A 56,423-nucleotide genomic window follows, 5' to 3' on the forward strand; every position below is an offset into this window, starting at 1 on the left:
AGCAGGAGGTCTCTCCGGCGCTGCTGGCCAAGGCCACGGTGTTCACCGACGAGGTGGCGCAGTCGGTCTCGATTGGCGAGGCGCAGCACGCGGTGGCGCAGGGGCTGATCGACGAGAGCGCCATCACCCAGCTTGGCGCGGTGATCAATGGCGCGCATCCGGGGCGCGCTTCGGCCGAGGAGATCACCCTCTTCGACGGCACCGGCGTGGGCCTGCAGGACCTCGCGGTCGCCGCGGCGGTGGTCGATTTGGCGGTCGAGAAGGGCATCGCGATTGAGGTCGATTTCTGACGACAGCGTTCAGTTGGAGACGCCAAGGGCGGGGGCTTTGCCTCCGCCCTTTCTTTTTGACCCTAAAGCGCCACGAAAGCCGGGCGAGCGCCTGCCCGTGGGGTGGCGCTCTGACTTGGGAAGTCGCCGCTTTATCCCCATCACATCCGGATGACCTCAATCCCCGCAAGAGGATGAAAAAGCGCCAGCCCGCCGGGACGGGCAAGCGCTCGCCCGGCGGCCTTCGGCCTTGGCTCCGGGCCACTTGCGCGCAGACCATCCGCCGGAAGTGCCGAACCAGCCACCCACGCAACCCCCAATACAAACGGCGCGCCCCCGAAGGGACGCGCCGCAGCTTCCACCGAGGGTCGATCGGGTCAGACCCTCTCGCCGCGCGGCTCCTCTCCGCGATGGCCGGCGAGGCCGCCCGAGACCTCTTCGGTGGATTCCTCGGCCAGTTCCTCCGGCAGCACGAGGTTGAGCACGATGGCGATCAGCGCGGCGGGCAGGATCCCCGAAGCCCCCAGAATGCGCAGCGTGTCGGGCAGGTGCTGCAGCGCATTGGGCGCGCCCGGCGCGACGTTCAGCACCTCCAGCTGCAGCCCCAGACCGATCGACAGAGCCACGGCGAAAATCACCATGTTGCGCCGCGTCCAATCGACGTCGGACAGCATCGAGATGCCCGAGGCCACGACCATGCCGAACATCACGATCACGCCGCCGCCCAGCACCTCGATCGGCACGGTGCGGATCACCCCGCCAACCTTCGGCACCAGCCCGCAGACGATCAGGAAGATCGCGCCGATGGTCACCACATGGCGGCTCATCACGCCGGTCATGGCGATCAGCCCGACGTTCTGGCTGAACGAGGTGTTGGGAAAGCCGCCGAAGATGCCCGCGATGGCCGAGCCGATGCCGTCGGCATAGGTGGCGCCAGAGATCTCGCGGTCGGTCGCCTCGCGGCCCGCGCCGCCCTTGGTGATCCCCGAGACGTCACCGACGGTTTCAACCGCCGAGACGAAAGCCATCAGGCAAAAGCCGATCACCGAGGCGATGGAGAACTCGAGGCCATAGCGGAACGGTTCCGGCAGCGCGAAGGCGGCGGCGTTCTGCCACGAGCCGGTGATGGCCTCCAAGGTCAGCATGCCGGTGAAGAGCGCATAGACATAGCCCACCAGAATGCCGATCAGCACTGCCGAGATGCTCAGCATGCCACGGGCAAAGAACTTCAGCCCCAGCGTCACCGCCAGCACCACCAGCGCCGCCGACCAAGAGGCCCAAGAGCCGTAGCTTGCGGCGCCGCTCGCCTTGGCGGGCACACCGCCCGCGGCATATTCGATGCCCACCTTGACCAGCGCGAGGCCGATCATCGTCACCACAAGGCCGGTCACCAGCGGCGGCAGGGCAAAGCGGATGCGCCCGATCACCGTGCCAAGCAGCGCGTGGAATACGCCGCCCACGAGGATGCCGCCGAACATGGCAGCCAGCCCATCCACGCCCTTGCCCGCAACCAGCGGGATCATGATCGGGATGAAGGCAAAGGATGTGCCCTGCACGATGGGCAGCGCCGCGCCCACGGGGCCGAGGGTTATCGTCTGCAGCAGCGTCGCCACCCCGGCGAACAGCATCGACATCTGGATGAGATAGAGCAGTTCGGGGAAGTCCGGGCTGTTCGAGCCAAAGCCGAAGCCAGCGGCACCGGCGACGATGATCGCAGGCGTCACGTTCGAGACAAACATCGCCAGCACATGCTGAATCCCGAGCGGGATCGCCTTGTGCAGCACGGGGGTGAAATCCGGATCGCGCAATTGCTCCGGTGTTCCGAGACTGTGGTCGGTCATGTCTTAGTCAGATCCCTGTTGGGGCGCGGGGCCGGTCTTGCTGCCGACATCCTCACGCGGTGGCGTGAATGAGGTAGGGTTCGTCGAACCAGTGCTCCTCGAGGTTGGGGCCCTCGCCGATCCGGTCGATCACGGCGAAAAGTCCCGGCGCGTGCAGCGGGGTCAGCACCCCGTGCCACGTGCCGCGGTGGAAATTGATCCCCTGACCGGAGCGGGTCAGGAAGGCGCGGGGCGCGCCGGGGCGGCCGCCTGCGTCCGGCGCGACCACCACGAGGAAAGGATCAAAGCTCATCGGCACGAAGGCCTGACTGCCCTGCGGATGCCGCTCGACCATCTCGAGCCGCAGCGGCAACTGGCGGGGCTCGGCCTTGAACAGGCTGATCCCGGCGCGGCCGTCGGTGATGTCGAGCGTGGCGCGATCGTGGAACCGCCCACAAAGCCCCTGATTGATGATCTTGTCGGGCGTGCCATCCGCCTCCAGCACCTCGCCGAACGGGGCAAAGGCTGCGGCGGTCAGCGGGGCGGCGTCGATCCGGCTCATGCGCCGAACTTGTCGAGCAGCCGCAGTTCGGCGATCCGTTCGACCTGTCGGCAGGCCTCGGCGAACTCGGTGGCGCGGTCGTTCTCGATACGGCGGCGGAAGGCCTGCATGATCGACGCCTTGTCGTTGTCGCGCACCGCGATGATGAAGGGAAAGCCGAATTTCGCGGTGTAGGTCTCATTGAGCTCGGTGAAAGCGGCGCGCTCGTCGTCGGTGAGCGCGTCAAGCCCCGCACCCGCCTGCTCCGAGGTCGACTCCGCCGTCAGGCGCTTCGCCTGCGCCAATTTTCCCGCAAGGTCGGGGTGCGCGGTCAGCACCGCCAGCCGCTTCTCGTCAGGGGCGTCGCGGAACACCCGCGCCAGCACCGAATGCACCCCCAGCGCGCTGTCATGCGTCGGGCCGAGCTGCAGCGCATGGGCGCCCTCGGCGATCCACGGGCTGTGCTCGAAGACACCGCCGAAAGCCTCGGTGAAGCTGGCCCGGTCCATCTCGGAGGGACGCGGGCCCGCCTTCGCAGGATGCTGCGCCGCCCAATGATCGGCGATCTGCTCGCGCGTGGCGAACCAGACCCCGTCGTGCGAGGCCATATACGCCAGCACCCGCTTCAGCGCGGCGACGCGGCCCGGGCGACCAACCAGACGGCAGTGCAGCCCGATCGACAGCATCTTCGGCGCGCCCTCCTGCCCTTCCTCATAGAGCGTGTCGAAACTGTCGCGCAGGTAGCTTTCGAATTGGTCGCCAGAGTTGAACCCCTGCGGCGAGGCAAACCGCATGTCATTGGCATCGAGCGTATAGGGCACGATCAACTGATCCTTGCCCGCGACCCGGCTCCAATAGGGCAGATCATCGGCGTAGCTGTCGGCGATATAGGCGAAATCGCCCTCTTCGGCGGCGAGCCGGACCGTGTTCATAGAGCAGCGCCCGGTGTACCAGCCGCGCGGCGGCGCGCCGGTCACCAGTGTGTGCAGGCGGATCGCCTCACGGATCTGCGCGCGCTCCTCTTCCTCGGGCATATCCTTGTGCTCGACCCACTTGAGCCCATGCGAGGCGATCTCCCAACCGGCGCGCTTCATCGCGGCAACCTGCTCGGGCGCGCGGGCGAGCGCGGTGGCGACGCCATAGACGGTGACGGGGATATCCTTCAGCAGCCGGTGCAGCCGCCAGAACCCGGCGCGGGCGCCGTATTCATAGATCGACTCCATGTTCCAGTGGCGCTGGCCGGCCCATTGCGCGGCACCGACAATCTCTGAAAGGAACGCCTCGGACGCCGCATCACCGTGCAGGACGTTGTTCTCGCCGCCCTCCTCGTAGTTGACCACGATCTGCACCGCGATCTTGGCGCCGTTCGGCCAGCGGGCATCAGGCGGGGTCTCTCCATAGCCGGTCAGGTCGCGGGGATAGCGGGTCGCGGGCAGCGGGCTCAACAGCGTCATGGGGGACGGGCTCCTTCGGTGTTGCCTCCGGGTCATCCCACACGTGTAATCCGGAAAATACCGGATGATTTTCAAATTCCGTTTGAAGCTGCCTCAACCGCCTTGCGGGCGCGCGGGCACACCCCTAGCGCCCGCTTTCCGCCGCGCGTTGCTCGGCCTGACGGATCGCTGCGCCGATGCGGTCGGTCACATAGTCCATGAAGAGCCGCGTCTTCGGGTCCTGCCCGCGGCGGTGTGTGAACAGACAGGCCATCTGGATCGGCTCGGGCGGGGTGGCCTCGGCCACCGGCACAAGCCGTCCGCTGCGCAGATACTCGGCCACCTCGAAGACGGGCTTCAGCGCAATCCCCTCGCCCGCCAGAGCCCAATCGGTCAGCACGTCGCCATCATCGGACTCATAGCGCCCCGAGACGGCAAAACGCTTCGTGCCCTCGGGCGTGCGCAGCGGCCATTGAAACTCCGTCGCGCCGGGGAAGCGCAGGTTGAGGCATTCGTGCTTTTCTGCGATCAGCGCCTCGCCCGAGGCCGGGTTGCCACGCCGCGCGACGTAGCTGGGCGCGGCGCAGAGCACGCGCGCGACGTCGGCGATCTTGCGCATACGCAGGGTGCTGTCTTCGGGCTGGCCAAGGAAGAACGCCAGATCAAGCCCTTCGGTGGTGAGATCAACCTTGCGGTCCGACAGGCGCAGGCGGATCTGCACCTCGGGATATTCGCGCAGGAACCCCGGCACCTGCGCAGCGATCAGCCGCCGCCCCACCCCCAGCGGCGCCGCGACGAAGAGCGAGCCCTTGGGATTTTCGGTGAGCTGCGCCACCTGCGCCTCGGCGCTCTCGAGCGCCTCCAGAACCTCTCGCGCGCCGGTATAGAAGGCGCGGCCCTGCTCTGTGGCGGTGAGATTGCGGGTGGTGCGCTGGAACAGCCGCACGTTCAGATGGTCCTCGAGCTGCGAGATTCGCGCCGAGGTGACCGCCGGCGAGATGCGCAGGTCGCGACCGGCGGCGGACATGCTGCCCAACTCATAGACACGCACGAAGGTCCGGATATTGTCGAGGTAGGACATTTTTCGGAATTTCTTGAAACTGCTTGGTAGAACCCGGAGATAGCAGAATAATCGACGCCGAACTAGGGTGCGGCATAACCATAAGAGGGAGACACCGGGATGTATGATCTCGCCATCATCTGGGACTGGCTAGGCTTTGCCGTGCGCTGGCTGCACGTGATCACCGCGATCGCGTGGATCGGCTCGTCGTTCTATTTCATCGCGCTCGACCTCGGTCTGCGCAAGGTGCCGCATCTGCCCGTCGGCGCCCATGGCGAGGAATGGCAGGTCCACGGCGGCGGTTTCTACCACATCCAGAAATACCTCGTGGCCCCCGAGCAGATGCCCGACCACCTGACGTGGTTCAAATGGGAAAGCTATGCCACGTGGCTTTCAGGCGCGGGCCTTCTGATGATCGTCTACTGGGCAGGCGGCGAGCTTTTCCTGATCGACCCCACCAAAGCGGACATCTCACTGTTCCAAGGCATCGTGATCTCGGCGCTGTCGCTGACCATCGGATGGCTGATCTACGACCGGCTGTGCAAATCGAAGCTGGGCGAGACGCCGACGCTGCTGATGGTGCTGCTCTTCGTGATGCTGGTGGTGATGTCATGGGGCTACAACCATGTGTTCACTGGCCGCGCCGCGCTGCTGCACCTTGGGGCCTTCACCGCCACCATCATGACCGCCAATGTGTTCTTCATCATCATGCCGAACCAGCGCATCGTGGTGGATGACCTCAAGAACGGCCGCACCCCCGATCCCAAATACGGCAAGATCGCCAAGCTCCGCTCGACCCATAACAACTATCTGACGCTGCCTGTCGTCTTTTTGATGCTGTCGAACCACTACCCGCTGGCCTTCGCTACCGACAATGCGTGGATCATCGCCAGCCTTGTCTTCCTGATGGGTGTGACGATCCGCCATTTCTTCAACTCGATGCACGCCCGCAAGGGGGCGCCTTACTGGACATGGGTTGCCACCGCGCTGCTCTTCATCGCCATCGCATGGCTGTCCACGGCCCCGATGATGGACAGCTACGAGGAGGCCGCAGCGCGGCCCCTCACCCCCTATGAAGAGAAATTCGCCGGGGCTGATGGCTTTGAGGATGCCTATTACGCGGTCGTCGGCAATTGCTCGATGTGCCACGCGCGCGAGCCTTCGTGGGACGGTCTGAACCATCCGCCCAAGGGTGTCGTGCTGGAGACGGAGTCGGATGTGGCCCGCCACGCCAAGCTGGTGTTCCTGCAGGCCGGTGCCAGCCACGCGATGCCGCCGCCCAACGCGATCCAGATGGATCCCGAGGCGCGCCGCGAGATCGTCAACTGGTATCACGCCGCGACCAAAGGCTGAGGCCCAGCGGCAGCGCACCCCCCAAACCACCCTGTGCTAGGGGCGTTGCCGCCCACCCGCGCAGAGCTACTTCTCTTTCATTCGTCACCGACACTGCCCTCATAGAAGGGCCGGTCGCACAAGGGGAGTATTCATGCGCACTTCTGTCACTTCGATGATCGTTGCGACCGCGACTTTGGTCAGCACATCGGCTTTTGCCGAAGACATTTCCTACACCGTCAATGACGAAGCCTTCACCGGCTATTGGGCCGAGGCGGAGTCGCCCAAAGGCCTCGTCCTGATCATGCACGATTGGGACGGGATGACTGATTACGAACGCGAGCGGGCCGACATGCTGGCCGAGATGGGCTATAACGCCTTCGCTCTGGACATGTTCGGTGACAAGACACCCACCGAAACGGTCGATCACCGCCGCGCGGCGACGGGTGCGCTCTATGAAGACCGCGAGCGGATGCGCAGCTTGATCAAGGCGGGCGTGGATGAAGCGCTGTCGCGCTCGGATGTCGCGCAGATGGTGGTCATGGGGTATTGCTTCGGCGGTGCGGTGGCGCTCGAAATGGCACGCAGCGACATGGCGGGCACCGCAAGCGGCTATGCCACCTTCCACGGCGGGCTGACGACACCCGAGGGCCAGACATGGCAGGGTGATGAGCCGCCGGTCCTCGTGATGCATGGCGGCGCGGACAGCTCCATCAAGATGGAGGACGTCGCCACGCTCGCGGGCGAGCTAGAAGGCGCTGGCACGACCTACACGATCGAAGTGTTCTCGGGGGCGCCGCATGCCTTCACGGTATTCGGCTCGGACAACTATCAAGAGCGCGCCGATGTCGCGAGCTGGGAGTCCTTCAACCGCTTTCTGTCGGCGCAATTGCCGGGCTGACGGGCGCATCATGAGCTTCGGAGCCTTCCCCCGGAAGGCTCCGGTCAGAAGCTACGCCAGCGCCGCGCTCACGCGGCCAGTCGTTCCTCCAGATCCAGCCACATGGTCGCCATGCCCTGACGCCGCGAGAGTTCCTCGTAGCCAGCCGAAAGATAGGCGTTATGCGCCGGGCCATTGTCGACCTCGACCTTCAGAGTGAGGGTCAAAGCACCAAGGTCCCGCGCCGCCTGCTCCACCAGATCCGTAAGCTCTGCACCCGCCCCGCCGCGCGCCTCTTCGGCCACATAGGCGTAGGTCAGATGCCGCACCTCGGGGCCGACACCCACGCGCAGGGCGAAGAACCCAACGTCCCGACCCGCATCATCGCGAAGGTAGAACGAAGCATCGTCACGCTCTCCAAGCCACTTGCGATGCCATTCCATCTCATCGAAGGGCACTTTGGCGTTGGGGTTGAGCAAGGGTATCTCGGCGTCGGGCAGCATTGCCGCCAAGGGAGCCAGATCGCGGTCACGGTTGTGGCGCAGGGTGAGGGCCATGGGTCCTTCCTTCGGCTGGGCCCGGCGCCCGCGCGCCGGGGGCAAAATGAAAGCCGCGTGCCTGCCATAGCCGCCCCGCCCGGGTCAACCGGGGGCAATAGCCCGGCCCTGTTCACAATCCATTCAGCAGACCTGCGGCCAAGGGGCGAGCGGATTGATATTGGCCCGATGCCACTATAGGCGAGCGGTAACGGCAGACCAGCGCACAGACCCTTTTGGCCATCGCTGCACGCGCCACGTTTCAGGACTTGTGAGGCTATCATCTCTTCTTTGAAGACCGAGCTACGCCAGGCTGCCAGCGACCTTGCATGGCTGGCAGAGATCCCGCGCCACGTCTGGCTGCGCCTGCTGCTGGTGCCGCTTGTTCTGCTGCTGTGGTCGGCACTGGCAAGAGTCATTCCCGAGGGCTATTTCGCTGGCCCCTATTTGACGCTCCGCGCGCTGTTCCTGATGCTCACCGATGACCGGCGGAAGTTCCCAATCGCCTTGTGGGAGACGCTTTCCGTCTATCTCTGTGGCCTCGGCGCGGCTGCGCTGATCGGTATTCCTGCTGGGTTGCTGCTGGGGCTGTGTCGCACACTGGGCCGAACGCTGTCGCCCTTCACCCATGGTCTTGCGGCAACGCCCGTCGTTGCGCTTATTCCGCTCATCATCCTGATGGTGGGGCTCGGCGCCGAAGCCAAGGTCCTTATTGTGCTGCTCGCCGCGCTGATGCCCGTGCTCATCGCCACCGAGGCCGGTGTGCGCGGCACCGATCCAGAACTGATCGAGATGGCGCGCAGCTATGGCATGGGCGCGCTGACCCGGCTGCGCCACATCATATTGCCCGCCGCGCTGCCCTCGCTTATGGCAGGCCTGCGGCTTGCGGCGATTACCGGCCTCGTGGCCACCGTAATTTCCGAGCTTTATACCGCGATGACCGGCCTTGGCGCGCTCTTGCAGTCGCTCGGCAACAGCTACCGTATGGACAGCTACTTTGCCGTCGTCGTCACCTTCGCCCTCATTGGGGCCGGCGCGACCGGCATCCTGACTTGGATCGAGCGCCTGCTCACGCCGCCTCCAGAGCGGCGCCGGTCCCACTGACAATCTGACCCCAGGAAGACACCATGTTCACCAAGTTCCCGCCCGCCCTCCTCGCTGTCGGCCTGTCGCTTCTGTCCACGACGGCGCTGGCGGAGCCTTTTCGCATCATCGTCACTTCGACCGAGGCGCCGCTGGTGCCCAACTCGGTGATGTTCTTGGCTGAAAGCGCGGGATACTTCGACGCGCAGGGGGTCGACGTCGAACTCGTCCCTGCGGCCCAAACCCCGATGGCGGTGGCTGCCCTGCGGTCCGGCGGTGGTGAGATGGCCAATATCTCGGTCGAAAGCCTGCTGGCGCTGCATGCCGAGGGCGGTGACGACCTTGTCGCGGTGCACTCCACCGACAAGTCCATTCCCTTCATGATCGTGGGGCGCAAGGGCCTGACGGTCGATACGCTTTCGGGTGCCGACTATGGCGTCGGCAGGATGCACAGCCTCGACTACGACCTGTCGGGCATCGTGATCGAGAACCTCGGGGTGAACTTCGACACGCTCAACGTGGTGCCGCTTGGCGCGCCTTCGGTGCGGGCGCAGGCGCTTGGCGCGGGCCGGATCGACGCGACGACGGTGTCGATCGGCACCTTCCTGTCCATGCCCGGCCATGAGGACTTCGACACGCTGGTCGATGTTGGCGAGTTCTTCCGGCAGGTGCCCATTGTCAGCAAGGTCGACGTGGTTCCCGAGGCTGTGTTGGCAGAGCGGGGCGAGGATCTGCAAAAGGTGCTGACGGCGCTGACGCTGGCGGCGCGCGACTATGCCGCGACGCCCGAAAAATGGGTCGAGGACATGGCCGCGGCGCGTCCCGACGTGGACCGCGAAACGCTCGAGGCGCTGGCGGAAACTTATCACGACAGCTGGACGGTGAACGGCGGCCTTCAGGTCGATGAGCTCTTCTACGCGATGCGCAGCCTTGGGCAGCCCTACAAGCGCAAGGATGGTGAGGATCTGCCGTTCCGCGTCGAACTAGAGGATTGGACGGCCTTCGGCCCGATGGACGCCGTGCTGGAGCAAGAGGGGGTATCGGATCTGGCGGATCCGGTCAGCCGATGAGCGCACCGCTGCTCAGCCTACGCGGCCTTGGCCACGCCCACGGGGATGGGCCGGTTCTCACGGATCTGACCTTCGAGGTCGGCGCCGGGGAACGGCTTGTGATCCTTGGGCCTTCGGGCTGCGGCAAGACAACCCTGCTGCGGATCATGGCCGGACTTCTGCCCATCGGCGAGGGGCAGGTGTTGCAGGATGGGCGGCCCCCCGTCGCCGGGCGCGGCGCGGCGCTGATCTTCCAGAACAGCCGGCTGCTGCCGTGGCGCCGTGTGCGCGAGAACGTCGAGCTGGTGTTGGCGGGGCGGCCCAAGGCCGAGCGCCGGGAGCGTGCTGCCGATCTGCTGCAACGGCTGGGACTGGGAGCGCGGCTGGAGGACTGGCCCGGCGCGCTTTCGGGGGGACAAAAGCAGCGGCTGGCGCTGGCGCGGGCGCTGGCCATGGACGTGCCGCTGCTGCTGCTCGACGAGCCCTTCGCGAACCTCGACCCGCTGGCGCGCGAGCAGATGCAGGAAGAACTGCTGCGGCAGACCGGCCTCGAAGGCCGGGCCTTTGTGCTGGTCACCCATTCGGTGGACGAGGCGCTGGCGCTCGGGGATCGCATCCTGCTGATGAAACCCCGGCCCGGGCGCCTCCTGCGCGAGGTGACCCCCGACCTTCCCGGCATCGGCATGGAACGGCGGCGCGCGCCGGGCTTTTACACCGCTCTGGCCGAATTGTCGGACGAGCTGCGAGGGGTCGCGCGCGACGGCTAGTTCCGGGCCTGCGGTCCCCCGAACAGAAAAAAGGGCACGCCGCAGCGTGCCCTTTTTCATTTTGCGATCTCCCCCGGGGCCTGCGCCCCAAGGGAGTCTTGTGGTCAGTTCGGCAGCTTGTAGGCGATGACCGAGTCGCCCAGCGTGGTGCCGAGCGTGCCATGACCACCCGCTGCGATGACGATGTACTGGTCGCCATCCTCACCGCGGTAGGTCATCGGCGTGGCCTGACCACCGGCGGGCAGCGGCATTTTCCACAGCGTCTTGCCGGTCTTCATGTCGAAGGCACGGATCGCGTCGTCGAGCGTCGCGCCGAGGAAGGCCAGACCGCCTGCGGTGGTCAGCGAACCGCCATGGGCCAGCATGCCCATCTCGAGCGCGAACGGGAACTTGACCCCGAGGAACTCTTGCCCCTTGACGGAACCGTTGCGCCATTTCCAAGCGGTTTCGCCATCGGTCAGATCGACGCCCACGCGGCTGCCCCACGGCGGCGCGTTGCACGGCACCTGAAGCGCCGAGAACAGCTTTTTGATCTGCACTGCATAGCGACCGCCCAGGTTCTCGTTGCCCGGATTGCTTTCGCCCGCAGGCGCATCGCTGTTGAAGACCGACGCGTTCAGATCGTCGCCCTTGCGCTCGAACAGCTTGTAGTGGTGGCTGATCCATTGCGGGGTGGCAATCATCCAGTGGTTGACCGGATCGACCGCGACCGAGCCCCAGTTGAACACGCCGATATTCCCCGGGAAGACCAGCGAACCGGCGGTGCCGACTTCGGGCGGGGTCCAGGGATTGCCGTCGTAGCGCGCCTCGCGATAGGCCAGACGGCACTGGATTTGGTCGAAGGGGGTGGTGCCCCACATGTCGGCTTCGGTCAGCGGCGCGGCGGTGAAGTTCAGCGCCGAAACCGGCTGCGTCGGCGACAGTTTCTCGCCCGGAATATTGGTCTCGGTCGAGACCGGGACTTCCGTGACCGGCATGATCGGCTCGCCAGTCCGGCGATCCAGCACGAAGATGTTGCCGATCTTGGTGGGCAGCAGCAGGGCGGGCACGTCCTCGCCGTCATGCGGCAGGTTCATCAGCACCGGCTGCGAGGGGTTGTCGCGGTCCCACAGGTCGTGATGGGTGGTCTGGAAGTGCCACTTCATCTCGCCGGTCTTGATGTCCAGCGCGACGAGGCTGTCGTTCATCATCTCGTCGATTTCGTCACGGCGCAGGCCGACCTGGTCGGGCGACATGTTGCCGAACGGGACATAGACAAGGCCCAGCGATTCATCGGCCGAGAACTGCGCCCATGCGACGGCCGAGTTGGGCTCGTAGAACTCGCCTTCGGCCAGCGGCGCGTTATCGCCGTAGGGATTGCCGGAATCGAATTTCCAGACCAGTTCGCCGGTGCGGACGTCATAGGCACGCACAACGCCCGAGGGGTTGTCGTTGTAGTAGTTGTCGGCGATCGAACCGCCGAGAATGACGAGGTTGCCAGCAACCAGCGGCGCGGCCGTCTGCATCAGTGCGGTCCGCTGCAGGTTCGGCTGCTTGTCGGTCAGGTCGACGAAGCCGTCTTCACCGAAGGTTTCGCACAGCGCGCCGGTATCGGCGTTCATCACGTAAAGACGATTGTCGACCGAGGTGGCCACGATACGACGCGGGCATTCGGCAACGGCGGCCTCGATGGCGGCAGAGCGGTCCGGATCATTGTCCGTCGGCGCTTGCGTCGCGGTCACGTCACTGTAGCCCACGCCCCGGCACATTTGGTGCTGATACTGCGGATCGCGCTGCATCTGCGGGTCAAAGGACCAGACCAGCTCGCCGGTTTCCGGCTTCAGCGCCTGCACGATGTTGTGCGGGGTGCAGAGGTAGAGAAGGCCGTTCACCTTGATCGGCGTCACTTCAAAGGTGTACTCGCCGGAATCCTCTTCGGCGACACGCAGATCGCCGGTGTGGTGTTCCCACGCAACTTCGAGCCCCGAAACGTTCGACGCGTCGATGTCCGACAGGGCCGAATAGCGCTGGCCAAGGTTGGTGCCGCCATAGGCAACCCAGTCTTCGGCGGGGTAAGCGACACCGCTGGGGTCGACATCGGGGTCGGCCGCTTCTGCCACCTGCTCAAGATCACCCTTGATCACGATGGGGTCGACGAACCAGGAAATGACGCCCAGAACGATGATCACACCCAGCGTCGCACGCAGAACGAAGGGGCCGCTCTTTGCCGAGGGCCGCCAGGTCTTTGCGGGACGGTCGATCAGCCCGTTCACCACAAAGGGAAGCGCGAGAAGCACGCCGAGGAAGGCGATCAGAGCGCCCCGCGGGATCCACTGCCACTTGTCAAAGCCGACCTCGAACAGCGTCCAGACGAAGGAAACGGCGAGTGTGAGCGCATAAATCCAGAGCCCGTTCTGGCGTCCGCGGAGCAGTTGGATACCGGAGGCAAGCAGGCCGAGGGCCATGAGCACATAGAAGGGGCTGCCGCCAGCGAGCGCGAGACGGCCGCCGTAGTAAAGCAGTGACAGCCCGAGGAGCGCTGCAATGGCGCCGCCTATTCTTGCTAACACAATAAAGTCCTTTGGTTACTTCAGGCGCAAACTGCGCCTATTTGTCGCCCTCCCTAAAACGCGGCGTATATGAGCGAATTTGTGAAGTTAAGAGAGCCGCAGTCACTGTTTGGTTAGGTGAAGTGCATATCTGCACAGGTTTTTGTGCGCTCTGGCTGCAATTGACGAAGGTCTTCGGTCTTGATGCCCGTGAGACGCTTGAGAAACAGAACCCAAGGCAGCGGCGGGCCGCGCGCGGCCTGAGACCCGGGTTGGGCCGCACGCTGCGCGGCGCGTCCGCCTTGAACGCTGCGTTGATGCGAGCGCCCGATCGCGTCACCCGCGAAGGGATTGCATCGGGACCGCCGCGCGTCGTACCCCGTGCCAACGCCTGCTCGCAGGCGGCAGAATGCAGAAGGACGCGCGGGTGCTGCAGCTCAGGAACATCTCGGTGAAGCTTGGCGGCGCGCAGGCGCTGCGGCAGATCTCTCTGACTGCGCAGGAGCCGCGCATCGGCATCGTCGGGCGCAATGGCTCTGGCAAGACCACGCTGGCGCGGGTGATCGCCGGTCTGCAAGCCCCCGACGTGGGCAGCGCCGAGATCGACGGTCGCGACATGGCACGCGACCGCAAGGCCGCGCTGCGCTCGGTCGGCATCCTTTTCCAGAACCCCGACCATCAGATCATCTTTCCCACCGTCGAGGAGGAGATTTCCTTCGGTCTCGTGCAACTCGGTCGGACCCGTGCCGAGTCGGCGGCGGAGGTGCAGACCATCCTCGCCCATTTTGGCAAAACGCATTGGGCGTCCGCACCGACCCACGGGCTTTCGCAGGGGCAGAAACAGCTGGTGTGCCTGATGGCGGTGCTGGCGATGCAGCCTGCGCTGATCGTGCTCGACGAACCCTATTCCGGGCTCGACATCCCCACCCGTATGCAGCTGATGCGCTACGTCGATGCGGTCGAGGCGCGCATCCTGCACATCACCCACGACCCAGAGAGCGTGCGCCACTACGACCGGGTGATCTGGATCGACGAGGGCGCGATCCGCGCCGACGGCGCGGCGGGCGAGGTGCTCGGACAGTTCGAGGCGCAGATGCGGCAATGGGGAGGGCGCGATGATCTCTCTGACCTCGCCGGTTGAAACCTGGGCGCATCATGTGCCAGCGGGTCTGAAACTCGCGGCGCTGTCGCTGGCCACCGTCGGGATGTTTGCGCTGCAGGATCCGTGGCAACTGGCGTTGGCGCTGGTCGCAGTGGTGGCGCTGATCCTCTCTGGCGGCGTAAAGTTTGCCGCCGGGGCCGCGCGCAGCCTGCGTATCCTGCTGCCCTTCCTCGGGCTGATTGCGGTCTGGCATCTGGTCACCGGGCAGCTTGCCGAGGGGCTCGCCGTCGCCCTGCGCCTGCTGGCCGCGCTGAGCCTCGCGAATTTTGTCACCATGACCACGCGGCTCACCGACATGGTTGCCGTCGCAGCTTGGCTGCTGACCCCCTTCCGCCGCTTCGGGCTCTCGACCCGTGCGCTGGAACTCTCTGTCGCGCTGGTGGTCCGTTTCACCCCCTCTATCGCGCGCAAGGGCGGGCTGCTGACCGAAGCGTGGCGCGCCCGGTCTTCGCGCCGCGCCGGATGGCAAGTGGTCATGCCCCTTGCGGCGCTGGCCATTGATGATGCAGAACATGTCGCCGAGGCGCTGCGCGCCCGGGGCGGTGTCGAGCCGCCCGACACGACCGGATAGGAGGATCCGCCTTTGGAACGCAATCTCACCCATGTCGCGCTTTTTGCCGCGCTCATCGCCGGGCTCGGGCTGATCCCGAAGTTCACCCTCGCCTTCGGCGTGCCGATCACCGCGCAGACGCTGGGCGTGATGCTGGCAGGCACCGTGCTGGGCGCGAAACGCGGCGCGCTGGCCTGTCTGCTGTTCATCGCGCTGGTGGCACTCGGTCTGCCTCTGCTGGCCGGTGGCCGCGGCGGTCTTGGCGTCTTTGCCTCGCCGACAGTGGGCTTTCTCGTCGGCTGGCCCTTTGCCGCCTTCGTCACCGGCTTCATCGTCGAACGCTGGCGCGGCAACCTCGCGTTGGTGGGATCCGTCGCCTCGGTGATCGGCGGCATCCTCGTGCTCTATGTCTTTGGCGTCATCGGCATGTCCGTCACCCTTGGCAAGACCATCCCCGAGGCAACGCTGCTGGTCACCGCCTTCATCCCCGGCGACCTGATCAAGGCGGTTCTGGCGGGGCTCATCACCTCGGCGCTGGCCCGCTCGCGCCCCGCGAGCGTGCTGTCGCGCGGGTGATCTCGCTATGAGCCTGTCGCCGGCGGAGCAGCTGCTGTTCGCGCGCCGCTCCGCCCGCGCCTTCCTCAAAGACCCCGTGCCGCGCGCTGATCTCGAGCGGATTCTGCGCGCGGCACGTTCGGCACCAAGCGGCGCCAACCTGCAGCCCGGACGGTTCCATGCCTTGACGGGCGCTCCACTGGCCGACCTGAGTGCTGCGCTGCTCGGGGCCATCGACGCGGGCCGACCGCAGGTCGCGCAATACTCCTATTTCCCGCAGCCTATGCCAGCCGAGCTGAAGGCCAAGCAGCGCGCTGCGGGCTATGCGCTCTACGCCGCGCTGGGGATCGAGCGGCGCGACCTCGAAGGCCGACGCGCCCAGTTTACCCGCAACTACGGCTTCTTCGGCGCCCCCGTCGGCATTGTCGTGACCATCCGCCCGGACATGGGCAAAGGCTGTTTTATGGACCTCGGTATGGCGCTGATGGCGCTGATGGTCGCAGCGCAGGGCATGGGCTACGCCACCTGCGGCATCGGCGCCTTGGCCAATCACGCCGATGTCGCTCATACCCATCTCGAGCTCGGCGATGACGAGCTGGTGGTCTGCGGCATGGCGCTGGGACGGGCCGACCCCAAGGCTCCGGCGAATAAGGTCGAGACCGCCCGCGACCCGCTCGACGCCTTCGCCACCCTGCGCGGTTTCAGCTAGAGAGCAGCACCGCCGTCCCGAGCCCGCCCGCGGCTGCGATTGTGGCAAGCCCGGTGCCGCCTCGCGCCTGCAACTCGTGGAACAGCCGCACCGCGTTGATCGCCCCCGAGGCCCCCACCGGGTGACCGCGCGCCAGTCCCCCGCCCCCGGGGTTGACGATGTCGGGACCAAGTCCCGCCCCCTCGACACAGGCGATGGCCTGCACGGCATAGGCCTCCATCACCTCGGCAACGCCGAGGTCCTCCGCCCGCAGGCCCGCCTGTTCGAGCACAGCCCGGATCGCCGCGACCGGCGCAAGGCCGGGCCGATCGGGCCGCCCGCCCAGCGTCAGCCCGCCACGGTAGCGAACGCCCTGACGCCCGAGCCGCGCCGCCACCCGCTCCGAGACCATCACGCACAGCGCCGCCCCGTCTGCCGCCACGGCGGCATTGGCCGCGGTGACCGATCCCGAAAGCACCGGCGCCCGTGCCACGAGCCGCGGCGAGAGCGCCCGCGTGAAGGCATCGCGGGCCAGCCCCGCCAGCGGTACGATCTCGCCCGAGAGATCCGCCGCCAGTGCCTTGCGATGGCTGCCGATGGCCCAGTCATCCTGCGCGGCGCGCGAAACGCCACCTTCCTGCCCCAGCGCGTCGGCGGCGACGTCCATTTCTGGGTCCTGCTCCGACCAAGGGGTGAACGGCGGGCGGTCGTAGGGCATGGGCGCGCCGCCGTCGGGGTCCGTGCGCAGCCGCAGCGGACGGCGCGAATAGGATTCCACCCCGCCCGCGATCACCACCTCCGCCTGCCCAGCGGCGATCATCGCGGCGCCGACCACCAGCGCGTCGAGCCCGCCGCAGCACTGCCGGTCAAGGGTCAGCCCGGCCACCCGTTCTGGCAGACCGGCCGCCAGCGCCACCAGCCGCGCTGGATTGCCGCCCGCGCCAAGCGCATTGCCCAGAACCAGCTCGTCGACCTCTTCGACCGCCAGCCCCGCCGCTGCGAGCGCGGCGCGCAGCACCGGAGCCGCCAACTCGTGCGTTTCGAGCCGCGACAGCGCCCCGCCGCGCGGTGCAACGGGCGAACGCAGCGCAGAGAGGATCCGCGCGCCGCTCATTCCCCTTCCTCCAGCCGCCGCGCGATCTCTCGCAGGTCCGGCTTGCCCGAGACGGTGAGAGGAAAATCCGCCATGCCGATCACCCGTCGCGGCGCGGCAAGCGCGCCAAAGCTTTCGCGGCAGCGCGCCAGCAGCCGCGCGCCGCTCTGCGCGTCGCAAAGCCCCGAGATCACCGCCACCAGATGCACCCCCCGCCGCGGGTCCGGGCGCGGCACCACGGCACAATGGCCAATGGTGGGATCGCAGAGCAGCAGCGCCTCGATGTCCTCGGGAAAGACATTCTGGTCGGCAATGGTCACCATCCGGCTGCGCCGCCCGGCCACCGTCAACTGCCCTTCTGCATCCAGCCGCCCCATCTCGCCCACGGTGAGAAAGCCCTCATCCCAACGGGTGTCGGTGCTGGCGCCTTCGGTGTAACCCTCAAAGAGATAAGGGCTGCGCACCCAGATCTCGCCGTACTCGCCCTCGGGCGCATCAATGCGGATCTCGACTCCGGGATAGGCCCGGCCCACCGCTCCCACGGGCGTCGAGGCGTCGCCCCAGCCGATAAAGCTGGTCTCGGCGGCGCCGTAGAATTCGCGCGCCTCGGCCTGCGGGCAAAGCGTCGCCAGCCGCGCGCGCAGCCCCTCGGGCATCCGGCCGCCCCCACAGAGGATGTGCCGCAGCGAGGGCAGCGGCACCCCAGCCTCGCAGAGCAGCCGCAGCTGCGTCGGCGTGGCATAGAGAAGGGAGGCCCCGGCCTCGCGCAGCGCCGCGGCCTGACGGGCGGGCCGCAGGTCGGAGAGGCACAGCAGATCCGCGCCGAGCCAGGCCGCCTCGGCAATGGCATAGAGCGCCAGCGAATGCTGCGGCGCGCCCAGCACAGCGTAGGTGTCAGACGGCGAGAGGCCGAGTTCCCCGGCGTTCACCCGGAAACTCGCGATCCAGGAGGCATGGGTCCGGCGGATCGTCTTGGCGGCGCCCGTGGTCCCCGACGAGCGACTTTGCAGGATCCCGCGCGCGCTGTGCGGCAGCGCGGAAAGTCCCTCGGCGCCGATGGTGAACCCCGCGCCCATGCGCAGCGCCGCGCAGAGATCGCACAGCAGCGGGTCGCTCTCCGTCCCGCGCAGCAGCCGGCAGTCGGGATGCCAATGGAACGTGGCGTCGCTCACCTAAATCGTCCTTCGGGTTGCAGCAGTCCCAGCCCTTTTCGCCAAAGATGCGCTTGGACGCAAAGCGCAAGTTCGCAGGCTGAAAGAAAGGGCCCACCGCACGAAAGCGATCTGTTGCCATGTCTGGCCGTATGAACAGATGTCTCGGACGGGGATCTCTTCAGCATTGCCCGTTTGGAAAGCCCTTCGTTTTAAGGGCTCCAGGATTCCCGCCGGCCTCGCATTCCCACATTCTGCGCAGACCTTTTTCAACATCGAAAATTCGAGAAATTTCTCTCCTGACAAAAATAGCGACATTTCAGGTTGTTACAGCCTTCATGGCCACCGCCTCGCGGGAGCCTAGAAGCCGCATTTTGGCACTCTTAACGTCGTGTCGTGCGGCAAGCGTAAGGCGGCTTGTCAGCCCGCAGTATTCGGAGGTTCCTGAGCGTAGCAATCGGCTGCTAGACGCAGGGTGGATGGCGGCGGTACGGCTTCCGCTTCAGACGATGGGAACCAATGTCCTTGCCCCGCCCCTTGTGTCAGAGCGTGCCGCTGTGCCGCTCCTGGCACGAGCGGCAGCAATTGGGCTGAAACCCAACATCCAAGCGAAAGACCCGAGGTGACCGCCGTGCCTGGGCAGCGGCGGTCGGCTGGTGGTCAGGACGCGAGCATACCGTGCGGATCGAGGACGAACTTCTTCGCAACACCGCTATCGAAGCTCTTGTACCCCTCGGCAGCCTGGTCCAACGGCATGATCGTTGCATTGACGATGTCCGCGATCGGCAGGCGGTCGTGCAGGATCGCCTGCATAAGCTGACGGTTGTATTTCAGCACGGGCGTTTGACCGGTGTGGAAGCTCTGCGCCTTCGCCCACCCCAGGCCAAACCGCATCGACAGGTTGCCGGATTTCGCCGCGTCGTCCACCGCACCGGGATCCTCGGTGACATATAGACCGGGAATGCCGATGCCACCCGCTACGCGGGTGATTTCCATCATCTGGTTCAGAACGATGGCCGGTTGCTCTCCACCCGAATGACCGCGCGCCTCAAAGCCGACTGCGTCGATCGCCGCGTCGACCTCGGGTGAGCCCGTGATTTCCGCGATCATCTCCGGCAGGTTATCGCCCTTGGAAAGGTCGACCGGGGTGAAGCCGACCTTGGCCGCGTGGTCGAGCCGCTCTTTGTTGAAATCGCCGATCATCACCACGGCGGCGCCAAGGATCCGCGCCGAAGCCGCCGCAGCAAGGCCGACGGGGCCAGCGCCCGCAACATAGACGATAGAGCCAACGCCGACACCCGCCTGCAGGGCTCCGTGGAAACCGGTCGGAAGGATGTCCGACAGCATGGTCAGGTCGCGGATCTTCGCCAGCGCCTGATCGCGGTCGGGAAACTTCAGCAAATTGAAGTCCGCATAGGGCACGGTGACATAGCGGGCCTGGCCTCCGATCCAGCCCCCCATGTCGACGTAGCCATAGGCTCCGCCCGCGCGCTCGGGATTCACCGTCAGGCAGACGCCCGTGTCCCCCTCGCGGCAGCAACGGCAGCGACCGCAGGCCACGTTGAAGGGAACCGAGACGACATCGCCGACTTGCAGCATTTCCACGTCGGACCCGATCTCGATCACCTCGCCGGTGATCTCGTGGCCCAGAACCAAGCCCGGCTGGGCGGTCGTGCGTCCGCGCACCATGTGCTGGTCGGAGCCGCAGATGTTGGTCGAGATGACCTTCAGGATGACCGCGTGCTCTAGTTTGCGCCCGTCCGGGGCCTGGAGCTTCGGATCGTCGATCTTCTGAACCTCGACAGATCCCGGACCAGTGTAAACAACACCGATATTGCTCATGTGCGTCTCCTCCATAGATCTTGCACAGGCGAGGCGCCGCATGTCGGCATACCAAGGGACGCAGGGCCTCATTCGCAGGATGCTAGCCTTGGCGAGTTGGATCACATGGCGGGAAACGACGTTGCCACGAACGCCAGCGACAGAACGATTTTCGATGACTTGTCTGGTCAGAGCCACCCTGAGCTGCCGGTCGCACTAGGCCCTGGACCCAGCCCTTTCCTGCCGTTCGCCTGACCTAAGCATTCCTTTCAGAGGCCGATGGCGCCATGATCGCGCTGACCTGCTCCCGGTTTTCCGTGCCCCATTCGCACAGGGGGACCAGCGCCTTGACGAGGGTCTCGCCGAAGGGCGTCAGCGCATAGTCAACCACGGGCGGGACGCAATGATGATCGCGCCGCTGCAGGACCTTCATCTCGACCAGATCGCGCAGCTGCTGGATCAGCACCTTTTCACTGATCCCGCCGACGCGCCGCCGGATCTCGGAGAAGCGGGTGGGCCCGCTCTGGACATGAAAGAGGATCAGCGGCTTCCATTTGCCGCCGATGACGGCCAGCGCCACATCCAGACCGCAGGGCGTGTTCATTCGGTCCATGTCAATTTCACCCTTACCTTTTGGTAGGTTCTACCATTCAGGTAACCACGTGTCTACTTGGATGCCATGGCCACGGCCATTTGCGAAACACCATGCCCTGTTCGGGAAAGGCACCCAAGATGACGGATCACAAGAACACCATCGAGACGCTCTACACGTCGGCCGAGGCGGCCACCCTCGACATCGAGACCTTCGTGTCCTGCTTCGGACAGGACGGCTACGCCCGCGACATTCCCAGCCAGAGGGAGTTTCGCGGCTCCGATATCGCGCTCGTCGCAAGCGGGATGGCCGAAGCCTTCCCCGACATCCACCGGGAGCTTTTCAGCATCGACGTGTCGGGCGATACAGTCGTCGTCGAACTGGCCATCCGTGGCACGCATCGCGGCACGCTGATGACGCCCGAGGGACCCCTTGCGGCAACCGGCAAGGTCATCGACGTCCCTTGCTGCGATGTCTTCAGGATGAAGGACGGGAAAGTCGCGGCCTTTCACTGCTACAACGCGTCTCCGATCATGCAGCAGCAGCTGAGTTGACACATCATACCAAGGCTGCCCGAGAGGCAGCTTTGGCTCCACACGGTCATTCGCCTTGGCTCGCGAAAGCGACGGCGCAGCGGAGCTTCCTGTCTTCGCCGCGGATGCGTGCGCGCCCCCTGAGCAACCGCGCCTCTGTCCATGGCCCGGCCTACGACCGCCGGCAGAGGGGGCTGGGCCGAATGCCCCCCCCAGCCCAGTGCCTCATTCCCGCGGCGGCCCGACGAGCCTGTCATAGAGGGCCAGAAGAGCCCTCTGCGCCTTGTCCCGTTCCAGCATCGAGAGGCCGCGCAGGCTGACCATGCCGAAGGCCATCGCCAGCAACTGATCCGCAGCGTCTTCGATATCGAGTTCCCGCGGCACGTCGCCCTGGCTTTGGCCGTTGCGCAGAAGCTCGGTCATCATGCCGCGCCAGACGCTGATGGACCCGACCAGCGCCTCCCGGACGCGGCTGTGCATGTGGGACGCGGCCAGCGCATCGCGCCAGAGCCGCTCGCTGATATCGTCCGCAGGGTGACCTTCGGCACCGAGCAACAGGGCGCATTTGTCCCGCGTCGTGGTGGCGGGTATCCTGTCGCGGAGTTCCTCGAACATCCGCGCCCAGACCGCTCCGAGGGCTTCGGCCCGCAATGCATCGGCCGAGGAGAAGTGATGGTGGATCTGTCCCGGTGAGGCCCCCATCTCTCGCGCGACGGCCCGCACGGTGGCCGCCTCGAAGCCTTCTCGGGTGATCAGGGCGACCGCGGCCTGCACGATCGCGGCCCGGCGGTCGTCCTTGTTCAAATAGCTCATCTTCTGTGGCCTCCGCCCTCAAAAACACCCCTTGATCATGCGGTCTAGCGCAGTTATGGACGCGCGTCCAATTTGGACATGCGTCCAAATACGAGAACCTGCCCAGAGCAGCTTCAACATCTGGTGAGATATGAAACGCGTTACGATCGCCGCGGCCCTTCTGCTGCCGCTCATGGGCCTTTCCGGCTGCAAGGAAGAAGAGAATGGCACCGCTGCGGCACAGCCCGCACCGCCGCCACCGGAAGTGGGGGTGGTGACTCTGCAAGCCGAGGACCTGCCGGTCGCCTCCGACCTGCCGGGGCGCATCGCGGCAACCCGGATCGCCGAGGTCCGGGCGCGGGTCGACGGCATCGTGGAGAGCCGGGTCTTCACTCAGGGTGGCAGGGTCGAGGCGGGCGACGAGCTCTTCCACATTGACCCGGCCCCCTACCAGATCGCCGTTGAGGCGGCGCAGGCCGGTGTCGCGCGCGCCGAGGCGGCGCTTGACGAGGCGAGCCATGCGGCGACCCGGATCGAGACTCTCACTGCCAGCAACGCCTCCTCGCGCGCGCAGCTCGACAGTGCGCGGGCCGCGCAGCTGACCGCGGAAGCCGAGCTTGCGGTGGCGCGCTCCGAGTTGCACGCGGCAGAGCTTGACCTGAGCTACACCCGTGTCACCGCTCCGATTTCCGGCGTGATCGGGCGTGCTTTCGTGACCGAGGGCGCCTTGGTACAGGCCAGCGGGACCGAGGTGCTGACGACCGTTCAGTCGCTCGATCCGGTCTATGCCGATATCGTCCAGCCGGTGTCGGAACTGATGCGCCTGCGCCGCGCCATGGCGGATGGAACCCTCAGCCAGATGGCGCCCGGCGTGGCCCGCGTGCGGCTGTTCCTCGACGACGGCACGGAATACGCCACCGCGGGTCAGCTGCTCTTCTCCGAGGCCACGGTCGAAGAGACCTCCGGGCAGGTGACGCTGCGCGCCGAGTTCCCCAACCCGGATGGCGTGCTGCTGCCGGGCATGTTCGTCCGCGTGGCCGTCGACATGGCACTGGACGGGGATGCTGTCGCGGTGCCCTCTCAGGCCGTGACCCGCGACGCGGCGGGCGCGGCGCTGGTCTGGGTCGTCGACGGCACGCAGAAGGCCGAGCAGCGCAAGGTCACGATCGACCGCCCCGAGGGCAACCGGCTGGTGATCGACAGCGGTCTTGCCCCCGGCGAGACGGTCATCGTGGACGGACTGCAGAAGGTGGCGCCGGGTGCGCCCGTGGCGCCCGTCCCATGGAGTGATCCCACGGCGGCCGCTTCCCGGGCGCGGGGCTGATCATGGCACGCTATTTCATCGACAACCCGGTCCTTGCTTGGGTCATCGCGATCTTCATCCTGCTGGCGGGCCTGCTGGCGCTGCCGAACCTGCCGGTATCGCAATATCCCAATGTCGCCCCGCCGCAGGTGACCATCACCACCACCTTCCCCGGCGCGGCCCCCGAGGACCTCTACGGACAAGTGACCCAGCCCATCGAGCAAGAGCTCAATGGCATCGCCGGGCTGATGTATTACGAGTCCACCTCCGAGGCGACCGGCAGCGTCACGATCAATGCCGTCTTTGAGTCCGGCACCGAGGTGTCGCAGGCGGTGGTCGACATCCAGAACCGCATCAAGCGGGTTGAGACGCGCCTGCCCGCGCAGGTGCAGCAGCAGGGCATCCTGGTGGACGAGGCCGCGACATCCTTTCTGATGATGGTCGCCCTGACCGCCGACGAGAAGGCCGGGATGGATGCTGTGGCGCTTGGCGATTTCATGTCGCGCAACGTGCTGAACGACCTGCGCCGAGTGGAAGGCGTCGGCAGCACGACGCTCTTTGCCTCCGAGCGGGCGCTGCGGATCTGGGTCGATCCCGACAAGCTGGTCGGGCTGAACCTGACCATGACCGACATCACCGCCGCCATCACGGCGCAGAACGCGCAGGTGGCCGCGGGCTCGGTCGGGGCCGATCCCAACCCCGCGGGCCAGCAGGTGCAGGCGTCGCTGCTGGTGACCGGCCAGCTGAGCACGCCCGAGGCTTTCGGCAACATCGTGCTGCGCGCGCGGCAGGATGGGGCGCTGGTCCGGCTTTCCGACGTGGCGCGGGTGGAGATCGACGCGCAGAGCTACGCGCTGAGCACCTTCCTGAACGGCAAGCCGACCGCCGCTGTCGGCATCCAGCTGTCTTCCACCGGCAATGCGCTGGCCACAGCCGAAGGCGTGCGCGCCGCGATGGAGGGCCTGAAGCCGCTCTTCCCGGAGGGCGTCGACTACGCGATCCCCTATGACACCACCCCCTTCGTCGAGGCCTCCATCGAGAAGGTCGTCCACACGCTAATCGAGGCGGTGGTGCTGGTCTTCCTCGTGATGCTGTTGTTCCTGCAGAACCTGCGGGTGACGCTGATCCCGACCATCGTGGTGCCGATCGCGCTGGCGGGCACACTGGCGGTGATGCTGGCGACGGGCTTCTCGGTCAACGTGCTGACCATGTTCGCCATGGTGCTGGCCATCGGCATCCTCGTCGACGACGCCATCGTGGTCGTCGAGAACGTCGAGCGCATCATGTCCGAAGAGGGGCTGTCCGCGCCGGAGGCCTCGAAGAAGGCGATGAAGCAGATCTCCGGCGCCATCATCGGCATCACGCTGGCGCTGATGGCGGTCTTCGTGCCGCTGGCCTTCTTCCCCGGCTCCATGGGGGTGATCTACCGCCAGTTCTCGGTCACCATGGTCGTGTCGATCGCGTTCTCCGCCTTCCTCGCGCTGTCGCTGACGCCGGCGCTCTGCGCCACTCTGCTGAAGCCGGTTTCGGCCGGGCATCACCACGAGAAACGCGGCTTCTTCGGCTGGTTCAACCGCGCCTTCACGCGCACCTCGAACCGCTACGGGCGGCTGGTCGGCGGCCTCACCCGCCGCGCGGGCGCGATGATGATGCTCTACGTGGTGCTCGTCGCGGGGCTGGGATGGTCCTACACCAAGATCCCCACCAGCTTCCTGCCGCAGGAGGATCAGGGCTTCCTCTTCACCAACATCCAGGGGCCGGCCAACGCGACCTCCAACCGTCTGCGTGCATCGGCAGCGCAGGTCGAAGCCCTGACCGCCGCCGAGGACGCGGTGGACAGCACGATCGTGGTGCAGGGCTATTCCTTCTCGGGTCAGGGCGCCAATGCCGCCGTTGCCTTCATCACCCTCAAGGACTGGTCCGAGCGCGGGCCGGAGGACAGCGCCGATGCCATCGTGGGGCGAATGAACGGCGGGCTTGCGCAGATCCGCGACGCCAGCGCCTTTGCCCTGTCGCCGCCGCCGATCCTGGGCTTGGGCAACTCGGCGGGCTTCTCCTTCCGGCTGCAGGATCGCGCCAACCGCGGCGATGCCGTCCTGCGCGAGGCCGCAGGTCAGCTCCTGGCTGGCGCCGCCGCCAGCCCGGTGATCGCCATGGCCTATCCCGAGGGCCTGCCGCCCGCACCGCAGCTGCGCCTCGATGTCGACCGCGAGAAGGCCAATGCCTTCGGGGTCAGCTTCGAGGATGTGAACACCACGATCTCGGCAGCGCTCGGCTCGGCCTATGTCAACGACTTCCCCAACATGGGGCGCATGCAGCAGGTCATCGTGCAGGCCGAACAGCGCTCCCGCATGACGGTTGAGGAGGTGCTGAAGCTGAACGTCCGCAACAGCCTTGGTGGCATGGTGCCACTGTCCTCCTTCGCCTCGGCGGAATGGACGATGGGCCCGACGCAGCTGGTCGGCTACAACGGTTATCCGTCGATGCGGATCTCGGGCGTTGCCGCGCCCGGATACTCCTCCGGGGATGCGATTGCCGAGATGGAACGCCTCGCCGGGGAGCTGCCGCGCGGCTTCACCTACGAATGGACGGGGCAATCCCTGCAGGAGATCAAGGCTGGTTCCCTCGCACCGCTCCTCGTGGGGCTGGCGATCCTCTGCGTCTTCCTCTGCCTTGCCGGGCTCTACGGCAGCTGGTCGATCCCGCTGTCGGTGATGCTGATCGTGCCGATGGGCGTCATCGGCTCGGTCGCGGCGGTGACCCTGACGGGACTGGCGAACGACGTCTTCTTCCTTGTCGGGCTGATCACCATCGTGGGCCTCTCGGCCAAGAACGCGATCCTGATCGTCGAGGTGGCGAAGGACCTGATGAGCGACGGAATGAGCCTGAACGAGGCGACGATCACGGCCTGCCGCCTGCGGTTCCGCCCGATCCTGATGACGTCCCTGGCCTTCACCATGGGGGTGGTGCCGATGGCGATCGCCAAGGGCGCCAGCGCGGCCAGTCAGAACGCTATCGGTATCAACGTGGTGGGCGGGATGCTGTCGGCGACGGTGCTGGGGGTGATCTTCGTCCCGGTGTTCTTCACCGTGGTCATGCGCCTCTTCCGGAAGCGCAAGGCGCCCGCCGCAGTGGCAACCGTCCCCGCGGAGTGAACCACCCGGCCCCGACGCGCGTCGTCGGGGCCGGTTCATCGCGGCGGCCGTTCCCCTGCGCGGGCGTGCAGCGAAGAATTTGGCGCTTCCGCCAAGGGCACGGAGCGGGGCTTGCGGCGAAGCGGCGCCGACTGACAAGACTGCGGATAATCCCGCAGTTCATCCCTTGCTTGCTTTTGCGCAATCCTTAACGGTTCTCAGGTCACCGGAAAGAGTTTGTTGAACTCCTCCGCTCCACTCCGAGAGAAGGTCACGATCCGAGTCTTCTGGTCCCGCTTCGCCCAGGACAACTCCTCGAACCGACCGAGGAATCCGCGCCCCAGGCTGCCCGCCAGATGCGACCGCCGTTCACTCCAATCGAGGCATTCTCGACAAACCGGCGCGCGCGCCTTGCGCAGGCCAGCTACGTCGATGCCAAATTCAGCGGAGAATGACGCTCCATTTTCGGTCAGTCTCAGATCGTCACCATCAAGAACCAGATATCCCTGCGCGATAAGGCTGTCGAACATCTGTGTGCCCATATCCCCGGCGAGATGGCTGTAGCAGACACGTGCCTGGCGCAGTTCCGCATCCCGCGGGCCGGTGCGTTTGCGCAAATGACCCGACCCCGCTGCGAGACCCATCAGACCTTCGATCACATGCGCAACCTCGTCACTGGCAAGCGCGAAATACTTGTGCCGTCCTTGTTTGCGAGGCCTCAACAAGCCGCCCTCTTCGAGCTTCGAGAGGTGCGAGCTGGCGGTCTGGATCATCACCCCTGCTTCTTCCGCCAGTTCGCTGACCGTCAGGGCTTTCCCGCTCATGAGCGCGGTCAGCATGTTCGCGCGGGCGGGATCACCGATCAATGCGGCTATACGCGCGATATCCGGACCTTCTTTCATAGTTCGATCTTGATCGAAGCATCCGCAGAAAGCAAACGGCTATTGTCGGAAAACACACTGCAAGGAGCCCATCATGCTGACCTGTGTTATCCGCTACCACATCGATCCAACAAAGAAGGCTCAATTCGAGGAGTATTCCCGCAATTGGGGGCAGGCAATCCCGCGCTGTGGTGCCGACCTGATCGGCTACTACGCCCCGCACGAGGGGTCATCCACGCTTGCTTACGGCATCTACAATGTCGCGAGCCTTGCAGACTACGAAGCCTACCGCGCGCGTCTTGCCGCCGACCCTCTCGGCCGCGAGAACTACGAGTTTGCCCAGAAAGAGAAGTTTCTGCTCCGGGAAGACAGGACCTGGCTCAAGCTCGCCTCCGCGCCGCACGGAGACGGCGCATGATCGCCGTCATTTTCGAGGTCAAACCGGCGGAGGGTCGCAAGGATGAGTACCTCGACATCGCTGCCGAGATGCGTCCGATGCTCGAGGATGTCGAAGGCTTCATCTCGGTCGAGCGGTTCCAGAGCCTCACCGATCCGCGCAAGATCTTGTCCCTGTCGTTCTTCGAGAATGAAGACGCGATCGCACGCTGGCGCAACCTCAATGCCCATCGAGGCGCACAAGCGAAGGGGCGCAGCGGGGTCTTCGATGACTACCGCCTGCGCATCGCGGGCGTGATCCGGGACTATGGTATGTTTGACCGGGCGCAAGCGCCGACCGATAGTCGAGAGGTGCACACGAAATGACGTCATCACGGATCTACCGTTACTGGCGCTTTCGTCAGTAAACCGCACATTCTCCACACCCGGACGGATGAGCAGGTTGGGCTCGAACCGGGCCTTCGCCGCGCAAAGTCTGAACGGCAGCTTCAGAAGCGTGCCACCATGCGGCTCTTGGGCGGCCCCCCTCGCGACCGAGAGGGCGGCCTCCGTGACCTCGCCGCCCACGGCCCGCGAAAGCGAGCTGATGCGCCTTCGTCAGGCTTTCCAGGAAAAACGGCGGGCATCGACTGAGCAGCGGCTCAGGAAGACCCCCCAACCCGGTTCGCGGTCGTGATCCAGGACAGCTGTGACATGTCGAAACGGACGCGGAAGTAGAGGCACTCCCAGCGCGCAGAAGTTGACGGTTCAAGAAGCGAAAGCAGCGCGTCGGCGAGACGATGCGGAGTTCCGTTGGTGGCGTGAACTATGCCAGCCTTCTCGACCTCATCTACAATCACCATGGAATTTCCGGTCCGATGGCGAAGGATGGTATCCACCGGCTTTCCCGGACTTGCCGAACTCAAACCGTGCTGCGCTCCGGAGTTCGAGAACCCGGCAGGTTCACCGCCATCGCGATAAGATGGGAAACATGCCAATTTCGTATTATTTTAGTCAGGTATTGAGCATTCCGCATGATCGTGACACACAGAGGGCAATTCGGAGTTAAACTTCCCCGTATTGCCAGCCTCGGGCATCCTTCGCCGGGCCAGCCATCCAAGGAAAAGTCAGGAGACCCAAGTGTTGCGTATTCTCCGCATGAGCGTGCCGCTTCTCGCGTTGCTGCCCCTGCCCCTTGCTGCCCAGACCGCCGACGCAGGCGATCCGGCTGATGGGCTGTCGATCGAACTCAACACGACCAAAAGCGTCGAACAGGGCTGCCAGCTGAGCTTTCTCATCCGCAATGGCCACGAGACCGACATCGACAGCGCCATCTACGAGACGGTGCTGCTCGACACCAACGGTCAGGTCGACCGGCTGACGCTGTTTGATTTCGGCGAATTGCCCGCGGGGCGCCCGCGTGTCCGGCAGTTCGTGGTTCCCGGCACGGGGTGTGACGGGCTGGGCCAGATTCTCATCAATGGCGCGAACCGCTGCGAAGCGGCTGGCGGCGAGTCGGACCTCTGCACCAAGGGGCTCGACCTGAAGTCGCGCAGCGACGTGGAGGTGATCGGATGATCGACATGGTTGTTGATGGCGTGCGTCGCATCGCCGAACTGGGCGGGCCGGTCGTGCTGCTGCTGGTCGCCGTCTCGCTGCTGACACTGGCAGTGGTATTCTACAAGCTCTGGCAGTTCGCCGCTTCCGGCGTCGGGCGTCACGCGGCGCTGCGCGAAGCGGTCAAGGCTTGGGACAATGGCGATCGCGCCGGGGCCCGTGAGGCGCTGAACCGCTCGCGCTCTTACCTGCGCCCGGTGATCGACATGGCCATGTCGGGCCAGAGCGATGCTGCCCGGCTCGAGGCCGAAGCCGAGACCCGTTTCGCACGGCTCGAGAAAGGCTTTCGCCTGCTCGACTCGGTGGCGCAGTTGGCGCCGCTTCTGGGTCTCTTTGGCACGGTGCTGGGGATGATCTCGGCGTTTCAGGCGCTGCAGGATGCGGGCAGTCAGGTCGATCCGTCGATCCTCGCGGGCGGCATCTGGGTGGCGCTGATGACCACCGCCGTCGGGCTTGTGGTCGCCATGCCCACCTCCGTGGTGCTGAGCTGGTTCGAGGCACGGATGGAATCCGAGCGTGTGCTGGCGGAACGCGCGGTGCACACCATCCTCTCGCCCAATGGCAGCCGCGACGCGCAGGTGCAGGCACAGGCGCAAGGGGCGCCGCGCCATGCGTAAGATGCGCCGGCGGCGGAAACTGTCGATGACCTCGCTCATCGACGTGATCTTCCTGCTGCTGCTGTTCTTCATGCTGACCTCGACCTTCACGCGCTTTGCCGAGGTGGAACTAGCCGCCGCCGGGTCGGGCGCTGCGGTCTCTGGCGAGACAAAGCCGCTGTTCCTGCAGCTCGGGGCCGAGGATTTGCGCCTCAACGGCACCGTGCTGACCTTGGAAGATTTGCCGGCAAAGCTCGACGAGACCCGCGGCGATATCGCCGAGGACGCCGAGCCCAAGCCGCTGATCGTGGCGCTGCGCGGCGAGGTCAATTCGCAACGGTTGACGGATCTGCTGGTCGTCCTGCGCGGCGTCAGCGGCTACCGCGCCATGGTTCTCGGAGCGTCATGATGCGCCGCAGAAAACAGAAATCCGAACGCGAGCCGACGATCGCGCTGATCAACATCGTGTTCCTGATGCTGGTGTTCTTCCTCGTCGCTGGCACCGTTGCCCGGCCGCTCGATCCCGATCTGAAGCTGGTTCACACCGCGGATCTGGAGGGCGCCGCGCCCGCCGACGCGCTGGTGCTGCATGCCGATGGCACGATGAGCGTTCAGGGCACACCGATCGAAGACAGCGCCGCCGCGCTTGAGATGCTCGGCGACGGGGCCAAGACGCTGGCGCGCATCGTGCCGGACCGCGATCTGCCCGCCGCCGATCTGATCCGTGTCGGGCGCGAATTGCGCGCCGCCGGAGCCGAGAAAGTGGTGATCGTCACCGAAAGGGGGCTGGAATGATCGCGTCGTCGCGCAAGGTGAAGATCGCCGCAGCGGTGCTCGCGCTTTCGGCGCATGGGGCAGCGGTTCTGGCGGTGATGCCGCCCAATGAGACCGCCGAGATGGAAGGCATGGCGGGCGGGACCGATCTCGCGCTCGGCACCGCTTTTGCCGACATGGCCGTGGGCACGCTCAGCAGCCAGCCCACCGAAGAGACCGCCGAGCCGATCACCCCCGAAAAGGTGACGCCAGAGCAGGTCGAGCCGGTGCCGCAGGCGCAGCCTGAAGCCATCACTGCGCAGCGCCCGGAGGCGCCGAGCCCTTCGGAGACCCCCGAGCCTGCGGAAGACATGACCGCCGCCCTGCCTGTGGTGCCGCCGCTCGAGGCGGAGCCGGTGGTGCCCGTCGCGCCCACAGAGCAGGCTGAGCCCGAAGAGTTGCCAGATACGCTGGAAGCCTTGCCTCCCGAGACCGTCACCCCGGCGGAGCCCGAGATCGCCGAGGCCACGCCGACCGAGCCGGAAACGCTGGAGCCCGAGCCGCAGGAGCCGGAGACGGTGGAGGCCACAGAACCTGAACCTGAGCCCGAAGCCACACCAGAAACCGAGGTCACCGAGGCCGCGCCACAAAGCTCTATGCGGCCGAAACCGCGCAGCCCGGACCTGGCCGAGCGCCAGCGCACCCCCGCTCCGCAGCCGCAACGCCAGCGCGAACCGGATCCCGAACCGCAGAGGCAGGCGCAGCAGCCGCAGGGCAATGCCGATCGCAACGCCGCAGCCGGGGCCGCCACGGGCCGCGCGGGCGGCAGTTCGGCCACGTCAGGCGGTGGCGGCCAGTCGCGCGAGGCGGGCAATGCGGCCGCCAGCAATTATCCCGGACAGGTGATGCGCAAACTCTCACGCGTGCCACGCCCGCGGATCAACGCCCGCGGCGCGGCGGTGATTGCCTTCCGCGTGTCGGGCGGTGGCGGGCTCGCCGGTGTCTCGGTGGCGCGGAGTTCTGGCTCTGCGGCGCTTGATCAGGCAGCCCTGCGGGTGGTGCGCAGCGCCGCGCCTTTCCCCTCGCCGCCCGCCGGGGCACAGACAAGCTTTACCGTGCAGATCAAGGGGCGGTAAGCACATCAGCGGCGCGGGGCAGCGAGTCCCCGCGCCCGCATGGGCCAGCCGTGATGCCAAAATCGCGATCTAAAGGACGAGGCCGCCGCGCACCAACATCAGCGACATCGCCTGCTCCGGGCTGGGCGTTCCGAGCCGCCGACAGGCGCGCTCCAGAAGCCGCTGCACCTGCGAGACCGGCCTCGCGAGATGATCGGCAATCTGCTCGGGGTGCAGGCCTTGGCCCAGATAGCTCAGCACGTCGCGCTCGGCACTGCTGAGCCGCGACCAAGGCGCGCCAAACGCCCGATCACCAAGATCGTTCAGCCCCGGCGTCCGCATGGCCGCAGACAGCATCGCCGAGACCGCACGGAACGCCTTCTCGGTGCCGCTCCCGAACAGCTCTGACGGGTGGCGGTCGCAGGCCAGCGCAAAGGTATGCTCGGCGGCGCCTTCAACCCATGTGTGATTGACGTAGTGACAATAGCCATGCGCCAGCGCCAGTTCGTGCAGGTCCCGCGCCCTCGGGTCGGTCTGCAGCGGCAACCGCTCTGCCAGATTCATATATCGCGGCACCCGACCCGCGATGGCGGCGCTCTGGATCGGATCGACCTCGTAAAGCCGCTCTGCCGTGAATGGCTCGAGAAAGCGCTGCTCCATTGAGGTGCGCACCCATGCCACGCCGCGGCTGTCGCGCATCACGGCACCGCAGGTCATGGCGCGGGCCCCGATCTTGTTGCCGATGGAAACAGCGGCCTCCCACGTCTCGCGCGGGGTGTTCGCCTCGGCGAGGCGCGCAGCGGTTTCCATCACCAGATCGGCGTAGCGTGTTGTCACCTAGGCCCCATGCATCGACAGGTCTTTGCAAGACCATCAGTGCACGGGACCCGGGCAAAATCCAGCAGGTAACGTTCTCTTAACCTTCAACCAGAAGCAGAGAGCACCACGCCTGCGAACACCACGATCAACCCAAAGATGATCGCCGCCAGCCGCATCACCAGCAGTGCCCGCCCGATCAGCCCGTAGGAGATCAGCGCCAGCCCCAACCCGACGCGGACAAAGGCGAAAAGCGCCCTGCCCGGTGCCTCGGCCAGTTCCAGCAGGCCGGGGTTGGCCACCATACCGAGCGGAATGATGTAGAGCCCCACTCCCAGCGCCATGGCGCTGCCCGCGACCTTCACCCAGTTCTCGCCGATCATGCCCGCCGCGATGAAAACCGCGCCGCAGACCGGCGGGGTGATGGTCGACAGCAGCGCGAACCAGAAGACGAAGAGATGCGCCTGAAGCGGCTCCAGCCCAAGTTGCGTCAGCGCCGGTCCGGCGACCGACACGCAGATCACATAGGCAGCGGTGGTCGGCACCTCCATGCCCAGCACGAGGCAGGCGAGCGCGGTGAGGATCAGCGAGGGCCAGAGCATTCCGCCCGAGCCCGAGAGGATCAGCGAGGTGATCTTTACCCAAGGCCGGTGACCGCCAGAACGCCAATGACGATCGAGGCGCAGAGGATGATCGAGGCGATCATCGCCACTTGTTTGGCCGAATTGACCAGCGCCGAGGCCACCCGCTCGCCGGTCTGGCGCGCATCGAAGCTCAGCGAGCCATTGGTCAGCAGCAGCAGCGCCCCCGCGAGGATCGCAAGGCAGGCGGCGTACTGCGGCGTGTAGCCCAGCCCGAACATGCCGATCATCAGCACGGTGAAGGGGACGAGGAAGAACAGCGACGTGATGATCACGTCGCGCTTCGCCGGTCGGTCCTCGGCGGCGATGCCCTTTAGGTCATAGCGCGTGGCATAGGCGTTGATCCCCACCCAGACCGCCCAGAAATAGAGGATCGCCGGCAGGATCGCCGCGCCCATGATCTGCGTGTAGGGCGTGCCGGTGAGCTCGACCATGACGAAGGCGCCCGCGCCCATCAGCGGCGGCATGATCTGCCCGCCCGAGGAGGCCACGGCCTCGACCCCGGCGGCGAGCTTCTTGGGGTAGCCCAGCTTCGTCATCGCGGGCAGGGTGATCGCGCCCGTCGAAGCGACATTGGCGCTGGCCGAGCCCGAGATCGAGCCAAACAGCGCCGAGGACAGCACCGAGACCTTGGCCGCGCCGCCCTTCAGCCGCCCGGCGGCGGCAGCGGCGACATTCATGAAGCCCTGCCCCGCCTCACCGGCGTTGAGCACCGCGCCGAAGATCACGAAGATCGACACCACGCCCACCGATGTCGCGGTCAGCGAGCCCCAAAGGCCGCCCTCGGCGATGGTCATCGTGCCAAGGAAGCTCTGGATCGGTGTGCCCGCATGGCCGAACTCGCCGGGGATGTGCTGCCCGAAAAGCGCATAGGCCAGCGCGATCACCGCCACCAGCGGCAGCGGCCAGCCGATGGCGCGGCGCGCGGCCTCGATCACGCAGAGCAGCAACACCGCCGCCACGCCGATCTGGAAGTCGCTTTCCAGAAAGCCGTATTGATCGCCCAACATCTCGTGGTTCAGCGCGATCCAGCCAGCAGCACCGACGCCCAGCACGGTCAGCACCGCGCCCGAGATCAGCTGCCAGCGCCCGGTGGCACCAAAGATGAAGACCCACGGCAGGACCACCGCCATGTGCAGCGGACGGCTGACGAGGTTGGGCACCAGACCCGAGAAGACGAGCCCGAGGTGATAGACCACGACCAGCGCCGCCAGTCCGATCCACACCGCCCGCTTCCATGCCGCCTGCGGCATCTGCGTCTCAAGCCCCATCGTCTGCCTCTTTCTCAAATGAGGTCGGGCCGGACAATGATGCCCGGCCCGCCTGAACTGGTTTTACGCGGAGTTACTTCTGCGCGTCCGGCAGCGCAATGCCCGCTTCTTCGTAGTAGCGCACGGCACCCGGATGCATCTCGCCCTCGATGTTCTGCAGCAGCGCCGGATCGACACCCGTCCACCAGGGCGACTCCTCGCCCATGCGCGCCTTTTCTTCCCAAAAGGTCTTGGTCAGCTGGTAGGCGGTCTCGTCGTCCATCTTGGTGGTCGTGTAGGCGATCACCGGCAGCGAGGTGGTGGTGATGTCGGCGTCCTGCCCGGCGTAGGTGCCTGCGGGGATCACCAGCTTGGCACGGCCGGTCTCGGCGACCTGTTCGTCGCTCAGCGACAGCACGGTCACATCGGTCGAGGCGGCGGCCTCAACGACGTTGGGCGCCGGGAAGCTGCCCGCGGTGACAAAGCCGTCGATCTGGCCATTCTTCAGCGCCGGGACGGCGTTCGACAGTTCCACGTCAGCGATCTCGACCTTGCCGTCGAGGCCGAAGAGACCGAGGTACTTCTCGCCCTCACTGGCTCCGAAGCTGCCCTTGCCGAGCAGAATGGTCTTGCCCTCCATCGCGGCGAAATCGGTCGCGCCGCTGTCTTTCGACATGACAAAATGCATGGTCAGCGAGGGCAGCGGGAAGAGCGCGCGGATCTCGCCGAAGGCGGGGTTGCCCTTGCCCTCGAACGCACCGGTGCCATTGCGGGCGCCGCTGACCAGCGCGGGCGGCGAGGTGAAGACGTAATCGCCGCCACGGGCGCGCACTTCCATCACGTTCTGCTGGCTGCCTTGGCTTTCCTCGACGGTGACGATCACGCCGCCATCGGTGCCTGCCTTCATCGCCTCGGCGATCTGCACGGCCATCTGGTAATAGGACGAGCCCGACTTGGCCGCCTTCAGCGTGACCCGGGTTTCGGCCTGCGCCGGCAGGGCTGCCAGCGTGGCGAGGCTGGCCGCAAGCGCGGCCTTTGCGAGAAATTTCATCGTGAGGCTCCTCCTGGACTTCGCGCGCGACCTAAACACCTGTGATCACGTGGGGTCAAGCCGATGGCAGTGCCAGCCTGCGCCTCAGCGTGTCCCGAAGCAGAAACTCATCTCGGCGCGGCGCAACTCGCCGGGCCGCAGCACCGGACTTTGCGCGCCCCAGCTCTCGGGCATGTTGATCGCATCGGGCCAGATCTGCGGCTCGAGGCAGATGGCATCATGTTTGCGCGCGGCATAGCCACCTTTGCCCGGCACGGTACCGTCGAGAAAATTGCCGGTGTAGACCTGCAGGCCGGGAAGGTTGGTGCTCATCCACATTACCCGCCCGCTCACCGCGTCCGACAGTTCCACCTCGCCCGCGTCCAGACACAGGCAATGGTCATAGCCGTCGAGCGCCCCCGAGCGCACGGCGGTGAGCGGCTGCCGCCCGTCGCGGAAGTCGAAGGGACTGGCGCCCACCGGCACCACGCCCGTGGGGATCTTCGCCTCGTCGACCGTCAGATAACGCGACGCGGGCACCTTGAGCCGGTATTCGAGCGCCGAGTTCGGACGCCCCGCCAGTGCGGAAATCCCGGCCAGCGCAAAGAAACTGTGGTTGGTCATCGACACCAGCGTCGGCGCGTCGGTCTCGGCCTCATAGGTGATCGTCAGGCAGGGCTGGCCACCGTCGTTCGTGCGCAGGGCATAGCAGGCGCGGGCCAGAAGCTGCCCCGGAAAGCCCTGATCGCCCGCCGCGCTGACCATCTCCAGCGTGACCGCGCCGTCGCCAAGCTCGGAGACCTGCCAGTTGCGCCGGTCGAACCCGTCGGGACCGCCGTGCAGCGTGGTTTGCCCCTCGTTCTGCGCCAGATGGTAAGCCTTGCCGTCGAGATCGAAGCGGCCACCGGCGATGCGGTTGGCGACGCGCCCCACGGTGGCGCCATAGAAGGTGCGGTGCTCGACGTAGCCCGCCAGATCGTCGAAGCCGAGCACGATGTCATCGAGCTGCCCCTCGCGGTCGGGCACATGCAGCGCCTGCAGCGCCGCGCCATAGGTGATCACCTCGGCGCGCACGTCTCCGGCGCGCAGGGTGATGCGCTCGATCGGCGCCCCTCCCGGCGTGGCGCCGAAAACATGTCGCTCAGGGATCATCATGGAAGGCCTCGACACGGCTCTGTGCGCCCAGCAGGAACGCGTCGGCCACCAGTTGCAGCGGCGCGAGATCGACGTCGGACTCGCCCGCCGCGATCAGTTCGGCAAAGCGGGCATAGAGGCGGCGGTACTCGCGGTCCTCGGCGGCGATGCGCGCCTCTCCTCCGACAAACAGCTTGGCCCCGCCCTCGCGCAGCAGCACCTCGGGGCCATCGGTTTCCACCCGGATATCCCATGTCTGCGGGCCGGTCTGGCGCCAGTCGAACTCGGCCACCACCTGCGCGCCCGAGGCGGTCAGCATGTCGAGCTTGGCGGCAATGGGCGCTTGCTTGTTCTGCGGCACTTCCAGATGCGCCGCGACGGGATGCAAAGGCTCGGGCAGGATGCGGGTGAGGATCGAGAGCGCATTGATCCCCGGATCGAAGACGCCAAGCCCGCCCGGCTGCCAGATCCATTCCTGACCCGGATGCCAGTGCCGCACGTCTTCCTTCCAGATGATCTCGGCCCGCTTGATCTTGGCCCCCGCGAGCAGCGCGCGTGCATCCTCGACCGCCGCCGCCTCGCGCGAGTGCCACGTGGCAAACAGCGTCACGCCCCTGTCGCGCGCAAGCCGCGCCAACCCTTCGACCTCGGAAACGCTCGCCCCGGGCGGTTTTTCCAGCATCACATGCTTGCCCGCACGGATCGCCGCCACCGCTTGCTCGAACCGGCCCTGCGGCGGCGTGCAAAGCGAGATCGCCTGCAGGCCGGGCTCTTTGGCCAGCATCTCGTCGATGTCGTGATAGGAGGGCAGCGTGTCATGCCCGGCGTGGCGGCTGGCGATGGCGGCCAGCTGCAGCGCCGGCACATCCTCGAGCGAGGGCAGATGCTGGTTGCGCGCGATGGTGCCAAGGCCAACGAGGCCAAGCTGGATCGGATCGCTCATCAGGTGTCTCCCCTGTCGAGTATGAAGGCGGGCTCTGCCCGGCCCTGCCCCGCGCCAAGCTGGGCAAAGAGCTTGCCCGACAGCGGCGCCTCGGCCAGCGCGTCCGGGCCAAGGCCCTGCGTCGCCGTGGTGCAGTAGAGCGTGGTGAAATCCGGCCCGCCAAAGGCCGGGCAGGTCGCATGTGGCGCGGGCATCTCGTGGCGCGCACCAAGCACGCCCTCGGGCGAGACCTCGACCACCGCCCCCGCCCCCCAGAGCGCCACCCAGAGCGCGCCCGTGGCATCGGTGAGCGCGCCATCGGGGCTCAGCCCGTGTTCGGTGAAATCGACAAAAAGCTCGGGCTCCGCCGCAGGCCAGCCCGCCGCGTCCAGCGCCACGCGGTAGAGATGCGCCTTGGCGGTGTCGGCGAAATAGCCGCAGCCGCGCTCCCGGTCGAAGCAGATGGCGTTGGGAATGCTGATGCGGTCCGCGATGGTGCGCAGCGCGCCGTCGGCATAGCGGTAGATCGCACCGGCCTTGTGTTCGGCCTGCTTGCCCATGGTGCCGATCCAGAACCCGCCCCAAGGGTCCGCGCGCCCGTCGTTCGAGCGGGTCGAGGCACAGTCCTTTTCCAGATCGACGAGATGCCCGAAGACACCGGTGGTCACGTCATATTCCCAAAGCCCGGTCTCCGAGGCGATGAGCATACGGTCCCGGTCGATCCATGCCGCGGCGGAGCACATCTCGGTCAGCGGCACGTCCCGCGTGTGCCCCGAGGCGGGATGATGCGACAGCAGGCGTTTGCCGGTGATGTCGAACCAGAAGATCTCGCCCCGGAGGGGGTGCCACAGCGCCCCCTCGCCCAATTTGCAGGTCCGGTCGTCAAACAGATCCATCAGTGGCTGTCCTTGCCCACGTCATTGCCGCGGCAGCCCTTGAGGAAGTCGAGATCGGCGCCGGTGTCGGCCCCCTCGACGTGGCTTTGGTGCAGCCATGCGTAGCCGCTGCCGGGCAGATCATGCGTCGGCTTCCAAGCGGCAAGGCGCGCGGCCAGTTCCTCATCGGGAATGTCGAGGTGCAGACGGCGGCTTTCCACGTCGAGCTCGATCATGTCGCCATCCTTGACCACCGCAAGCGGCCCGCCCGCCGCAGCCTCGGGCGAGGTGTGCAGGATCACCGTGCCATAGGCGGTGCCCGACATACGCGCGTCCGAGATGCGGATCATGTCGGTGATGCCCTTCTTCAGCACCTTGGGCGGCAGCCCCATATTGCCAACCTCGGCCATGCCGGGATAACCCTTGGGCCCGCAGTTCTTCAGCACCATGATGCAGGTCTCGTCGATGTCGAGCGCCTCGTCGTTGATCTTGGCCTTGTAGTCGTCGATGTCCTCGAAGACGACGGCGCGGCCCTTGTGCTTGAGCAGATGCTCCGACGCCGCTGAGGGTTTCAGCACCGCGCCCTTGGGCGCGAGGTTGCCGCGCAGCACGGCGATGCCGCCCTGCTGGGTCAGCGCCTTCTCAAGCGGCAGGATGACGTCCTCATTGTGGTTCACCACGTCTTTGACCTCATCCCAGATGCTGGCCCCCGAGACCGTCAGCGCGTCCTTGTGCAACTGGCCGCTCTCGCCGAGGCGTTTGAGCACCACCGGCAGGCCGCCCGCGTAGAAGAACTCTTCCATCAGGTATTTGCCCGAGGGCATCAGGTTGACGATGGTCGCCACATCGCGGCCGCAGCGGTCCCAGTCGTCCAGCGTCAGGTCGATGCCGACCCGGCCCGCCAGCGCCAGCATGTGGATCACCGCATTGGTCGAGCCGCCGATGGCGCCATTGGTGCGGATGGCGTTCTCGAAAGCCTCTTTGGTCAGGATGTCCGACGGCTTCAGATCGTCCTTCACCATCTGCACGATGCGGCGGCCCGAAAGCTGCGCCATCACGCGGCGGCGGCTGTCCACCGCCGGGATCGCCGCATTGCCGGAAAGCGCCATGCCAAGCGCCTCGGCCATCGACGCCATCGACGACGCCGTGCCCATCGTGTTGCAGGTGCCCGAGGAGCGGGACATGGACTGCTCCGCCTCGAGGAACTCTTCCTGCGTCATCTCCCCGGCCTTCACCATCTCGGAGAATTTCCACAGATGCGTGCCCGAGCCCACGCGCTCGCCCTGGAAATAGCCGTTCAGCATCGGCCCGCCGGTCACGACGATCGACGGCACGTCGCAGGAGGCGGCGGCCATCATCAGCGAGGGCGTGGTCTTGTCGCAGCCGACCATCAGCACCGCGCCGTCAATCGGCTGGCCGCGGATGGTCTCTTCGATGGCCAGCGCCGCGAGGTTGCGGAACATCATCGCCGTGGGACGGAAGGTGTTTTCCGAGGCCGAAAACACCGGCACCTCGACCGGGAAGCCGCCAGCCTCCCAGACGCCCGCCTTCACCTTTTCCGCCAGTTCGCGCAGGTGGCCGTTGCAGGGGGTGAGATCGGACCAGGTGTTGAGGATGCCGATGATCGGGCGCCCGTCGAACAGGTCGTGCGGGTAGCCTTGGTTCTTCAGCCAGCCGCGGTGGTAGATCGTGTCGCGCGAGTTGCCCGAATACCAATGGGTCGAGCGCAGCTTGCGCGGCCAGGGGGCGGGGGTGAAATCCTTGACGGACATGGGTGCCTCCAGAGCGGCTTTATTGGGGGCTGAGCACGCGGCTCAGCCCTGTTTCGATTTGTTGTAGACGTCGAAGATCACGGCAGCGAGCAGCACCAGCCCTTTGATCATCTGCTGGTAATCGATGCCGATGCCCATGATCGACATGCCGTTGTTCATCACGCCCATGATGAAGGCGCCAACCACCGCCCCGACGATCTTGCCCGAGCCGCCCGCCATCGACGCGCCGCCGATGAAGACCGCGGCGATCACATCCAGCTCCATGCCGAAGCCCGCCTTCGGGGTCGCGGTATTGAGACGCGCGGCGAACACCAGACCCGCCAGCGCTGCCAGAACGCCCATGTTGACGAAGGCGAGGAAGGTGAGGCGCTCGGTCTTGATGCCCGAGAGCTTGGCCGCCTTGCGGTTGCCACCCAGCGCATAGATGCGGCGACCGATCACCGTCTTTTGGGTGATGAAGGCGTAGATGATGATCAGCACACCCATGGTGACCAGCACGTTCGGCAAGCCGCGGAAGGTGGCGATCTTGAAGGTCAGGAAGAGCAGCGCGCCGCAGACGATGGCATTGCGGATCCAGAAGAAGTTGGCGGGCTCGCCCTCGATGCCATAGGCCTTGTCACGGGCGCGCTCGCGCAGCCCCAGCCAGACGATGGTGACGGCGGCGATGACGCCCACGGCCATGGCCAGCAGGTTGAAGTTCCGCGACCCGGCGATCTCGGCCAGCCCGGAAGTCATCGCAGCTGGGAAGAGATCGGGCACGAAGCCGGTCGACAGCATCTGGAAGCCCGGCGGGAACGGCCCCACCGACTGCCCCTGCAGCAGCCACAGCGAGGCGCCGCGGAACACCAGCATCCCCGCCAGCGTCACGATGAAGGACGGGATCGACCAATAAGCCACCCAATAGCCCTGTGCCGCCCCGATGAGGCCGCCGACCATCAGACAGGCAAGGATGGTCAATGGCACGGGCCAATCCCATTGCACGATCATCACCGCCGCCAGCGCGCCGATGAAGCCCAGCACCGAGCCGACCGACAGGTCGATGTTGCCCGAGACGATGACGATGAGCATCCCCAGCGCCATGATGATGATATAGCTGTTCTGCAGGAACAGGTTGGTGATGTTCACCGGGCGCATCAGCGTGCCGCCGGTCACCGCCTGAAAGAACACCATGATGGCGATCAGCGCGAAGAGCAGCCCGTATTCACGCATGTGGTTGCGCAGGTAGTGCTTGAGCCCTTGGCTTTCAGGCTGGCCTGCGGTTTCTGCCGTTTGAGTGGACATGTCCCCTCCCCCTCACTCGCTGACGATGAGCGACATGATGCGCTCTTGGCTGGCTTCCTCGGCGGAGAGTTCCCCGACAAAAGCGCCTTCGTTCATGACATAGATGCGGTCGCACATGCCCAAGAGCTCGGGCATCTCCGACGAGATCATCACCACGGCTTTGCCCTCGGCGGACAGTTCGTTGATGATCGAATAGATTTCGTATTTCGCGCCGACGTCGATGCCGCGCGTGGGCTCGTCGAGGATCAGCACCTCGGGCTCGGTGAACAGCCACTTGGCCAGCACCACCTTCTGCTGGTTGCCGCCCGACAGGTTGCCGACCTGCTGCATCACGGTGGGCGTGCGCGTGGCCAGCGCCTTGCGATAGCGTTCGGCGACCTCGGTTTCCTCAGCCTCGTTCAGCACGCCCTTGTCCGAAACGCCGCCAAGGTTCGACAGCGTGGTGTTGAACCGGATGCTCTCGTCGAGGATCAGCCCCAGAGATTTGCGGTCCTCAGTGACATAGGCGAGGCCATTCTCGATCGCGCGGTCCACTTTCGACACGTCAATCGGCTTGCCGTGCAGCGACACCTCGCCCGAGATGTTCCGCCCCCAGCTCTGACCAAAGATCGACATGGCCAGCTCGGTCCGGCCCGAGCCCATGACGCCCGCGATGCCGACGACCTCGCCCGCGCGGACGTTGAAACTGATGTTCTTGATGACTTGCCGCTCGGCGTGCTCGGGGTGCCAGACGTTCCAGTCCTTCACCGCCATCACCACCTCGCCGGCGCGGCGGGTGCGGTCGGGATAGCGCTGCGACATGTCGCGGCCCACCATGTCCCGCACGATCTGATCTTCCGAGAGCCCCTGCGAGGCATCAAGTTCGGACACTGCCATGCCGTCGCGGATCACGGTGACCGTATCGGCGACATAGCGCACCTCGTTGAGCTTGTGCGAGATGATGATGCAGGTCACGCCCTGCGCCTTCAGCTCAAGCATCAGGTCGAGCAGCTTGCGGCTGTCGTTCTCCTGCAGCGCCGCCGTCGGCTCGTCGAGGATCAGCAGCTTCACGTCCTTCGAAAGGGCCTTGGCGATCTCGACAAGCTGCTGCTTGCCCACGCCGATGCTGTCGACCAGCGTGCCCGGCGCGTCGCGCAGGCCCACTTTGGCCAGCAGTTCCTCGGTGCGGCGGAAAGTCTCCTGCCACTGGATCACGCCGCCTTTCTGTCGCTCGTTGCCAAGAAAGATGTTCTCGGCAATCGACAGCTGCGGCACCAGCGCCAGTTCCTGGTGGATGATGACGATGCCCTTGTCCTCGCTGTCGCGCAGCGTTTTGAACTCGGCGAGCCCGCCATCGTAATGGATTTCCCCGTCGTAGCTGCCCACGGGATAGACCCCGGAGAGCACCTTCATCAGGGTCGATTTCCCGGCACCATTCTCGCCGCAGATCGCGTGGATCTCGCCTTCGCGGACCTGAAGGTTCACCTGGTCGAGCGCTTTCACACCAGGGAATTCCTTGGTGATGTCGCGCATCTCGAGCAGAAGAGTCATGACCCGTACCTGCCTTGTATGAAGTGAAGGTCGGGGGAGGCCAAAGGGCCTCCCCCTGATGTCATGCCCCCGGAAACAAGAAGGGGCATGGCGGGAGGATCACTTGATCTGATCTTCGGTGTAGTAGCCCGAGCCGATCAGAACCTCTTCCCAGTTCGAGGCGTCCACCGGGACGGGCTCGAGCAGGTAGGACGGAACGACCTTCACGCCGTTGTCGTAGGTCTCGGTGTCGTTGATCTCGGGCTCGGAGCCTTCCATCACGGCGTTGACCATGCCGACGGTGACGCGGGCCAGTTCACGGGTATCCTTGAAGATGGTCGAATATTGCTCGCCTGCGAGGATCGACTTCACCGACTGCACTTCGGCGTCCTGACCGGTGACGATCGGCATCTTCAGATCGCCCGAGCCATAACCAACGCCCTTGAGCGACGAGAGAATGCCGATGGACAGACCGTCATAGGGTGCGAGCACGCCGTGCACGTCCTTGTCGGTGTAGTTGGCCGACAGGATGTTATCCATGCGTGCCTGCGCCACCGCACCGTCCCAGCGCAGCGTGCCGACCTTGTCCATGCCCATCTGGCCGGATTGGACGACGATGTCACCGCTGTCGATCAGCGGCTGCAGCACCGACATGGCACCGTTGTAGAAGAAGTAGGCGTTGTTGTCGTCCGGCGAGCCACCGAAGAGTTCCACGTTCCACGGCTTGCTGTCGGGGAAGCGCTCTTCGAGACCTTCCACCAGCGAGGTCGCCTGCTGCACGCCCACTTTGAAGTTGTCGAAGGTAGCGTAATAGTCGACGTCGCCGCTGTCGCGGATCAGGCGGTCATAGGCCACGATGCGCACGCCCGAGGCGGCGGCGTTGGCCAGAGCGTTCGACAGGGTGGTGCCGTCGATGGCGGCGATCACCAGCACGTCGACACCCTTGGTCACCATGTTCTCGATCTGCGCGAGCTGGTTGGGGATGTCGTCCTCTGCGTATTGCAGATCGGTCTCGTAGCCGGCTTCCTGCAGCTGCTTGACCATGTTGTTGCCGTCGTCGATCCAGCGCGCCGAGCTTTTGGTCGGCATGGCGATGCCAACGGTGCCCTTGTCCTGGGCGAATGCCGCGCTGGAAAGCGCAACAAGGCTCACCGCGAGCGCACCCGCGAGTTTCTTGAAAGTCATCGGTATCCTCCCGTTAAGGGGGCGTCTCCCGCACCCCACTTGTCCCCGCGGACTCCTTATGGACTCCCTTGGCGACGTCAAAAGTCCTACTTAATGGCGACATACCGAACAAATACCATTATTGGTAATCTGCATATCGGTATAGGTATGTGACATGTCCGAGCTTCTGAAGAACCTGCGCCCCGCCCAGATCCGCCTGATCGCCGCCATTGCGGAACACGGGCAGTTGCAAGTGGCGGCGAATGTGTGCCGGATGACCCAGCCCGGGGCCTCACGGATGCTTGCCGATCTGGAAAAAGCGGTGGGCGCTCAGCTGTTCAGCCGCACGCCGAAGGGGATGGAGCCCACGCCCACCGGCGCTCTGCTCGCGCGGCACGCCCGGCGCATCGAGCATGACCTGCGGCGCATGGCAGAGGATTTCGACGATTTGCACTCGGGCCTTGGCGGCACGGTGCGGGTCGGCGCGGTCACCGGCCCGGCGCTTGGCCAGCTGGTGCCACAGGTGCAACGGCTCAAGGCCGAGTCCCGCTCGGTGGACATCTCGATCGAAGTCGCGCCTTCGGTGGCACTGGTGCAGGCGCTGGAGCGCGGCGAGCTGGATTTCGCCCTCGCCCGCCTGCCACCACAGGTCAACGAGCGCGAGTTCCTTATTGAGCCCGCCCGCGACGAGATCGTCCAGCTGCTTGTGCGCGAGGGGCACCCGATGCTGGCGCAGGGCTCGGTGGCCATCGCCGATCTGCATGGCACGCGCTGGATCCTGCAGCAGCGCGGCGCGCCGATCCGCGCCGCCATCGAGACCGCCTTTCACGACGAGGGGCTGACCGCGCCGCCCGATGTGATCACCACCTCTTCGCTGCTGGCGATCATCGCGCTGCTGAAGGACTCAGACGCCGTCGCGCCCATGTCGCAAGAGGTGATCGACCTGATGCTGGAACCGCCCGTCTCTGCTGATCTGCGGCGGCTGCGGCTGAACCGGCTGATCACCGTCGAGCCCTATCTGATCATTCAGGCGCGCGGGCGTCATCTGTCGACCGCCGCACAACGGCTGCTGACCATGGTTCAGGAAAGCATCCGGGCGTTCTGAGCCGGATCAGCCCGCCCGTTTCACCCCGCCCGCGGGCGCATCGGTCACCACTTTTTCCATCGCACGCCGCGCTGCATCCGGCGCCCCGGCGCGGATCGCGTCGACGATGGCGCAATGCTTGTCGACGCTGCGCGCCAGATCTCCGGGATCGCGCGCCTCCTCGGCCTCCGCGATCAGCTGCGCATAAAGCGCCGCCTGCACGAGATCCCCGAGCGATTGCAGGAAACGGTTGCCCGAAAGCTGCAGGATCAGCTTGTGAAACTCGAGATCGGCCATGGCAAAGGCGCTGCGGCTTTCGGCCTGCGCCAGCGCCTCGCAACTCGCGGCAAGGCGCTTGTGCTCTTCCGGCCCGGCCCGCTCGGCCACCAGTGCCGCGGCAGAGGGCTCGATGATCAGGCGGATCTCGCTGAGATCATGCACGAAGCGCCCCGGCGTCTTCTGCTCGGAATGCCAGCGCAGCACGTCGGGATCGAACATGTTCCACTCGGACGACGGCTGCACCCGCGTGCCGACCTTCGCCTTCGAGGCCAGCATCCCCTTGGCGATCAGCGTCTTCTTCGCCTCGCGGATCACCGTGCGCGACACGCCGAACATCTCTTCGAGGTCCGGGTCGAGCGGGATCATCGCGCGTTCGGGATATTCCCCGGCGACAATGGCCAGCCCAAGCTGGTCGACAACATGGGTGGTATGGCTTTGGGCGCGGTCAGAAAAACCGCCGCCCGCCGTCAAAGTCATGATCGCGCGTCTGATGCGGTCAGATGCCTTATGCGCGCCGTCGTTGCCCAACCCAAACCCTTCTGCAGCATGATGAAGGCGAACAGCAGGCCCCCGATCACGATCTTCGTCCACCAACTCGAAAGCGTGCCGTCAAAGACGATATACGTCTGTATCAGCCCCATGATCAGAATGCCAAAGAAAGTGCCAGCGACAAATCCGCTGCCCCCGGTCAGAAGCGTGCCGCCGATGACCACAGCGGCGATGGCATCAAGCTCCACCCCCACGGTCGCCAGCGAGTAGCCCGCCGAGGTGTAGAGCGTGTAGACGATCCCCGCGAGCCCGGCCAAACCGCCCGAGACGGCATAGATGCCGATGGTCGTGCGGGCCCGCGGCACCCCCATCAGCTGCGCCGTCTGCGCCGAGCCGCCGATGGCATAGACGTTCTGCCCAAAGCGCGTCCGGTGCAGCACGATCATCGCCGCCACATAGGTCAGCAGCATCAGCGCCCCGGTGAGCCGGAACCGCCCGCCGCCCGGCGCCTTCCAATAGAGCGACTGCAGCCAATCATAGAACTCATGGGTGATCGGCACGGACTCGGTCGACAGCACATAGGCCAGCCCGCGCATCAGGAACATGCCCGCCAGCGTGACGATGAAGGGCGGCATCTCGAGGTAGTGGATGATCCCGCCCATCGCCGCGCCAAAGCCGGTGGTGATCAGCAGCACCAGCGCGAAGGCCACCAGCGGGTGAATGGATGTGTCGCGCAGGATCACCGCGAGGAAGACCCCGGTAAAGGCGATCACCGAGCCGACCGAGAGGTCGATGCCACCCGACAGGATCACAAAGGTCATGCCGACCGCGGTGATCCCAAGGAAGGCGTTGTCGGTCAGCAGGTTGGCCACCACCCGCGTCGAGGCCATCGCCGGGTATTGCGCGGCGCAGAGGACGAAGGCCAGCACGAAGGTCGCCAGCGTGATGTAAAGCGGAAGCTTGGTGGACTGGCTCACGGCTGGCCCTCCTCTGGCTGGGTCCGCCGCGCCGGCTTGGGCCGTTCGCGCAGGACCGGCCCGGTCGAGGCACGCAGCAGGTAGAGGCTGTGGCGCACGCGCGGGCTTTGGATGACGAGGATGGCGATGATGATCAGCGCCTTGATGACGAGGTTGAATTCCACCGGCATGCCCGACAGCAGGATCAGCGAGTTGACGCCCTGAATGATCAGCGCCCCCAGCAGCGACGCGGTGATCGAGAACCGCCCGCCGAGCAGCGAATTGCCCCCGATGACCACGGCGAGGATCGCGTCGAGCTCCATCCAGAGCCCGGCGTTGTTGGCATCCGCACCCTTGATGTCTGCGGCGACGATGACGCCCGCGAGCGCCGCGCAGAGCCCCGAAACCAGATAGACCGCGATCAGCAGCACCCGCGCGTTGATGCCGGCAAGGCGCGAGGAGGTCTGGTTGATCCCCACGGCCTCGATCAGCAGGCCAAGCGCAGAGCGGCGGATCACGAGGCCCACAGCACAGGCCACGGCGATCCACAGCCAGATCGGCGTCGGCACGGCGGCGATGGTGCCCGCGCCCAGCCGGATCAGGCCGGGATCGTTGAACGTGAGGATCGCGCCCTCGGTCAGCAGTTGGGCGATGCCGCGCCCGGCGACCATCAGCACCAGCGTCGCGACGATGGGCTGGATGCGAAAGATCGCCACCAGCACACCGTTCCACAGCCCGCAGGCCGCGCCCGCCGCCAGCGCCATGAGCACTGCCACCGTCCAATGCGCGCCGCCGGTGACGGCCGAGGCCGCGACCGCCCCGGCGATGGCCATGACCGCGCCAACCGACAGGTCAATGCCGCGCGTGGCGATGACCAGCGTCATGCCGGTCGCCAACAGCGCGGTGGGTGCGCCGCGGTTGAGCACGTCGATCAAGTTGCCGAAGAGCCGCCCGTGCTGGAACTCGACGTGGAAAAACCCGCGAAAGACCAGAAAATTGGCCGCCAGCACCAGCGCCAGAATGATGATCTGCGGCATCACCCGCCTCAGCGTGGATGTCATCATGCCGCGTCCTCCGCCGCGATGGCCTCGACGATGGCCTTGGTGGAAATCTCGGCGCCCGAAAGCTCGCCCACCTGCCGCCGGTCGCGCAGCACGACGATGCGCGACGAATAGGCCACCAGTTCCTCCATCTCCGAGGAGGCGACGATCAGCGCCATGCCCTTCTCGCGCAGGTCCTCGATCAGCGCGATGATCTCGGCGTGCGCCCCCACGTCGATGCCGCGGGTCGGCTCGTCGAGGATCAGCAGTTCGGGCTCGGTCGCCAGCCAGCGCGCCAGCAGCGCCTTCTGCTGGTTGCCGCCCGAGAGCAGCCGGATCGGCATGTCGAGCGAGGCAAGGCGGATATCCAGCGCCTTCACGTAGTGCTGGGCGATCTCCTCGGCCCTGGCGCGGGGAATGGGACGGTGCCAGCCCTGCCGCGCCTGAAGCGACAGGATGATGTTCTCGCGCACCGACAGGTCGCCGACGATGCCGTCGGTCTTGCGGTCTTCGGGGCAGAGCGCAAAGCGGTTGCGGATCGCCTCGCGCGGGTTGGTGATGCGCAGCCCCCTGCCCCGCAGTTCTGCCGTGCCCTGATCCGCCGCGACCACGCCAAAGACCACATTGGCGGTCTCGCTGCGGCCCGAGCCGAGCAGCCCGGCAAGGCCGACCACCTCACCCTCGCGGATGTCCATGTCAAACGGCTCGATGCTGCCGCGCTTGCCGAAGCCCTTGAGAGAAAGAAGCACTTCGCCCGGCTCGGACTGCGCGCGGTGATGGGTCGCCGCCTCGAGTTGGCGGCCGAGCATCAGCGTGACAATCTCGGTCTGGCTGACATCGGCAAGCCGCCGCGTGCCCACCACCCGGCCATTGCGCAGGATTGTCGCGCGGTCCGAGATGGCAAAGACCTGATCAAGGAAATGGGTGATGAAGACGATGGCCAGCCCCCTGCCCTTCAGTCTCTCGATCACCGAGAACAGCAGCTGCACCTCGTCATGGTCGAGGCTGGCGGTGGGCTCGTCGAGGATCAGCACCTTGCCCGAAAGCTCGACGGCGCGGGCGATGGCGACGATCTGCTGGATGGCAATGGAATAGCTGTCCAAAAGGCGGCTCGGGTCGATGTCGAGACCGTAGTCGCGCAGCACCTCGCGCGCCTCGGATCGCATCCTGCGGTGATCGACCATGCCCCAGCGCATCGGCTGGCGGCCCAGAAAGAGGTTCTCGGCCACCGTCAGGTTCGGCAGAAGGTTCACCTCCTGATAGACCGTGCCAATGCCGAGGCTCTGACTGTCCAGCGGATCGCGCGGATCGATCTCGGCGCCCGCAAGCGCGATCGTGCCGCCGTCGCGGGTGTAGGCTCCCGTCAGGCATTTGATCAGCGTGGATTTTCCCGCGCCATTCTCGCCGAGGAGCGCATGCACCTCGCCCGGATAGAGCGCCAGTTCGACGTCATCGAGCGCGATGGCGCCCGGAAAGAATTTGCTGATGCCGCGCGCGTGCAGCACCGGTTCTGGCGTGACCATCCCGTGTCCTCCCCCCTGAAACAGGGCCCCCCTTGCAGGGCAATGCGCCCCCCGGCCCCCGCCGGAAGGCGCCCTTGGCAGGGGCATCGCCCCCGCCGCGCAGCGTCAGTATCCGAGATCCTTCTTGCTCTCGTAAATGGCCGCGTTGTCGTCATCGCTGGTGTAGAGCTTGGACTCGGTCTGGATCCACTTCGGCGGCATGGTGCCGTCCTTCCAATAAGCCTCCAGCACATCAAAGGCCGGACCCGCCATGTTCGGCGTCAGTTCCACCGTGGCATTGGCCTCGCCTGCCTTCATCGCCAGATGGATGTCGGGCACCGAGTCGATGGACACGATCTTGATGTCCTCACCCGGCTTCAGACCCGCCTCTTTGATCGCCTGAATCGCGCCGACGGCCATATCATCGTTATGCGCATAGAGCGCGCAGATGTTCTCGCCGCCCTCGGACTTGAGGAAGCTCTCCATCACCACCTTGCCCTGCGCCCGGGTGAAATCGCCGGTCTGGCTGCGGGTGATGCTGACATTGTCCGCCGCGGCGATGGCCTCTTCAAAGCCCTTCTTGCGCGAGATGGCGGGCGACGATCCGGTGGTGCCCTGAAGCTCGACCACCGGGCAGTCTGCATCGCCCACGGCCTCCACCAGCCAGTTCCCGGCCACCATGCCCTCATGCACCTGATCCGAGGTTACGGCGGTCATATAGAGGTCTTCGGGCGCGTCGATGTTGCGGTCGAGCAGGATCACCGGGATCTCGGCATCCTTGGCCTCTTCCAGCACCTCTTCCCAACCGGTAGCGACGACGGGCGCCAGCAGGATCGCATCGACCCCCTGCGCCACGAAGCTGCGGAGCGCCTTGATCTGGTTCTCCTGCTTCTGCTGCGCGTCGGCGAACTTCAGGGTGATCCCGCGCTCTTCGGCCTGTTGCTTGGTGACCGTGGTCTCGGCGGCGCGCCAGCCGGATTCCGAGCCGATCTGGCTGAAGCCGACGGTCTCGCCCTCGGCAAGGGCAACGGCAGGCACAAGGATAGCGGCGCTTGCGAACAAGCTTTTCAATATATTCATGATTTCCTCCCTTGGACCTCTCCTCAGGTCCTGAGGTTATTAAGTATTACTTTATTACTATTGTAAAGCGTCGTGTTGCGGCGCTCTTGGTGTGGGCTTCCAGCCTGGGACCATCGGGGGCGCTGCCCCCGCCGCCGCTGACGCGGCGACTCCCCCGGGGATTTTTCCGTCTAGACGAAGGCTCAGGAGCCGATCTCGATCCGGCGCAGGCCGGGAAATTCCTGTTGGGCCATGCCGTGCAGCGGCCGCATGTGATGCGTCAGCACGTATTGCGCGGCGAAGGCCGAAGGCGCCTTGAGCATCAGCAGGCCATTCTCGAAGCTCTCGAGCGCAAGCCCCGAGAACCAGCTGCGATAGAGCCCCGGATCGCTTTGTGCCAGCCGCGCGAGCGTGCGCGGCCACGGCGTGTCGGCGGGCGGCATGGGCTCGGCACTGCGGGCCGCGGCGAAATCCACGCGGACGACCTTTTCGGCGGGTGGCGCGTCCTGCGGTTGCTGCACCTCCATCCGGGCCGAGAAATCGGGGCCGACCTTGTCCCAATGCGGCTCGCTCAGCCGGTAAATCTCTGCGTAGTTCAGCCGGTAGGCCGCCACCCTGCCCCGAACGCCGGGACGCAGTTGCAGCAGGATTTCAAGCTTGGTCAGCCGTTTGACCTCTCGCTTCACGGTTCGCTCGTCCACCGACCAGAGCCGCGCCATTTCGCGCTGCCCCACGGTCAGCTCGTCGTTGCGCCAGTTGTAGCGCGCCGTGACGAGCGCCACGAGCCGCAGCATCGAGGTCTGGAATCCGGGCGATCCGTTGAGCCCGGCCACCGCTATGGCGGTCAATAGGTCATATTTCTGGGACCCTGCCTGAGGTCCCGTAAAACGTTTGAAGTCCATGCTCGTCTGCTCTGCCGCCTGATTGGGTTCGGCTTCATTGGCCGATTCCCCGTTGGCTTCGACAGTGCTGGATTTTCCCGTCGTTTGTCAACGGGGGCTCAAATACGGGACGGGATCCCTAATCCAAATTTATTTGGAAAAAATCGGTATATTGGTAATGGGTGACACGCATGTTGACACCGTTTCAAGGGGGGATTGTCACCATATCTGCCCCTTCCCGGCTGAGGGTGTCACGAAAACTGTGCCTGACCCGCCGCAGAAATCCCGTAAATCTGAAAATCTTCGCGAAAATACGAGAAATCGAGACTCTGGGTTTTGCCCTTTCTGCAATTCGCGTTATTGAAAGGACAGTAACAGAAAACACGAGCAGGCTCATGAGAGATCATACAGACCTTCAATCGATGAACGAACGCAGCCTCGCGCAGCAGGCTGCGGTGCGTCGCGCGACCTTCTCCCCGGCAGAGGAAAAGATCCTGCGTCCCTTCTCTATCTGGGAGATCAGCCACTTCATGTTCGACGTGCCTGCGGACACGCTGCGCAAGAAGCTGGCCGATGATCCCTCGCTGCCGCAGGGCTCTGTCGAGGAGGATGGCCGCCAGCGGTGGTTCACCCTGCAAGAGATCAATGAGCTGCGCCGCCGCCTGCGCTTCCGCGGCAAGTCGCTGCTGCCCCACCGCCCGGCCGGGCGCGCGATGCGCGTCGCGGTGTCGAACTTCAAGGGCGGCGTTGGCAAGACGGTCGTGGCCCAGCACCTCGCCAATGCCGCCGCGCTCGACGGCTACCGCGTGCTGGTGATCGACTTCGACCCGCAGGCGACGATGACCCACTCCATGGGCCTCACCGAGGTGAAGGAATGGAACACCGTCTGGGGCATCATGTGCCGCGACCTCTGCCGCGAGGCGGACCGGATCGCCGCCGCTTATGATGACCCGGCGGACTGCCCCTACCCCACCGCCGATGAGCTGCCTGAGGATGTGCAGTCGATCGGCGCGCAGCGCATCCAGGACTTCATCCAAAAGACCGCCTGGCCGACCATCGACATCATCCCCTCCTGTGCCAACGCCGCCTTCGTCGAGTTCGCCTCGGCGCAGTACCGCGCCATGCATAAAGCGTGGAGCTTCTTCGGCTGCGTCTCGCGCTACCTCGATGAGTTGCCCGAGGATCAATACGACCTAATCATCTTCGACTGCCCGCCGGCCATCGGCTACCAGTCGCTGAACGCGGCCTTCGCGGCGGACATCCTCTATATCCCCTCGGGCCCCGGCTATTGGGAATATGACTCCACCACCAGCTTCCTTGGCCAGCTTGGCGATGCGCTCGAGGATATCTCGGACGGGTTCGCCAAGGTCGCCGAAGATGCGGGCATCCGCCTGCCCAAGCGCTTCGCGGACGTGCGCCTGCTGATGACGCGCTTCGAGCAATCGAACCCGCTGCACGTGGCGATGATGGATGCCTTCCGCAATGTCTTTGGTGCCGATGTTTGCAAGCACGCCATCGAGATGACCCGCGCGGTCGAACAGTCGGGCCGCTTCCAGCAATCGGTCTATGAGCAGGACTACCGCCAGATGACCCGCGAGACGTGGAAGCGCGCGCGGCAGAGTTTCGACTCTGCCTATGATGAGTTCAAGGAAGTGGTGCTGCGCGCATGGGAAGCGAAAGGCGCGAAGGAAGAGGTTGAGGCATGAGCAGCAAGAACAAGTTCGGTTTCGGCCCCATCGAGCCCGCGCAGGTCAAACCGCGCCGCCGCGATCCCGGTCCGATGGGCGCGGCGGTGCGCGAAGCTGCGAGCAGCATGACCGAGAGCACCGAGAACCTCGTCGAGCAGCGCCGTCAGAATGCCACGGACGCCAAGGCGTTCCGGCTCGCGCAGGAAGAAGGCCGCGTTCTGGTGGCGGTGCCGCTCGAAGACATCCGCACCGATGATCTTCCGCGCGACCGTCTGGACCTCTCCAGCGTCGCGGCGTCCGACGAGATGGAGGAACTCAAGGCCTCGATCCGCGAGCGTGGGCAGAAAGAACCGATCGAGGTCTATCGCACCGAGACCGGCTTTCAGCTCAAGAAAGGCTGGCGGCGTCTGACCGCGCTGCAGCAACTGCTGACGGAAACCGGCGATGCGCGGTTCGCCAAGGCCGTGGCGCGCGTCGCAGAAGAGGCGGGGACGCGGATCGATCTGTATATCGATATGGTCGAAGAGAACGTGATCCGCGAGGACCTCAGCTTCGCCGAGATGGCGCAGGTCGCGATCACCGCCGCGCAGGACACCGGGCTCGACGGGATGGGGGCCGAGGAACTGGTCGGGCGCATTTACGCGTCGCTGCATAAGATGAAGCGCTCTTACATCCGCAGCTTCGTCTATCTTCTCGAGCATCTCGACGAGGCGCTGCCGTATCCGAAGTCCGTGTCGCGCAATCTCGGTGTCGATGTGGCGCGCAAGATGCAGGCCGCGCCGGGCCGGATTGCTTCGCTGAAATCGGCGCTGTCGAACGTCAGCTCGGTGGATGAGCAGACAGACGTGCTGAAGAAGTTCGTTCTTAGTGCCGAACGGTCCGAGGGCAAAGCCGAGCAGGCGCCGCGCCAGCGCAGCGTGAAATACGAATTTCACGTGGGCCTGTCGAAAGTGACCGCGCGCAAGGGCGAGTGCCGCATCCTCTCGGAGATCGATTTCTCCTCGGTCGACCGCAAGCGGCTGCAGAAGGCGGTCGAGGCGTTCGAGGCGGTTCTGCGCGACGAGTAACCCGCGGGTTACGGGGCAGGGGATGGTAACCCGGCCCACAAACTAAGGCATGAGAGGCCGGTAACCCATGGGTTACCGGCCTTTTGCTTGGAGGTGTGATTTAGGTCAGGGGCGCGCATTGCGAGTGTGGTTGAAGGCCTTGATGCGAGCGGCGCTGAGCATTCTGATTGTTGTGGCGGATGGCACCGGCAACGACCCGTTAGCCAGTGACTGAGGCTGCCTCCCGGTGTGGGGGGCGACATCAAATGCGACTCTGGGTAACCCATGGGTTACCCAGAGTCGCCGGGCAGGGGGTTCGAACACGCCATGTCAGTCCTGCGGGGTGGGTGTCCGCTTCGATTTGCAGCGCAACTGGCGAACCCAGAGCAGCCGAAAAACGGGCCCATGATCACACCGCTAGAACCGGGTTCAGCCGCATGCGGGAACGTCAATACCGGGAGTCATGGAAAACGCGGAAAATCAGGTGATTCGCGCCAAAATCACTGCGAATCAGGACTTTAGAGCCGATTCGAAGCTCATATCAGGCCTTAAATGCATGTAAAACAACAAAAAACCCGACGGTTTTCACCGCCGGGCAGGGGGCAAGCGCCCCAGAAGCCGGAAAGAGCCCGAAAAACCCCTGTCTCAGACGATCCCGCCGCCCGCACCACTGACCTCCGGGCGCTCCGCAGAGACCTTCGCGCGGTAGTTCGATGCCCGATACGCGGCGACCGGATCAACCGCCGCGCCAGCCTCAAAGCGGGCCATGGCGAGGATCGGTTCGACGTCGGTGCGATAGGCGGCCTTGAGCGTCGCCGCCGCCATCAGCGCGTCGTTCTCTTGCTGGAAGCCTGCAAGGGCAGGGCGGTCCACCAACAGAGCCTGCGCATAGGCCCGGCGCACCTCGTTGGCCGAGGAAATCAGGCTCTCGATAGGGTCTGTGACGTTGTGCGACTGATCCAGCATATGGGCCGGCGCAAAGCCCTCCTTGCCCTCCGCCGCGACCAGTTCGTTGAACACGAGGAACAGCCGGAACGGGTCTATGCTGCCGGTGTCGAGGTCGTCGTCGCCGTATTTGCTGTCGTTGAAATGGAAGCCGCCCAGCTTGCCGAACTGGATGAGCCGCGCCACGATCATCTCGATATTGGTGTTGGGCGCATGGTGCCCCAGATCGACGAGGCAGAGCGCTTTATCGCCCAGCTCTTTGGCGATCAGATAGTTCGTCCCCCAGTCCTGCACGACGGTGGAATAGAAGGCGGGCTCGAACATCTTGTGCTCGGACAGCAGCCGCCAGTCCTCGGGCAGAGCCTTGTAGATGTCCTTCATGGACCCGAGGTAGCGCTCGAACTGCGCGGTCAGATCGGTCTGTCCGGGGAAGTTCGAGCCATCACCGATCCACACAGTCAGGGCCTTCGACCCAAGCACCTCGCCGATTTCGATGCATTCGAGATTGTGCTCCACAGCCTGCGCGCGCACCGCCGGATCGGTGTGCGACAGCGAGCCGAACTTGTAGCTCAGAGCCTGCCCGGGCTGGTCCTGAAACGTGTTTGAGTTCATCGCGTCAAAGCCAAGCCCCAGCGCGGCGGCTTTCTGGCGCAGCGCCGCAGGGTCCGCCTTGTCCCACGGGATGTGCAGCGAGACGCTGGGCGTCGCGGCGGTGAGCTGATGGATGACGCCGCAATCGTCGAGCTTGTCGAAGATGTCGCGCGGCTCTCCTCCGCCGGGAAAGCGGGCGAAACGCGTGCCGCCGGTGCCCACGCCCCAACTGGGCACAGCCACGCCATAAGAGCCTACTTTGCGCTTGATAGTGTCGATATCGACCCCGCGCCGGGCGAGTTGCGCGCCCAGCATTTCGTAGTCGAACTTGAGCGCATCGGCGCGCCCCTCGTTCTGCGTGGCGATCAGATCGCTGCTAATCATGAAATCCCTCCCATGCCGCCTCTCCCGTGGCGGCTGCTGGCGGGCGAGACGCTCGCCCCGCCGCCGTATCAAACAC

At 65.6% G+C, this 56,423-nt stretch carries 53 protein-coding genes (1 of these 53 cut by a window edge); 23 read left to right on the forward strand and 30 right to left on the reverse strand.

Going from position 1 to position 56,423, the window contains the following annotated elements:
• Positions 1-290, forward strand: partial view of an iminosuccinate reductase BhcD gene (gene bhcD / locus G0A00_RS05650; RefSeq protein ID WP_164179238.1) — the 3' end only. Its footprint begins 676 nt before the window's first position; 290 of the gene's 966 nt are visible here — the last part of the coding sequence; its start codon lies beyond the left edge, outside the window; its stop codon occupies positions 288-290.
• A gap of 356 nt (positions 291-646) precedes the next feature.
• Here the strand turns inward: bhcD and G0A00_RS05655 are convergent, their stop codons facing one another.
• From G0A00_RS05655 to G0A00_RS05670, 4 genes are all read right to left on the reverse strand, one after another.
• On the reverse strand, positions 647-2,110 hold the full coding sequence (locus G0A00_RS05655; RefSeq protein WP_164179240.1) for a uracil-xanthine permease family protein: 1,464 nt from the start codon (positions 2,108-2,110) through the stop codon (positions 647-649).
• Positions 2,111-2,162: 52 nt separating this feature from the next.
• Positions 2,163-2,651 carry an ureidoglycolate lyase gene (locus tag G0A00_RS05660; protein WP_164179242.1) on the reverse strand — a complete coding sequence of 163 codons (489 nt, stop codon included), beginning with the start codon at positions 2,649-2,651 and terminating at the stop codon, positions 2,163-2,165.
• Positions 2,648-4,084, reverse strand: a complete 1,437-nt coding sequence (puuE, locus tag G0A00_RS05665; RefSeq protein ID WP_164179244.1) for an allantoinase PuuE — start codon at positions 4,082-4,084, stop codon at positions 2,648-2,650. The genes G0A00_RS05660 and puuE overlap by 4 nt, the downstream gene beginning before the upstream one ends.
• A gap of 124 nt (positions 4,085-4,208) precedes the next feature.
• On the reverse strand, positions 4,209-5,144 hold the full coding sequence (locus G0A00_RS05670; protein ID WP_164179246.1) for a LysR family transcriptional regulator: 936 nt from the start codon (positions 5,142-5,144) through the stop codon (positions 4,209-4,211).
• 99 nt (positions 5,145-5,243) lie between these two features.
• Between G0A00_RS05670 and G0A00_RS05675 the strand changes: the two genes are divergently transcribed.
• Complete coding sequence (locus G0A00_RS05675) at positions 5,244-6,476, forward strand: urate hydroxylase PuuD (RefSeq protein WP_066108242.1); 1,233 nt, start codon at positions 5,244-5,246, stop codon at positions 6,474-6,476.
• Between the two features lie 133 nt (positions 6,477-6,609).
• Positions 6,610-7,356 carry a dienelactone hydrolase family protein gene (locus G0A00_RS05680; RefSeq protein WP_164179248.1) on the forward strand — a complete coding sequence of 249 codons (747 nt, stop codon included), beginning with the start codon at positions 6,610-6,612 and terminating at the stop codon, positions 7,354-7,356.
• 68 nt (positions 7,357-7,424) lie between these two features.
• Here the strand turns inward: G0A00_RS05680 and G0A00_RS05685 are convergent, their stop codons facing one another.
• Positions 7,425-7,892 carry an N-acetyltransferase gene (locus G0A00_RS05685; RefSeq protein ID WP_164179250.1) on the reverse strand — a complete coding sequence of 156 codons (468 nt, stop codon included), beginning with the start codon at positions 7,890-7,892 and terminating at the stop codon, positions 7,425-7,427.
• A 270-nt stretch (positions 7,893-8,162) separates the two neighbouring features.
• On the opposite strand from G0A00_RS05685, the gene G0A00_RS05690 reads away from it, so the two are divergent.
• Genes G0A00_RS05690 through G0A00_RS05700 form a run of 3 tightly spaced genes read left to right on the forward strand, consistent with a single transcriptional unit; the run spans position 8,163 to position 10,770 of the window.
• On the forward strand, positions 8,163-8,975 hold the full coding sequence (locus G0A00_RS05690; RefSeq protein WP_164179252.1) for an ABC transporter permease: 813 nt from the start codon (positions 8,163-8,165) through the stop codon (positions 8,973-8,975).
• Positions 8,976-8,998: 23 nt separating this feature from the next.
• Positions 8,999-10,024, forward strand: a complete 1,026-nt coding sequence (locus G0A00_RS05695; protein ID WP_164179254.1) for an ABC transporter substrate-binding protein — start codon at positions 8,999-9,001, stop codon at positions 10,022-10,024.
• Positions 10,021-10,770, forward strand: coding sequence for an ABC transporter ATP-binding protein (locus G0A00_RS05700; RefSeq protein WP_164179256.1), 750 nt, complete (start codon positions 10,021-10,023; stop codon positions 10,768-10,770). The genes G0A00_RS05695 and G0A00_RS05700 overlap by 4 nt, the downstream gene beginning before the upstream one ends.
• 104 nt (positions 10,771-10,874) lie before the next feature.
• Here G0A00_RS05700 and G0A00_RS05705 read toward each other — a convergent pair whose 3' ends face one another.
• The gene (locus tag G0A00_RS05705; protein ID WP_164179258.1) at positions 10,875-13,319 is read right to left on the reverse strand and encodes a membrane-bound PQQ-dependent dehydrogenase, glucose/quinate/shikimate family; all 2,445 of its coding nucleotides are present in this window, start codon (positions 13,317-13,319) and stop codon (positions 10,875-10,877) included.
• Positions 13,320-13,707: 388 nt separating this feature from the next.
• Here G0A00_RS05705 and G0A00_RS05710 point away from each other — a divergent pair, with 388 nt between their 5' ends.
• Genes G0A00_RS05710 through G0A00_RS05725 form a run of 4 tightly spaced genes read left to right on the forward strand, consistent with a single transcriptional unit; the run spans position 13,708 to position 16,274 of the window.
• Positions 13,708-14,439 (forward strand): energy-coupling factor ABC transporter ATP-binding protein, encoded by a 732-nt coding sequence (locus G0A00_RS05710; RefSeq protein WP_164179260.1) that lies wholly within the window; start codon positions 13,708-13,710, stop codon positions 14,437-14,439.
• Positions 14,414-15,031, forward strand: coding sequence for a CbiQ family ECF transporter T component (locus G0A00_RS05715; RefSeq protein WP_164179262.1), 618 nt, complete (start codon positions 14,414-14,416; stop codon positions 15,029-15,031). Before G0A00_RS05710 ends, G0A00_RS05715 begins: the two co-directional genes overlap by 26 nt.
• A 12-nt stretch (positions 15,032-15,043) precedes the next feature.
• Complete coding sequence (locus tag G0A00_RS05720; protein ID WP_164179264.1) at positions 15,044-15,586, forward strand: biotin transporter BioY; 543 nt, start codon at positions 15,044-15,046, stop codon at positions 15,584-15,586.
• A gap of 7 nt (positions 15,587-15,593) precedes the next feature.
• Positions 15,594-16,274: a nitroreductase gene (locus G0A00_RS05725; protein ID WP_164179266.1), complete on the forward strand. Its 681-nt coding sequence runs from the start codon at positions 15,594-15,596 to the stop codon at positions 16,272-16,274.
• Here the strand turns inward: G0A00_RS05725 and G0A00_RS05730 are convergent.
• The 4 genes from G0A00_RS05730 to G0A00_RS05745 all read right to left on the reverse strand — a co-directional run bounded on the left by G0A00_RS05730 (position 16,267) and on the right by G0A00_RS05745 (position 20,931).
• Positions 16,267-17,367, reverse strand: coding sequence for a thiolase family protein (locus G0A00_RS05730; protein ID WP_164179268.1), 1,101 nt, complete (start codon positions 17,365-17,367; stop codon positions 16,267-16,269). The two genes, G0A00_RS05725 and G0A00_RS05730, sit on opposite strands and share 8 nt — an antisense overlap.
• Positions 17,364-18,518 (reverse strand): AMP-binding protein, encoded by a 1,155-nt coding sequence (locus tag G0A00_RS05735; protein ID WP_164179270.1) that lies wholly within the window; start codon positions 18,516-18,518, stop codon positions 17,364-17,366. Before G0A00_RS05735 ends, G0A00_RS05730 begins: the two co-directional genes overlap by 4 nt.
• 639 nt (positions 18,519-19,157) lie before the next feature.
• Complete coding sequence (gene fdhA, locus G0A00_RS05740) at positions 19,158-20,339, reverse strand: formaldehyde dehydrogenase, glutathione-independent (protein WP_164179272.1); 1,182 nt, start codon at positions 20,337-20,339, stop codon at positions 19,158-19,160.
• 235 nt (positions 20,340-20,574) lie between these two features.
• Positions 20,575-20,931: a helix-turn-helix domain-containing protein gene (locus G0A00_RS05745; protein ID WP_203595291.1), complete on the reverse strand. Its 357-nt coding sequence runs from the start codon at positions 20,929-20,931 to the stop codon at positions 20,575-20,577.
• A 119-nt stretch (positions 20,932-21,050) separates the two neighbouring features.
• On the opposite strand from G0A00_RS05745, the gene G0A00_RS05750 reads away from it, so the two are divergent.
• Entirely contained in the window at positions 21,051-21,464 is a 414-nt protein-coding gene (locus G0A00_RS05750; RefSeq protein ID WP_164179274.1) for a nuclear transport factor 2 family protein, read from the forward strand.
• 204 nt (positions 21,465-21,668) lie between these two features.
• On the opposite strand, the gene G0A00_RS05755 is transcribed toward G0A00_RS05750, so the two are convergent.
• A complete protein-coding gene (locus G0A00_RS05755) occupies positions 21,669-22,256 on the reverse strand; it encodes a TetR family transcriptional regulator (protein WP_164179276.1) in 588 nt (195 codons plus the stop codon).
• Positions 22,257-22,386: 130 nt separating this feature from the next.
• Between G0A00_RS05755 and G0A00_RS05760 the strand changes: the two genes are divergently transcribed.
• Complete coding sequence (locus tag G0A00_RS05760; protein ID WP_164179278.1) at positions 22,387-23,559, forward strand: efflux RND transporter periplasmic adaptor subunit; 1,173 nt, start codon at positions 22,387-22,389, stop codon at positions 23,557-23,559.
• A 2-nt stretch (positions 23,560-23,561) separates the two neighbouring features.
• Positions 23,562-26,693: a multidrug efflux RND transporter permease subunit gene (locus G0A00_RS05765; protein WP_164179280.1), complete on the forward strand. Its 3,132-nt coding sequence runs from the start codon at positions 23,562-23,564 to the stop codon at positions 26,691-26,693.
• Between the two features lie 197 nt (positions 26,694-26,890).
• On the opposite strand, the gene G0A00_RS05770 is transcribed toward G0A00_RS05765, so the two are convergent.
• Positions 26,891-27,574, reverse strand: coding sequence for a helix-turn-helix transcriptional regulator (locus G0A00_RS05770; protein ID WP_164179282.1), 684 nt, complete (start codon positions 27,572-27,574; stop codon positions 26,891-26,893).
• A 73-nt stretch (positions 27,575-27,647) separates the two neighbouring features.
• Between G0A00_RS05770 and G0A00_RS05775 the strand changes: the two genes are divergently transcribed.
• The 7 genes from G0A00_RS05775 (at position 27,648) to G0A00_RS05805 (ending at position 32,030) form a co-directional block, all read left to right on the forward strand.
• Entirely contained in the window at positions 27,648-27,971 is a 324-nt protein-coding gene (locus G0A00_RS05775; RefSeq protein WP_164179284.1) for an NIPSNAP family protein, read from the forward strand.
• Complete coding sequence (locus G0A00_RS05780) at positions 27,968-28,315, forward strand: antibiotic biosynthesis monooxygenase (protein ID WP_164179286.1); 348 nt, start codon at positions 27,968-27,970, stop codon at positions 28,313-28,315. Before G0A00_RS05775 ends, G0A00_RS05780 begins: the two co-directional genes overlap by 4 nt.
• Before the next feature lie 753 nt (positions 28,316-29,068).
• Positions 29,069-29,506: a hypothetical protein gene (locus G0A00_RS05785; protein ID WP_368667666.1), complete on the forward strand. Its 438-nt coding sequence runs from the start codon at positions 29,069-29,071 to the stop codon at positions 29,504-29,506.
• Positions 29,503-30,162, forward strand: a complete 660-nt coding sequence (locus G0A00_RS05790) for a MotA/TolQ/ExbB proton channel family protein (RefSeq protein WP_164179288.1) — start codon at positions 29,503-29,505, stop codon at positions 30,160-30,162. Before G0A00_RS05785 ends, G0A00_RS05790 begins: the two co-directional genes overlap by 4 nt.
• Positions 30,155-30,550: a biopolymer transporter ExbD gene (locus G0A00_RS05795; RefSeq protein ID WP_235952909.1), complete on the forward strand. Its 396-nt coding sequence runs from the start codon at positions 30,155-30,157 to the stop codon at positions 30,548-30,550. The genes G0A00_RS05790 and G0A00_RS05795 overlap by 8 nt, the downstream gene beginning before the upstream one ends.
• Entirely contained in the window at positions 30,550-30,936 is a 387-nt protein-coding gene (locus G0A00_RS05800) for a biopolymer transporter ExbD (RefSeq protein ID WP_164179290.1), read from the forward strand. Before G0A00_RS05795 ends, G0A00_RS05800 begins: the two co-directional genes overlap by 1 nt.
• Entirely contained in the window at positions 30,933-32,030 is a 1,098-nt protein-coding gene (locus G0A00_RS05805; protein WP_164179292.1) for an energy transducer TonB, read from the forward strand. Before G0A00_RS05800 ends, G0A00_RS05805 begins: the two co-directional genes overlap by 4 nt.
• Positions 32,031-32,099: 69 nt before the next feature.
• Here the strand turns inward: G0A00_RS05805 and G0A00_RS05810 are convergent, their stop codons facing one another.
• The 11 genes from G0A00_RS05810 to chvE form a co-directional block, all read right to left on the reverse strand.
• Positions 32,100-32,846, reverse strand: a complete 747-nt coding sequence (locus tag G0A00_RS05810) for a hypothetical protein (protein WP_164179294.1) — start codon at positions 32,844-32,846, stop codon at positions 32,100-32,102.
• A gap of 86 nt (positions 32,847-32,932) precedes the next feature.
• The gene (locus G0A00_RS26705) at positions 32,933-33,427 is read right to left on the reverse strand and encodes a TRAP transporter large permease subunit (protein ID WP_255455334.1); all 495 of its coding nucleotides are present in this window, start codon (positions 33,425-33,427) and stop codon (positions 32,933-32,935) included.
• 35 nt (positions 33,428-33,462) lie between these two features.
• The gene (locus G0A00_RS05815; protein WP_255455335.1) at positions 33,463-34,737 is read right to left on the reverse strand and encodes a TRAP transporter fused permease subunit; all 1,275 of its coding nucleotides are present in this window, start codon (positions 34,735-34,737) and stop codon (positions 33,463-33,465) included.
• Between the two features lie 73 nt (positions 34,738-34,810).
• Positions 34,811-35,767 (reverse strand): TAXI family TRAP transporter solute-binding subunit, encoded by a 957-nt coding sequence (locus G0A00_RS05820; RefSeq protein ID WP_164179295.1) that lies wholly within the window; start codon positions 35,765-35,767, stop codon positions 34,811-34,813.
• A gap of 84 nt (positions 35,768-35,851) precedes the next feature.
• Complete coding sequence (locus G0A00_RS05825) at positions 35,852-36,901, reverse strand: aldose epimerase family protein (RefSeq protein ID WP_164179297.1); 1,050 nt, start codon at positions 36,899-36,901, stop codon at positions 35,852-35,854.
• On the reverse strand, positions 36,888-37,823 hold the full coding sequence (locus G0A00_RS05830; RefSeq protein ID WP_164179299.1) for a Gfo/Idh/MocA family protein: 936 nt from the start codon (positions 37,821-37,823) through the stop codon (positions 36,888-36,890). Before G0A00_RS05830 ends, G0A00_RS05825 begins: the two co-directional genes overlap by 14 nt.
• A complete protein-coding gene (locus G0A00_RS05835) occupies positions 37,823-38,698 on the reverse strand; it encodes an SMP-30/gluconolactonase/LRE family protein (protein WP_164179301.1) in 876 nt (291 codons plus the stop codon). The genes G0A00_RS05830 and G0A00_RS05835 overlap by 1 nt, the downstream gene beginning before the upstream one ends.
• The gene (gene araD, locus G0A00_RS05840; RefSeq protein ID WP_164179303.1) at positions 38,698-40,449 is read right to left on the reverse strand and encodes an L-arabinonate dehydratase; all 1,752 of its coding nucleotides are present in this window, start codon (positions 40,447-40,449) and stop codon (positions 38,698-38,700) included. Before araD ends, G0A00_RS05835 begins: the two co-directional genes overlap by 1 nt.
• A gap of 42 nt (positions 40,450-40,491) precedes the next feature.
• Positions 40,492-41,658 (reverse strand): multiple monosaccharide ABC transporter permease, encoded by a 1,167-nt coding sequence (gene mmsB, locus G0A00_RS05845; protein ID WP_304610775.1) that lies wholly within the window; start codon positions 41,656-41,658, stop codon positions 40,492-40,494.
• An 84-nt stretch (positions 41,659-41,742) separates the two neighbouring features.
• A complete protein-coding gene (gene mmsA / locus G0A00_RS05850) occupies positions 41,743-43,260 on the reverse strand; it encodes a multiple monosaccharide ABC transporter ATP-binding protein (protein WP_066108284.1) in 1,518 nt (505 codons plus the stop codon).
• A gap of 99 nt (positions 43,261-43,359) precedes the next feature.
• On the reverse strand, positions 43,360-44,424 hold the full coding sequence (gene chvE / locus G0A00_RS05855; RefSeq protein WP_066108287.1) for a multiple monosaccharide ABC transporter substrate-binding protein: 1,065 nt from the start codon (positions 44,422-44,424) through the stop codon (positions 43,360-43,362).
• 154 nt (positions 44,425-44,578) lie between these two features.
• On the opposite strand from chvE, the gene G0A00_RS05860 reads away from it, so the two are divergent.
• The gene (locus tag G0A00_RS05860) at positions 44,579-45,508 is read left to right on the forward strand and encodes a LysR family transcriptional regulator (RefSeq protein ID WP_164179307.1); all 930 of its coding nucleotides are present in this window, start codon (positions 44,579-44,581) and stop codon (positions 45,506-45,508) included.
• A gap of 6 nt (positions 45,509-45,514) precedes the next feature.
• Here the strand turns inward: G0A00_RS05860 and G0A00_RS05865 are convergent, their stop codons facing one another.
• From G0A00_RS05865 to G0A00_RS05890, 6 genes are all read right to left on the reverse strand, one after another.
• Complete coding sequence (locus G0A00_RS05865) at positions 45,515-46,243, reverse strand: FadR/GntR family transcriptional regulator (protein WP_066108293.1); 729 nt, start codon at positions 46,241-46,243, stop codon at positions 45,515-45,517.
• Positions 46,240-47,232 carry a galactofuranose ABC transporter, permease protein YjfF gene (yjfF, locus tag G0A00_RS05870; protein WP_066108296.1) on the reverse strand — a complete coding sequence of 331 codons (993 nt, stop codon included), beginning with the start codon at positions 47,230-47,232 and terminating at the stop codon, positions 46,240-46,242. The genes G0A00_RS05865 and yjfF overlap by 4 nt, the downstream gene beginning before the upstream one ends.
• Positions 47,229-48,275, reverse strand: coding sequence for an ABC transporter permease (locus G0A00_RS05875; RefSeq protein ID WP_164179309.1), 1,047 nt, complete (start codon positions 48,273-48,275; stop codon positions 47,229-47,231). The genes yjfF and G0A00_RS05875 overlap by 4 nt, the downstream gene beginning before the upstream one ends.
• A complete protein-coding gene (locus G0A00_RS05880; RefSeq protein ID WP_164179311.1) occupies positions 48,272-49,774 on the reverse strand; it encodes a sugar ABC transporter ATP-binding protein in 1,503 nt (500 codons plus the stop codon). Before G0A00_RS05880 ends, G0A00_RS05875 begins: the two co-directional genes overlap by 4 nt.
• A 105-nt stretch (positions 49,775-49,879) precedes the next feature.
• The gene (gene ytfQ, locus G0A00_RS05885) at positions 49,880-50,833 is read right to left on the reverse strand and encodes a galactofuranose ABC transporter, galactofuranose-binding protein YtfQ (RefSeq protein WP_164179313.1); all 954 of its coding nucleotides are present in this window, start codon (positions 50,831-50,833) and stop codon (positions 49,880-49,882) included.
• Positions 50,834-51,015: 182 nt separating this feature from the next.
• Complete coding sequence (locus G0A00_RS05890; RefSeq protein WP_164179315.1) at positions 51,016-51,714, reverse strand: DnaA N-terminal domain-containing protein; 699 nt, start codon at positions 51,712-51,714, stop codon at positions 51,016-51,018.
• A 374-nt stretch (positions 51,715-52,088) separates the two neighbouring features.
• Between G0A00_RS05890 and G0A00_RS05895 the strand changes: the two genes are divergently transcribed.
• Positions 52,089-53,399 carry an AAA family ATPase gene (locus G0A00_RS05895; protein WP_157374215.1) on the forward strand — a complete coding sequence of 437 codons (1,311 nt, stop codon included), beginning with the start codon at positions 52,089-52,091 and terminating at the stop codon, positions 53,397-53,399.
• The gene (locus tag G0A00_RS05900; protein ID WP_164179317.1) at positions 53,396-54,448 is read left to right on the forward strand and encodes a ParB N-terminal domain-containing protein; all 1,053 of its coding nucleotides are present in this window, start codon (positions 53,396-53,398) and stop codon (positions 54,446-54,448) included. The genes G0A00_RS05895 and G0A00_RS05900 overlap by 4 nt, the downstream gene beginning before the upstream one ends.
• Before the next feature lie 624 nt (positions 54,449-55,072).
• Here the strand turns inward: G0A00_RS05900 and rhaI are convergent.
• The gene (gene rhaI / locus G0A00_RS05905; RefSeq protein WP_164179319.1) at positions 55,073-56,347 is read right to left on the reverse strand and encodes an L-rhamnose catabolism isomerase; all 1,275 of its coding nucleotides are present in this window, start codon (positions 56,345-56,347) and stop codon (positions 55,073-55,075) included.
• Positions 56,348-56,423 lie beyond the last annotated feature (76 nt).

The organism is Salipiger sp. PrR002, from assembly GCF_010500775.1.
GTDB lineage: Bacteria > Pseudomonadota > Alphaproteobacteria > Rhodobacterales > Rhodobacteraceae > Salipiger.

Coding starts and splice junctions, on each gene's coding strand:
- G0A00_RS05900 (WP_164179317.1), top strand. CDS start 53,396: ATGAGCAGCAAGAACAAGTTCGGTTTCGGCCCCATCGAGCCCGCGCAG.
- G0A00_RS05895 (WP_157374215.1), top strand. CDS start 52,089: ATGAGAGATCATACAGACCTTCAATCGATGAACGAACGCAGCCTCGCG.
- G0A00_RS05760 (WP_164179278.1), top strand. CDS start 22,387: ATGAAACGCGTTACGATCGCCGCGGCCCTTCTGCTGCCGCTCATGGGC.
- G0A00_RS05820 (WP_164179295.1), bottom strand. CDS start 35,767: ATGAAATTTCTCGCAAAGGCCGCGCTTGCGGCCAGCCTCGCCACGCTG.
- ytfQ (WP_164179313.1), bottom strand. CDS start 50,833: ATGAATATATTGAAAAGCTTGTTCGCAAGCGCCGCTATCCTTGTGCCT.
- G0A00_RS05730 (WP_164179268.1), bottom strand. CDS start 17,367: ATGAGCGGCGCGCGGATCCTCTCTGCGCTGCGTTCGCCCGTTGCACCG.
- G0A00_RS05695 (WP_164179254.1), top strand. CDS start 8,999: ATGTTCACCAAGTTCCCGCCCGCCCTCCTCGCTGTCGGCCTGTCGCTT.
- G0A00_RS05755 (WP_164179276.1), bottom strand. CDS start 22,256: ATGAGCTATTTGAACAAGGACGACCGCCGGGCCGCGATCGTGCAGGCC.
- G0A00_RS05860 (WP_164179307.1), top strand. CDS start 44,579: ATGTCCGAGCTTCTGAAGAACCTGCGCCCCGCCCAGATCCGCCTGATC.
- mmsB (WP_304610775.1), bottom strand. CDS start 41,658: ATGCGTGAATACGGGCTGCTCTTCGCGCTGATCGCCATCATGGTGTTC.
- G0A00_RS05680 (WP_164179248.1), top strand. CDS start 6,610: ATGCGCACTTCTGTCACTTCGATGATCGTTGCGACCGCGACTTTGGTC.
- G0A00_RS05685 (WP_164179250.1), bottom strand. CDS start 7,892: ATGGCCCTCACCCTGCGCCACAACCGTGACCGCGATCTGGCTCCCTTG.
- G0A00_RS05800 (WP_164179290.1), top strand. CDS start 30,550: ATGCGCCGCAGAAAACAGAAATCCGAACGCGAGCCGACGATCGCGCTG.
- G0A00_RS05710 (WP_164179260.1), top strand. CDS start 13,708: ATGCAGAAGGACGCGCGGGTGCTGCAGCTCAGGAACATCTCGGTGAAG.
- G0A00_RS05825 (WP_164179297.1), bottom strand. CDS start 36,901: ATGATGATCCCTGAGCGACATGTTTTCGGCGCCACGCCGGGAGGGGCG.
- puuE (WP_164179244.1), bottom strand. CDS start 4,084: ATGACGCTGTTGAGCCCGCTGCCCGCGACCCGCTATCCCCGCGACCTG.
- G0A00_RS05660 (WP_164179242.1), bottom strand. CDS start 2,651: ATGAGCCGGATCGACGCCGCCCCGCTGACCGCCGCAGCCTTTGCCCCG.
- G0A00_RS05750 (WP_164179274.1), top strand. CDS start 21,051: ATGACGGATCACAAGAACACCATCGAGACGCTCTACACGTCGGCCGAG.
- G0A00_RS05700 (WP_164179256.1), top strand. CDS start 10,021: ATGAGCGCACCGCTGCTCAGCCTACGCGGCCTTGGCCACGCCCACGGG.
- G0A00_RS05655 (WP_164179240.1), bottom strand. CDS start 2,110: ATGACCGACCACAGTCTCGGAACACCGGAGCAATTGCGCGATCCGGAT.
- G0A00_RS05775 (WP_164179284.1), top strand. CDS start 27,648: ATGCTGACCTGTGTTATCCGCTACCACATCGATCCAACAAAGAAGGCT.
- G0A00_RS05715 (WP_164179262.1), top strand. CDS start 14,414: ATGATCTCTCTGACCTCGCCGGTTGAAACCTGGGCGCATCATGTGCCA.
- G0A00_RS05880 (WP_164179311.1), bottom strand. CDS start 49,774: ATGGTCACGCCAGAACCGGTGCTGCACGCGCGCGGCATCAGCAAATTC.
- G0A00_RS26705 (WP_255455334.1), bottom strand. CDS start 33,427: ATGCTCTGGCCCTCGCTGATCCTCACCGCGCTCGCCTGCCTCGTGCTG.
- fdhA (WP_164179272.1), bottom strand. CDS start 20,339: ATGAGCAATATCGGTGTTGTTTACACTGGTCCGGGATCTGTCGAGGTT.
- G0A00_RS05670 (WP_164179246.1), bottom strand. CDS start 5,144: ATGTCCTACCTCGACAATATCCGGACCTTCGTGCGTGTCTATGAGTTG.
- G0A00_RS05815 (WP_255455335.1), bottom strand. CDS start 34,737: ATGGGGCTTGAGACGCAGATGCCGCAGGCGGCATGGAAGCGGGCGGTG.
- araD (WP_164179303.1), bottom strand. CDS start 40,449: ATGTCCGTCAAGGATTTCACCCCCGCCCCCTGGCCGCGCAAGCTGCGC.
- G0A00_RS05875 (WP_164179309.1), bottom strand. CDS start 48,275: ATGATGACATCCACGCTGAGGCGGGTGATGCCGCAGATCATCATTCTG.
- G0A00_RS05830 (WP_164179299.1), bottom strand. CDS start 37,823: ATGAGCGATCCGATCCAGCTTGGCCTCGTTGGCCTTGGCACCATCGCG.
- G0A00_RS05765 (WP_164179280.1), top strand. CDS start 23,562: ATGGCACGCTATTTCATCGACAACCCGGTCCTTGCTTGGGTCATCGCG.
- G0A00_RS05795 (WP_235952909.1), top strand. CDS start 30,155: ATGCGTAAGATGCGCCGGCGGCGGAAACTGTCGATGACCTCGCTCATC.
- mmsA (WP_066108284.1), bottom strand. CDS start 43,260: ATGACTCTTCTGCTCGAGATGCGCGACATCACCAAGGAATTCCCTGGT.
- G0A00_RS05780 (WP_164179286.1), top strand. CDS start 27,968: ATGATCGCCGTCATTTTCGAGGTCAAACCGGCGGAGGGTCGCAAGGAT.
- G0A00_RS05890 (WP_164179315.1), bottom strand. CDS start 51,714: ATGGACTTCAAACGTTTTACGGGACCTCAGGCAGGGTCCCAGAAATAT.
- G0A00_RS05770 (WP_164179282.1), bottom strand. CDS start 27,574: ATGAAAGAAGGTCCGGATATCGCGCGTATAGCCGCATTGATCGGTGAT.
- G0A00_RS05790 (WP_164179288.1), top strand. CDS start 29,503: ATGATCGACATGGTTGTTGATGGCGTGCGTCGCATCGCCGAACTGGGC.
- G0A00_RS05865 (WP_066108293.1), bottom strand. CDS start 46,243: ATGACTTTGACGGCGGGCGGCGGTTTTTCTGACCGCGCCCAAAGCCAT.
- G0A00_RS05805 (WP_164179292.1), top strand. CDS start 30,933: ATGATCGCGTCGTCGCGCAAGGTGAAGATCGCCGCAGCGGTGCTCGCG.
- chvE (WP_066108287.1), bottom strand. CDS start 44,424: ATGACTTTCAAGAAACTCGCGGGTGCGCTCGCGGTGAGCCTTGTTGCG.
- rhaI (WP_164179319.1), bottom strand. CDS start 56,347: ATGATTAGCAGCGATCTGATCGCCACGCAGAACGAGGGGCGCGCCGAT.
- G0A00_RS05675 (WP_066108242.1), top strand. CDS start 5,244: ATGTATGATCTCGCCATCATCTGGGACTGGCTAGGCTTTGCCGTGCGC.
- G0A00_RS05835 (WP_164179301.1), bottom strand. CDS start 38,698: ATGGATCTGTTTGACGACCGGACCTGCAAATTGGGCGAGGGGGCGCTG.
- G0A00_RS05745 (WP_203595291.1), bottom strand. CDS start 20,931: ATGGACCGAATGAACACGCCCTGCGGTCTGGATGTGGCGCTGGCCGTC.
- G0A00_RS05725 (WP_164179266.1), top strand. CDS start 15,594: ATGAGCCTGTCGCCGGCGGAGCAGCTGCTGTTCGCGCGCCGCTCCGCC.